The sequence below is a fragment of the Niveispirillum sp. FG148 genome (genome assembly GCF_057809655.1).
The window spans coordinates 1-57,671 of sequence record NZ_JBMDKJ010000034.1 but is presented as its reverse complement, the minus strand read 5'-3'; the positions used below and the strand labels follow the sequence as shown (position 1 = coordinate 57,671).

The following is a 57,671-nucleotide window of genomic DNA, read 5'->3' as shown; positions in this document are numbered from 1 at the left end:
GCGCCATGCAGGTCGCCCTGATTCATCTTCACGGTGCCGAGATTGAAGCGCGCCGCCTGGATGGCGGGGTCATCGGGGTGTGAAGCGATCCACCCGGTATAAAGCTCAGCAACCCCATTCGTGTCGCCACGACGTTCAAACTCGGCCGCAGCCGCGAAAAGTTGAAGAATGTCCATGTGGACCGGCCCCGATGACAACGACAAGGCAGGGATCAGGGCGTATCGACGCCAAGCTGCCCGGCGAAATAGGCGATTGTGCGCTTCAATCCCTCTTGGAGATGGATGGTCGGCTGCCAGGACAACAGGGCCTTGGCCTTGGTGATGTCAGGGCAGCGCTGCAGCGGATCATCCTGGGGCAGAGGCTTGACGATGAATTCCGACTTGGCCCCGGTCAGACGGACCACCTCCTCGGCCAGCTGCCGGATCGTATATTCACCCGGATTGCCGATATTGATGGGGCCCGTCACACTGTCGGGCGCATCCATCAGCCGCACGAACCCTTCGATCAGGTCATCGACATAGCAGAAGGAACGCGTCTGCGATCCATCGCCATAGATCGTGATCGGCAGGCCCTGCAGGGCCTGGACAATGAAATTGGACACCACGCGCCCGTCATTGGGATGCATGCGGGGGCCATAGGTGTTGAAAATGCGCACGACACGAATATTCACGCCGGCCTGGCGATGATAATCGAAGAACAGCGTTTCTGCGCAGCGCTTGCCTTCGTCGTAGCAGGCGCGCGGGCCGATCGGATTGACGTTGCCGCGATATTCTTCGGTCTGCGGATGCACGGTCGGGTCGCCATAGACCTCCGACGTGGAGGCCTGGAAGATCTTCGCCTTGGTCCGCTTCGCCAGCCCCAGCAGGTTGATGGCCCCATGCACCGAGGTCTTCGTCGTCTGTACGGGGTTGAACTGGTAATGGACGGGCGAAGCCGGGCAGGCGAGGTTATAGATCTCGTCCACTTCCACGAACAGCGGGAAGGTAACGTCGTGGCGCATCACCTCGAAATGGGGATACGACATCAGATGCAGGATATTGTCCCGCGTGCCTGTGAAGAAATTGTCCACACAGAGCACATCGTGCCCGTCCTTCAGCAACCGCTCACAGAGATGGGAGCCGAGAAAGCCGGCGCCACCGGCAACCAAGATCCGCTTACGAGCCCGCTTCATGTTCTTCCTTCGCGGTTGATGGCAAGGTCGGCGTCAAACCGGCCTTTATCGGAGAAGATGCTTAATCTATAACGCAGCGGAGGGGAGGGATGCCAATGGGAAGCAGCATTTCCTGCCCACAAACCGCAATTTTGACCCCGCACCGGCCACGGCGGGTAGCCAAGCGCAAGGAACTGACGGTTGCACGCCAACCTGCTACGGCTTTTTGCATTGATCGGCCTGCTGGCGCTGGCGGGGTGCGGCAGCGCCCCCACGCCATCGAACCAGCCGCCTGACACCGAGCTGGTGTTCTGGGAAAGCATCCGGGACAGCAAGGATCCGGCGGAATACCGTGCCTATCTGGACGCCTATCCCCAGGGACGTTTCGCGGCACTGGCACGGATAAGGGCCACCGCCGCAACACCGCCGGCCCCCGTGCCATCGTCCGCTCCGTCGGCGCCGGTGCGCAAGCCGCCGCCCGCGAAACCCGCGGCCCCGGTCACCAAGCCCGCACCCCCAAAGGCGCAGCAGGGCGACCCGGCCATCATCGACACACCGGCCCCGCCGGTGAACTGGGCCAAGATCGATGATGTCGGCGGCCGGCCCAATCCCTTGCTGCGCAGCCAGATCATGGATTGCTGGGACCCGCCGCCGCTGCCCCGCGGCATCGGCAGCCTGCGGGCGGAGATCGGCATCTATTTCGACCCTGCCACCGGCCAGGTGCGTGGCGCTGCCTTCCTGGGCGGAAACCGGCAGATGAATGACACCGTCTATGCCCGCTTCGTCAACAGCGCCCTGGCCGCCCCCATGGCGCCTGGCTGCCGGGCACTGGACCTGCGTCAGCCTGGTGCCGATGCGGCCACGGGACTGGTCTTACTGTTCGCGCTCGACAGCCCGCCCTGATCGCCACGGATCGCCCGCAGGATCGCGAAATAATCCAGGATACGGGCCGACCGCCATTCCTGGTCCTGCCAGGCGCCCTGTTCGCGGGCGATCCGGCAGGCCTCGATGCCCGCCGCACGCCCGTCCACGCCGGGTGCGGTGCGCAGATGCGCCGGTAGTGCTTGCAGGAACGGCTCCATCGCCTCGGGCGAGGGTGACGGCATTTCCTGCAGCCACGCTTGCGACATGCGAAACCGGTCGCGCATGATCAGAGCCGTCATGTAATCCAGCGGTGGCATCAGTTGGGCCGGCTCCCCCGGCCGCACGCCCATCATCGGCATCAAGGGCGCCAGGGACGGCACGGCATGGTTGGCCATGACCTCGCAGTTCCAGTACAGCCGGGCCACGTCGCGGTAATGATGCAGGTCGCGAATCGGTTCCAGCCCGGACTGGTCGATCGGCAATATCTCGACCTTCGGCTTGGTGACGGTGACCGTATCATTGGAAACATCGACATAGAGCGTGCCGATCTGCGTCGCGTTCTGAAAGAACTGGCCGCGCAAAACACCCCAGATGGGCCGCATGATGCCACCTGCCTTGAAAAAGGCATGCAGCGCGCGTTCTGCCGGAAGTTGAGGTTTCTGTAGGCGCCGAACCAGCTCCTTGCGGATTTCGTCGCTGATCTCCAGACAGCAGCCCAGGGGATATTCCTTCCCGTAGGTCATCGTGTACCGCGCGGACAGAGCAGGATCCATCTCGTCGCGCAGGGCATAGAGATAATCGTAGATCTTCTTCAAGGACGGGATCAGGAAACGTTTGGTCAATGCCAGCTGTTCTCGACTGACCGGCGCCGGCTCATGGGGTAGCAGGGAAGGGACAGCGACATTCTTCATCTTCATTTGAGGCCGGTTGACAGATGGCAAGCCGCTGATCTTTCGCACGACGCTTTGATACCGGTCCAGTGAACTCTGCTGCCAGGGGCATCGGGAACGGCCAACCGTTTCGGGCATCAAACATATTGCAAATGCGAGTCATTCCTAATAATTTCCCATCGGCAACGCGCTGCACCATTTGGGCGGCGCACAAGGCTAATTTGCGAATGACTCGCATTATAAATTGATCAAAGCAGGTGGAGATGATGGAAGCAAGGCAGAATTCCCAGGTGCTGCGGGGACGCTTGGCCCTGATGGCGGCCCTTTCCGTTGGGGTCGCAGCCAGTGCCGCGCCCGTGCTGGCCCAAAGCAACGCGGGGGTAGCCAAGGAAGGGGACAAGGCGGTCCTGCTGCCCACCCTCGGTGTCGAAGGTCAGGCGGCGGCCCCGGACAACAAGCCGGAGAAGGCCGCATCACCCAAATACACCGCGCCGCTGCGCGATACGCCGCAGACCATCACCGTGGTACCGGCCACCGTGATCAAGGAACAGAATCTGCTGAACCTGCGCGACATCCTGACAACGGTGCCGGGCATCACCTTCGGCGCCGGCGAAGGTGGCGGCGGCTATGGTGACAGCATCAATCTGCGTGGCTATTCCGCCAATTCCGACATCGCCATCGACGGTATCCGCGACAGCGCCCAGTACACGCGCAGCGACAGTTTCAATCTGGAACAGCTGGAGGTAACCAACGGCGCCAACTCCGTCTATACGGGGGCGGGTTCCGTCGGCGGCAGCATCAACCTGGTCTCCAAGGCGGCCAAGGACGACAGTTTCACCAATGCCAGCGCCGGCATCGGCACCGACAGCTATTACCGCGCCACCGTCGATACCAACCAGAAGATCGGCGACAGCGTGGCCGTCCGCCTGAACGCCATGGGACACAAAAATGATGCCCCCGGCCGCGACGTGGAAAAATATGAACGCTGGGGCGTGGCGCCCTCGGTGATCTTCGGCCTGAACACCGACACTCAGGTGACGTTGTCCTATTTCCACCAGCATGACGACAATATCCCGCAATATGGCGTGCCCTATTATCAGAACGCCTTCCACAATGGCGTCCTGCCGGGCGTGGATCTGTCCAATTACTACGGATACGCCAATGTCGACACGCAGCAGAGCGATGTCGACATGGTCACGGCCAAGATCGAACACCGCTTCACGGATCGGCTGTCCGTCCAGAACATGACCCGCTGGCAGCGCGTCACCCAGTTCTCCATCGTCGATCCACCGCAGGGCACCTGGTGTCTGGCCGACGGCACCAACGCCTCGTCGGGCGCTGCCTGCAGCCCGGCGGGGACCTACACCCCCAGCGGCCCACGCGGCAATACCCGCGACACGCGCAACAGCATGCTGTTCAACCAGACGGACCTGAAGGCCGAGCTGGCCACCGGCGCCATCACCCACAACCTGACCCTGGGTGCCGCAATCTTTGCCGAGAAGTTCCACCTGAACACGGGCAATTCGCTGCGCAACCCCGGTGGGGCGACACCCAATCCGACCCTGCCGGCGATGAGCATCAGCAATCCGAACAATATCTATACTGGCCCGGTGAATTTCATCCGTACGGCCACCCAGGACGGCAATCTGGAGAACCAGGCCGTGTACCTGTTCGATCAGGTCAAGCTGAACGAACAGGTAGAGCTGAATGGCGGTGTGCGCTGGGAACATAACAAGGGCGACTACACGGCCGGCACCTACAGCGCCCAGGGCGTGTTCCAGTCGCAGGGCGAGTTGTTCAAGAACAGCGAGAACCTGTTCTCCTACCGCGCCGGGCTGGTGTACAAGCCGCTGCCCAACGGGTCGATCTATGTGGCCTATGGCAATTCCAAGACCCCGTCCAAGACGGCCGTCAACGGTTCCTGCACGGTGGCGACCTGCAATGTCGATCCGGAAACCGCCAGGAATTACGAGATCGGCACGAAATGGGATCTGCTGGACAACCAGCTTTCCCTGACCGCCGCGATCTTCCGCAATGAACGCACCAACTACAAGGTGCCGTCGGCCGACCCCCTGATCCCCGAACAACAGCTGAAGGGCAAAAGCCGGGTGGACGGTGCCTCTCTGGGTGTCGCCGGCACGATCACGGACGCCTGGCGCGTCTTCGCCAACTACACCTATCTGGACAGCGAGGTGCTGCAGAGTGTGGATGACGGCGTCGCCGACCCGCAGCGGGGCAATCCCCTGACCAGCACCATGAAGCATTCCGGCAGTCTGTGGACCACCTATGACCTGCCCATCGGGCTGCAGCTGGGCTATGGCGCCACCTATTTCGGCCGGATGTACCTGAACAACAATGCCACGGTGCTGTTCCAGACCCCGGATTTCTGGGTCCACCGCGCGTCGGCCTCCTACTGGCTGACGGAAGATGTGCAGGTGCAGCTGAACGTCAACAACCTGTTCGACAAGCATTATTTCCAACGCATCCGCAATGGCGGCTGGGCCACGCCGGGCGATGCCCGCAACGCCATGCTGACGGTGAATTACAGTTTCTGATCCGCTGTCGATACGTCAGGTGGAAAGGGGGCCCAGATCGGGTCCCCTTTTTTCATGTCGGCATTGATGCAAATCAGAGTGGCTCGCAATTGCAGACGCTATAGTCTGTGCATTGAGACAGCCCAGCCAGGAACAGTTTAACGATGATGATCGCCATTCCCGACGTCCTGACCGCCGAACAGGTCCGGACCTGCCGTCAGATGCTGGATGCGGCCGATTGGGTCGACGGCAAGGTCACGGCCGGATTCCAGTCCGGCAAGGTCAAGGACAACAGCCAGTTGCCGGAAGGCCATCCCGTGGCGCGGGAACTGGGGCAGGTGATCCTGGACGCGCTGTCGCAGAATCTGCTGTTCATGTCGGCGGCGCTGCCGTCGCGGGTGTTTCCGCCGCTGTTCAACCGCTATGAGGGCGGTCAGCATTTCGGCGCCCATGTCGACAATGCGGTCCGTCAAGCACCGTTCGGCGGCCCCCGGGTCCGCACCGACCTGTCCTGCACCCTGTTCTTCAGCAATCCGGACGAATATGAGGGCGGGGAACTGGTGGTGGAGGACCTCTACGGCCATCACGCCGTGAAGCTGCCGGCCGGTCATATGGTGATGTATCCCAGTTCCAGCCTGCATCATGTCCGCCCGGTCACGGCCGGCGCGCGTGTCTGTTCCTTCTTCTGGCTGCAAAGCATGGTGCGCGACGATGGGAAGCGGCGCATCCTGCTCGACATGGACATGGCCATCCTGTCGTTGAACAAGGACATGCCCGACCATCCGGGCATCTTGTCGCTGACCAACAGCTATCACAACCTGCTGCGGCGCTGGGTCGAAGTGTGATATCCCATAGCCCGCATATCGGTGCATGGTGGGGATAACGGCGGGCATGGCGGAACCGATCAAGATGGCAGACATCGCCCGGCTGGCGGGCGTGTCCGTTTCCACCGTGTCGCGCGCGCTGGCCGGCTCTTCCCTGGTGCCACAGGCCAAGCGGGACGAGATCCTGGCCATCGCGCAGTCCCAAGGCTATGTCGTCAATGAACAGGCCCGCAATCTGCGCCTGAAAAAGACACGGACCATCGGCATCGTCATCCCGCTGGGACATGAGGTCGGGCAGCTGATCTCCGACCCGTTCTTCATCGAGCTGCTGGGACGGCTGGCCGACGAGATCACGGCGCGGGAATATAACGTGCTGCTGACCAAGGTGGCCCGGCCGGAGCCCGGCTGGCAGGATCGGCTGATCCAGTCGCAGCGCGCCGATGGCCTGATCGTCATCGGGCAGAGCGACCAGCATGAAGCGCTGAATGCCGTTGCCCGCACCTATCTGCCGCTGGTGGTCTGGGGCGCGCATCTGCCCCGTCAGACCTATTGCTCCGTCGGGTCGGACAATGTCGGTGGCGCGCGGGCGGCGGTCGAACATCTGCTACGGCTGGGCCGCCGGCGCATCGCCTTCCTGGGTGTTCCCGATCTGCCGGAAGTGGGGCTGCGCCTGCAAGGTTACCGCCGTGCCCTGGAAGCCGCCGGCATCACCCCTGACCGGGCCTTGATGGCGCCGGCCCATTTCACCGTCGACACCGCCTATGACACGGTGCGCGGCCTGATTGACAGCAAGGTGGCATTCGACGCCGTGTTCGCCGTCTCCGACGTCATCGCCATTGCCGCCATCAAGGCCCTGAAGGCGTCCGGCCTGCGCGTGCCGGAGGATGTGGCCGTCGTGGGCTTCGACGATATCAATATCGCCGCCTATATCAGCCCGCCGCTGACCACCATCCACCAGGATCTGGCCCGCGGCGCCAAGGTCATGGTGGACCTTCTGTTCCGCCGGATGGAGGGGGAGAACACCCCGTCTGCCACCATGCCGGCGGAACTGGTCATCCGCAAATCCTGCGGCGCCTGACATTTTTTACCTGAACATCCAGACAATAACCCCCGTCAGCACGATCAGCAGCAGCGACAGCACGCGGTAATTCTGCCAGAGCGGCTGCGTGGCCAGCTGGCGTGTCTCCGACCGGTAATCCTCAGGCGTCCACAGCAGCGGCTGCACCTGTGCGGCCGACGGGGGGGCCGTCAGCAGGCTGGCCACGATGATGGCGGCCAGGGCGATGAAGAACAGCAGGGTCGCGGCCAGCAGGAAATGCAGATGCAGGCTGCCCGACACCTGGATGGCATGGAACAGCAGTCCACCCGCCAGGATGCCGACCACCACGCCAGCCCGTGCGCCGGCTGTATTGGCACGCGGCCAGAAGATGCCGGCCAGGAACAGGGCGACGACCGGCGGCACAGCATAGGCCAGGATGGCCTGCAGATACTGCCACAGCGTGGTGGAGAAGCTTTCGACCACCGGCACCCAGGCCACTGACAGCACCATGAAGGTGATGGTGGTAATGCGGCCGATGCGCACCAGCGAGGCCTGGGAAATGCCGGGGTTGAACCGCCGCACGAAATCCATGGTGACCAGCGTGGAGGCCGAATTGAAGGTGCTGGCGATGGACGACATGATGGCGGCCAGGAACCCGGCCACGACCAGACCGATGACACCCACGGGCAGCAGGTCGAAAATCAGGGTCGGATAGACCAGATCCGGCCGGTCCAGATGCGGATAGAGCAGGATGGCGGCACTGCCCGGCAGCACCATCAGGAACAGCACCGGCAGCTTCAGCAGGCCCGCGAACAGGCTGCCCCAGCGGCCATGGTTCAGATCCTTGGCCGACAGCACACGCTGGACCATGAACTGGTTGGTGCACCAGAAATAGAGCCCGATCAGCGGCACGCCTGAAATCAAGCCCGTCCAGGGCAGGTCGGGGTCGCTGGCCGGACGGATCAGGCTCATCTTTTCGGCCGATACGGCAGCCATGACGGCATCCCAGCCGCCGGCCTTGTCAAAGGCGAAGAATGCCACGAAGACCGACGCCCCCATCAGGATCACCGCCTGCACCACTTCCGTCACCAGCACGGCCTTCAGCCCGCCCGCCGCCGTATAGGCGCCGGCCGCCAGGGCCAGCAGGCCCGCGATCTGCCACAACGGTACATCGGGCAGCACCAGCTTGAACATCAGCGCTCCGCCAAACAGCGTGCCGGCGGTATCGACGATGATGTTCAGAAAGATGGTCAGGCCTGAGAAATACAGCCGGATGGAGCCGTCATACCGCCGCTCCAGGAATTCCGGCATCGTATAGACCTGACTGCGCAGGATCACCGGCAACAGGAACAGGCAGAAGAAGACCAGCACGACGCTGGCCATCCATTCATAATTATAGACGGCGATGCCGGCCGCATAGGCCGCCCCGGCCAGTCCGATCAGGGTGGTGGAGGAGATGTTGGACGCCAGTAGCGCCAGACCGATGGTCGGCCAGGTTGAACTGCGCGACGCCAGGAAATAGTCACTGGCCGTGGTCGTCCGCCGCGCGGCAAACAGGCCCAGCGCCACGACGGCAACCAGATAAATCCCGATGATGGCGGCATCAAGCCCCGCCAGCTGGCCCAGTCCCTGCGGCATCACATCCTCCCCTGGCACGGCATGTTATCGGCACCGTGTCTCATTGGGGACAACATACGGCATTTTTCGATCTTTGCAAACGATTGCATTGCGAGTTTTGTCGAATTCCGGACATTGGACGGATTGGGGACGGATTGGGCTCACGCAGACAGCCTGACGCGGTTCCGTCCCGCCGTCTTGGCCGCATAAAGGGCAGCGTCGGCCCGATTGAACAGCCCCGTCTGGGTCTCGGTGGCGGGACGCCCCTGGGCGACACCTATGCTGACCGTCACCACCAGGCTGGTCCCTTCCAGATGGATGGGCACATTTCCCGCCGCATGCCGGATCCGCTCGGCAACGATGCAGGCGGCGGCGGCATCGGTATGCGGCGTCAGGACCACAAACTCCTCCCCGCCATAGCGCGCCAGCAGGTCGGTATCCCGCATCTGCTCCTTCACACGCCGGGCCACCTCGCGCAGCACCGTGTCGCCGACCAGGTGGCCGTAGGTGTCATTCACTTCCTTGAAATTATCGAGATCCAGAATCATGACACAGAAGGGGTGACCGTGCCGCAGGCTGGCGCTCCATTCATGGTCCAGCCGCTCCATGAAGGCGCGCCGGTTGAAGATGCCGGTCAGCGGGTCACGCGTGGCCAGATCGGCCAGGCGATCATTGGCCTCGCGCAGGCTCTGGGTGCGCTCCGCCACCTTCGCTTCCAGTTCGCGCTTGGCCTCGCTCAGCTTGGCAATACGCGCACGCTCGATCAGCATCACCATGCTGGCCCCGGCCGTCAGCGCCAGGATCAGCCCCATGAACCGCACCCAGGGCCATTCGTACCAAAGATGGGGTACCGCAATGATGAAGGCCCGCTCCGAAATGACACCCGCGTCCCGGTCACTGACCCGCAGCCGCAGCGTATATTGCCCCGGTGGCAAGTTGGTATAGACGGCGGCATGGCGGTCACGCTCCGCCTCCATCCAGTCCAGGTCGAACCCCTCCAGCTTGTATCCGTAACGCAGGTTGGGCCCGGCCGCGAAATCCATCAGGCTGAATTCGACTTCCAGCCGCCGGTTGTCGGTCGGAACGCGAATGACACGCTGGCCCATGGGCAGGTTCAGGGCGCTGGCATTGACACTGCGCCCGCCTGCGGTAACCGCCGTGACCGCCAGCGCATCCTGGAAAATATGACGGCGGATCTGCGATGGCTGAACCAGGGTGATGCCGTTGGCCCCGCCAAACACCAGCCCGCCATCATGCAGCGCCGTCACCGACCCCGGCAGGTAGGAGGAGACATTGCCTGCGGAGGTTGGATCAAGCCGTGCCACGCTGAAATCCTGCGTGTCGATAGCGGCCAGACCATTGTCGGTACTGGCCCAGATGCGACCGTCGGAACCCAGGATCAGGGCGGAGACAGCGTTGCTGGGCAAGCCTTCACGCTGGGTCACCGACTTGAAATGCAGTTTCTCGTCCGTTGGCTGGCCCGCCGTCAGCAAGGCGACGCCGCCGCCCACCGTGCCCAGCCACAGCCGCCCCTGTCGGTCATGGACCAGGGCCGAGACATAGTCGTGCGGCAGGCCGTCGGGCCGCCCGGGCTCCCGGTGGAAATGCCGGAGACGTCCGTCCGGCATCAGGATGTTCAGGCCGTTGGCCGTGCCGATCCAGACATGCCCGGCATCGTCGGGCAGGATGGCCCAGACCTCGTTGTTGGACAGGGCCTGACCATCACCATCGCTGTTGGTGGTATAGCTCCGCACCGCGCCATCGGACAGCGTTTGCCTGAACAGCCCGTAATAGGTGCCGACCCACAGATGGTCTTGCGTGGTGTGAAGGGCGGTGATGTCGCGTCCGATCGTGCCGGGGATCGGCATCGCCGCAAGGCTGCCGGGCGCGGCACCGGGATGCAGACGCGACAGACCTGCCGATCCGATCCAGACCGCGCCCGATGCATCGCCAGTGATGGCATAGACGGGCGTGCCGCCGGGATTGCCGCCATCCACCCCGCCGCCGAACGGGGTGATGTGGCCTGTCTCAAGATCCAGCCGGTCCAGTCCACCCTCGTCCAGCCCCAGCCACAGCCCGTTACGGCTGTCGGTCCACAGGCTCCAGGTGTCGCGGCCGGAAAAACCGCGGGTATGGCCGGTCGCGATGCTGGCTATGCCGGACGGCACCGAATCATGCCGCGACGCGCCCATGTTGCTGGCCACCCAGATGACGCCGCCGCGGTCCTTGATCAGACCGCGGGTGAAATTACCCCTCAGCGCCCGCGGAATATTGGGGTCGGAGCGGATCAGCCGAAGCTGGTCCTGTCCAATGTCATATTCGGCGATGCCGCCGCCGAACAGCGACAGCCACAGCACGCCCGGGCGCTCCTCCACGATTCCGCGCACCGTGCTGCGGCCCAGCGAAGTATCGATACCCGTCAGGGTCGGGTGGCTCTGGGCACGGTCGCTGCCAGGGGCGATGCTGACCACGCCGCCACCATTGGTGCCGATCCACAGCCGGCCCTGTGCATCCTCAAAGAATGACCAGACGCCGGTGGCCAGGGCGCTGACGGCGGCGGGCTCTCCGTCCAGCATCCGCCATTCGCTACCGCCGGCGCGGCGGATCGCCACCCCCCGCTCGGTCCCTGCCCACAAGGTGCCGTGCTGGTCAAGGAAGACGGCGAAGACGTAGCCGGTGGGAAATCCCTTGTCGCCGGCGCGCACGCGCTCCCGCACCTCAAGCCCCGGACCAACACGGTCCAGGCCCGCCACGGTCGCCACCCAGACGCCGTCGCCCCCATCCGATGCCAGCGCATAGACCTGGACGTGGCCCAGCCCCTCCGGCCCGGCCCCCAACGTGCGGAAACTGTCGGTGCGCGGGTTGTAATAGGCAATGCCGGCGGTATGGGTCCCCAGCCACATGCCCCCATCGGGTGCTGGTTGCAGCGCCCGCACGAAGCCGTTGGGCAAGGATTGCGGATCGGCCGGATCATGTTCAAACGTGCGAATCCGGTTGCCGTCATAGCGATTCAAACCGCCCAAGGTACCGATCCAGATGAACCCGGTCGTATCCTGCGCCAAGGCCATGACCGTGTTGTTGGACAGGCCGTCCAGGGTGGTCAGCGTTTCGAACCCGACCTCTGCCCGCTGCATCAGGGTTACCGACGGCTGCCCAGCCCTGACCTGAACGGCGTAAGAACAGAGAAAGAAGATGGCAGCAACCAGCAGATGGTGTTGCCAGGACGGACTGGCAAACGGTCTCTCCCCCCTGAGGTCAGTGAAGAACCACACCTGGCGCCCCTCTTGCCGCACGTTCCCCCACTCCATCGGCTATCCGGTACCGCCCGGCAGTCTCAACTTCGGGAAACTTCGGGGGAACTGAAATTAAGGATAGTATGGATACCAGGATATGGCTAGCGACCGCTATTGCAAGTGGCCATTATCAGATACAAATAATCGTGCAAAGGTTGTGATGCGACATCAAGCCCACCCTTGATCCATGTCATGGTCGCCAGTTGGTGCGGCCCTATCATGGTTCGGTCATAAAAACGAAATCAGGCGCGGACCAACGCTTGATAGAGGAAACGGAATGCTGAAACTGAAACGGGTCGGCATCGGCACCAGCCGGGAAAATGTCGCCTTCCTGTCGCGGGCCTGCACCACCTACCGGGCCGCCGCCTTTGAGGGCCAGGAAAAGGTGGAGGTGGTGACCAATGGCAGCCGCCTGGTCGCGGCGCTGAATATCGTGGACGATCCCGCCATCCTGCCGCCCGACTGCCTGGGCCTGTCGCAACAGGCCTTCGCCCGTTTCGGGAAGGAGGAGGGGACGATGGTCCGCCTGGACCATCCCCATCCGCCCAAAAGCCGCGAAGGTCTGCACGCCAAGATCGAAGGGCGCGAACTGGACGAGGCATGCTTCCGCGCCATCATCGACGACATCGCCCATCACCGTTATGGCAAGGTGGAGGTGGCGGCCTTCCTGGTGGCCTGCGGTTCCTTCATGACCACGGCGGAAACTCTGGCCCTGACGCGGGCCATGGCCGATGCGGGTGAACATCTGCATTGGGGTGACGCGCCGCTGGTGGTGGACAAGCACTGTATCGGCGGCATTCCGGGCAACCGCACCTCCATGATCGTCGTGCCCATCGTGGCCGCGCATGGCCTGCCCATCCCCAAGACCTCGTCGCGCGCCATCACCTCGCCCGCTGGTACCGCCGACACGATGGAGGTGCTGGCCAATGTCGAGGTCGACCTGATCTGCATGCGCGACATCGTGCGCGAGGTGAAGGGCTGCCTGGTCTGGGGCGGGCATGTGAAGCTGTCGCCGGCCGATGATGTGCTGATCTCTGTCGAACGCCCGCTGAACATCGACACGCGCGAACAGATGGTGGCCTCCATCCTGTCCAAGAAGAAGGCGGCCGGCTCCACCCATCTGGTCATCGACATGCCCGTCGGGCCCAGCGCCAAGGTCCGCAGCCCCGAAGACGCAGCCCGCTTGCGCAAGCTGTTCGAATATGTGGGCGACGCCATCGGACTGACCCTGCGCGTCACCATCTCCGACGGGTCACAGCCCGTGGGCCGCGGCATCGGCCCCGTGCTGGAGGCGCGCGATGTCATGGCCGTGCTGGAGAACCGCCGGGAGGCGCCGGTCGACCTGCGCGAACGCTCCCTGGCCCTGGCCGGCCGCATCCTTGAATTCGATCCGGCGCTCCGCGGCGGGGCCGGGTTGGCCCGCGCGCGTGAATTGCTGGAAAGCGGGGCGGCACTGAAGACCATGCGCAAGATCATGGAATTGCAGGGACCGCCACCCCGCGCCACCGCCATCGGCGCCTTGAAGCGCGAGGTCCTGGCCGACCATGACGGCAAGGTGGCATCCATCGACTGCTACCGTCTGGCCCGGATCGCGCGTCTGGCCGGCGCACCGTTTGATCCCGGTGCCGGCATCGACCTGCTGAAGAAAGTCGGCGACACGGTGCAGGCGGGCGAGCCGATCTATCGCATCCATGCGGAAAAGGAAGTCGAATTCCGTTTCGCCTGCGGCCTCGCGGCCGAGGCATCGGGTTATGCCGTCGGTCAGGTCTCCTGACCGCCGCCGTGCGGCCCGTGCCGCGTGAGCCAAGGGCGCGGAGGCGCCCGCCCGGCGACTGAAGGAACATGCATAAAGCCGTGACAAACGGCGTTGGAGGTTTCAATTGAGCATCACGACAGGCGTGGCCGGCGATCCGACCATCACCTTCCATGGCGCCGCCGGCGGCGTCACCGGGTCCTGCTTCCTTGTCCGCTACCAGGGGGGAACACTGCTGGTCGATTGCGGCATGTTCCAGGGCAGCAAAAGCGTGCAGGAACTGAATTACCGCGACTTCCCGTTCGATCCGACGGAACCGAGGGTCCTGTTGCTGACCCATGCCCATATCGACCATAGCGGCCTGATCCCGAAACTGTACCGTCATGGCTTCCAGGGCCGCATCATCACCACCAAGGGCACGGCCGACCTGCTGACCTTCATGCTGCCCGACAGTGGCTTCATCCAGGAAAGCGAGGTCCGCCACCTGAACCGCCGCAACCGCCAGCGCGGCGGGCGGGAGGTGGAGCCGATCTATACCCAGGCCGATGCCGAGCGTGTGCTGACCCGCATCGACGCCGTCGACCGCGATGTCTGGGTGGATGTGGCGCCAGGCGTGAAGGCCCGCTTCTGGGATGCCGGCCATATCCTGGGCTCCGCCTCCATCGAACTGGAACTGCCCGGCGCCGAAAAATCCGTGCGTGTACTGTTCTCCGGCGATATCGGACCCGGCGACAAGCCGTTCCACCCCAATCCCGAAGGCCCGGTCCGCCCGGACTGGCTGGTGGTGGAATCCACTTATGGCGGCCGTGACCGGCCCATCATCACCGCCGATGAACGCCGCGCCCTGCTGGGGCAGGAATTGAAGGACGCGCTGGCCCGTGGCGGCCCTGTCATCATCCCGGCCTTCGCCGTGGAACGGACCCAGGAACTGCTCTATGACCTGGACCGGCTGTTCGATGAGGGCGTGCTGCCCACGGTCAATGTCTTCCTGGACAGCCCGCTGGCCATCCATGTCACCCGCGTCTTCGACCGGCATCTGCCGGAGATCAACGCGGAGGGCACGCCCGCCCCGTTCTCCCGCCGCAACCTGCACCTGACGGAGGATGTGGAAGCCAGCAAGCGCCTGAACCGCATCTCGGGAGAGGCGATCATCATCGCCGCCAGCGGCATGTGCGAGGCAGGCCGCATCCGCCACCACCTGAAGAACAATCTGTGGCGACAGTCGGCAACGGTGCTGCTGGTGGGCTATCAGGCGCCCGCCACGCTGGGCCGGCTGTTGCAGGAAGGCGTCAGCCGCGTGCGCATCCATGGGGAAGAGGTGCAGGTGCGGGCCAGCATCCGCACGCTCGACACCTATTCCGGCCATGCCGACCGCTCCCACCTGCTGCGCTGGACCCTGGACCGGCTGCCCGTCTCGGGCGGCATCTTCGTGGTGCATGGGGAGGATCAGGAACGCGCCGCCATGAAGGCCGGGCTGGAAGCCGCCGGCATCGACGGGGCCAAGATCCATGTGCCGGCACTGGACAGCGAATGGGCCCTGGGCGAGCGTGGTGCCGCCACGGTGGAAGCCAAGGTGGCTCCGCGTGCGGCACCCACGGCCAAGGACTGGCACAACGACTATGCCGCCACCATGCTGGCGCTGGCCGAAAAGGTCCGCAACGAAAAGGACGACGCCACGCGCGCGGAACTGCTGGCCAGGGTCAAGGCCGTGCTGGGCATCAATGGGGTGGGCAAGTAGGGGGGTATGGCCGCAGACGCGCCATCGAAAGCAGCCTGGACCAGCCCGTAGGTCGGGGTGAGCGTCAGCGAAACCCGACAAACCACGGTGCCAATGATGTCGGGGTTCGGCACCGCCGCACCCCGACCAGGCGTTTTGACCAAAAGTTTACCAATCTTATGGATTGTCTGGTTGACACCGAAATGCTCCCTTACCGTCATTCCCGCGCAGGCGGGAATCCAGCGTGAGGCGCGATCAGGGCCGATATGACAGACCCCATATCGCAGCAGACGCCGCTTATGCTGGATCCCCGCTTGCGCGAGGATGACGGTTGAGAACGTGAGACTGAATTCTATATAAACCTGATGAATTCCAACCAACGGTCAAGCGTTCCCGCCGCGGAACCGATCAGCATCTACGCCCGTCGATCATTGTCCAAACCGTCTGACCACCCTATGGAAGAGCGGCAAAATGGCGTCTGATCCGAAACCCATCTTTAGCTGGGACGACACAGTGAAGGTTCGACTGTCCGCACCTTCCAATCTCAGGCCAGGCAATCTAGCGTCGGTGGTTGGCATATCTCTCCAGGCCGAACGCACGGATGAATATCTCCACCAATTTCCTCACGGTATCGTTTACACGATCGAATTCGAGGATGGGTCAGACGCTCAGATCGAAGAAAGCCTTCTAGAGCGCAGTGCTTTTCCATCAGAAAACCACCCAATCTAAGTTTCTATATTTTGATTGAATTGAATTAACAAGGAAAATCGCCCTAAAAATGCTGCTCCCAATCCATACGAGCATGGAGAATACGGACGATATCAATACCGCCAGCAACAAGGCGGTAGAAAAGAAGATGAGACCCCGACGGATACTTATAATAACCGTCCCGAATTTCGGGGCACGCCCGCCCCATGGCCGGATTCCCAGCAAGAATACCCATATGTTGCCAGAGCTGGCTTGTATATTGCTCCGCCTGCGCCGTGCCCCAACGGCTTGCCGTATCGTCCCAGATAGTTTCCAAGTCGCGTTGTGCGCGGGGCGAAAGAAGGATCATTCCAGTCATGCGTCCGGCGGGCTGGCGCTGCGTTTGCGGGCGACGAAGGCCTCCATATCAAACGGAACGGAAGCGCCGCTCTGCTCGCCCTCAATCAGGGCGGCACGCAGGGCGGCAAGCCTGACTTCCTGTTCTTCCAGCAGCCGCAGTCCGGCGCGCATGACATCACTGGCATTGCCGTAACGGCCCTGCTGGACCTGGGCCTCGACAAACGCGCTGAAATGCGCCCCAAGGCTGACCGACGTATTCTTTGCCATCAGAACATACTCCTTGGTCGAAAGTTACCAAAGATTGGTATTACTGACAAGCTGCGGATGCAGCGCCGGCGCTTGAGGACAATTAAAAGCGAGAGCGATCAGTGTAGGTCAGGTCGGGCCGAAGCCCGAGCCCTGACATGCAAGCGGCACTGTCGCCCGTCAGGGTTCGGGCTTCGCCCTCACCCTGACCTACGCCTGCCCTCCACTTGGCGCTGGCCACCCTGAACCGGAAAACACCTACCCCAGCATCTCCTCAACCGCCTTGCCGCACGCCGCCGTGGACGCCGTGCCCCTCAGGTCGCGCGTGCGCAGGGCCGGTTCGGCCAGCGTGCGTTCGATGGCTTTGACGATGGCGTCCGCCGCCTGCTGTTCGCCCAGATGTTCCAGCATCATGGCCGCCGACCAGATCTGGCCCACCGGGTTGGCGATGCCCTGGCCGGCAATGTCGGGGGCGGAGCCGTGGACGGGTTCAAACAAAGACGGGCCGGTCCTGTCCGGGTTGATATTGCCCGACGGGGCAATGCCGATGGTGCCCGTGCAGGCCGGGCCCAGATCGGACAGGATGTCGCCGAACAGATTGGACCCCACCACGACATCGAACCGGTCGGGATTCAGCACGAACTGCGCCGTCAGGATGTCGATATGGTACTTGTCCCAGCGCACATCGGGATAATGCGCCGCCATCGCCTCCACCCGCGCGTCCCAATAGGGCATGGTGATGGCGATGCCGTTGGACTTGGTGGCCGATGTCAGGTGCCGGTCGGGCCGGCGGTTGGCCAGCTCGAACGCATAGCGCAGCACGCGGTCGACGCCGTGACGCGTCATCACCGTTTCCTGGATCACCACTTCCCGGTCGGTGCCGGCGAACATGGTGCCGCCCACGGACGAATATTCGCCCTCCGTATTTTCGCGCACGATCCAGAAATCGATGTCGCCCGGCTGACGCCCGGCCAGCGGGCAGGGCACGCCCGGCATCAGCCGGACGGGGCGCAGATTGACATACTGGTCATATTCGCGGCGGAACTGCAGAAGCGACTGCCAGAGCGAGATATGGTCCGGCACCTTGGCGGGCCAGCCGACGGCACCGAAGAAGATGGCATCGGGCTGGCCGATCTGCGCCTTCCAATCCTCCGGCATCATCCTTCCATGCTTCAGATAATAGTCGCAATTGGCAAAGTCGTGCCATTGCTGCTCCACCGTGAACCCATACAGGCGCGCGGCCTTTTCCAGGATACGCACACCCTCGGGCATCACCTCACTGCCGATGCCGTCGCCGGGGATGACGGCGATCTTATAGGAACGCTTGGGTGCCATGGCTCAGTTCGCCTCGTGCAGCTTCAGGCCACCGATATGGAAGGCCTTGGTTTCCAGATATTCCTCGATGCCCGTCGGCCCGCCCTCGCGGCCCAGGCCCGATTGCTTGATGCCGCCGAAGGGGGCGACTTCCATGGCGATCGACCCGGTATTCAGCGCCACCATCCCGGCCTCCAGCCCCTCGGCAATGCGGAAGGCCCGGTGCAGGTTTTCGGTATAGAAGTACGCGGCCAAGCCATAGGGCGTGGCGTTGGCCAGTTCCAGGGCCTGGCGTTCATCCTTGAAACGGAACAGCGGCGCCACGGGGCCGAACGTCTCCTCCGCTGCCAGACGCATATCGGCCGTGGCGCCCGTCAGCACGACGGGGGTGGCGAAGCGCGCTCCGGCACCGCCCTTGTCGGCATGGGCGAACATTGTCGCGCCCTTGGCCAGGGCGTCATCGACATGGGCTTCCACCTTGTCGATGGCGGCGGCATTGATCAGGGGACCGATGGTCGTGCCCGGCGCATCGCCGCGTCCGACGCGCAGCGCCGTCACGGCCGCCGCCAGCTTCTGCGCGAAGGCGTCATAGACACTGTCCTGCACCAGGATGCGGTTGGCGCAGACACAGGTCTGGCCGGCATTGCGGAACTTGCTGGCCATGGTGGCGGCAACGGCCACATCCAGATCGGCATCGTCGAACACGATCAAGGGTGCGTTGCCGCCCAGTTCCAGCGACAGGCGCTTCACGCTGTCGGCGCACTGCGCCATCAGCAGCGACCCCACCCGCGTCGATCCCGTGAAGGACAGTTTGCGCACCAGGGGCGATCCGGTCAGGGCCGACCCGATATCGCGCGGCAGGCCGGTGACGACATTGACCACGCCGGCCGGGAACCCCGCCCGTTCGGCCAGCACGGCCAGGGCCAGCGCGCTGAACGGGGTCATTTCCGACGGCTTGATGACCACGGGGCAGCCCGCAGCCAGGGCCGGCGCGCATTTGCGCGTGATCATCGCGGCCGGGAAATTCCAGGGCGTGATGATGGCCGATACGCCGACCGGTTCCTTCCAGGTCAGGATGCGGCGGTCGGCGTCAGGTGCCGGGATCATGCCGCCATAGACGCGCCGCCCCTCGGCCGCGAACCATTTCACAAAGCTGGCGGCATAGCGGATTTCGCCCGCGGCCTCGGCCAGGGGCTTGCCCTGTTCGGCTGTCATGATCCGGGCCAGATCGTCGGTATGGGCCAGGATCAGGGCGTGCCAGCGCTCCAGCATCTCGGCCCGCGCACCGGCCGTCAGCGCGCGGAAGGCGGGCCAGGCGGCGTTGGCGGCGTCGATGGCGGCCTGGGTGTCGGCCGCGTCGCAATTGGGCACGGCACCGATGATGGAACCGTCGGCCGGATTATCGACATCCAGCATGGCGAGGCTTGATGCCTGCCGCCACTGCCCGCCAATGAAGGCCGACTGCCGGAACAGGCCGGTGTCGGCAAGGTTTGGTTTGTGGGTCATCCCAATGCCTGCGTGACAAGAGAGAAACTGTGGAGTGTGTCGTCTTTGGCCAGAGGCTTGCCCTTCACCATGCGGGTGACACGGCCAACCCGTTGCAGGCCCAGTTCATCCAGCCAGGCCGAAAGACCACTGTCGGCCCGCACATCGACGCGGCAGAACATGCCCGCATTGGCCCCCAGCCAGTGGGAGATCAGGGCCTTCGCCCCGCCCAGATCGGGTGCCACGGTGGGGCCGACCGTGTAGCCGCGGCCGAACCTGCGGAACAGGGCGAAGCCCGCCACCTCGTGCTCCCGGGTCAGCATGACGCCAAGGGCGCTCTTATCCATGGTTGCCATCAGGCGGCGGCGGTCCATGCCGGTGGCGCGGGCATCCATCTCCGGGATCAGGTCGATATCGCGCTGACCCATCGGGCGCACCCGCTCGTTCGGCAGCAATTCGGGCAAGGGCACGGAAAAGGCCGTGCCCTGGTGCTGGAACACCTCGCCATCCTCGACAAAGCCCAGCGAACGATAGAGCGGCAGCCCCTCTTCGGTGGCGTGCAGCATCACCGTGCGCTCGCCCAGGATGTCCAGCACGGCACTCATCAGCCGGCGCCCGATGCCCAGCCCCTGGGCCGCGGGCGAAACGATGACCATGCCCAGCGTGCCGGCCGCCGGCCCGAACAGCCAGCACATGGCAGTACCCAGGATCGACCCGTCGCGTTCAGCCACCACGCCCTGGCCGAACTCCAGGAAGAACTGCCAGTCTTCCAGCCGGTGCGGCCAGTTCAGTTCACGCGAAAGCGCGTGGGCCTGTTCCAGATCCCCGTCGGTCATCGCCCGCAACCGCACCCCGGGCTGCGTCCCCTTTTCCATCGGACTGGCTCCTTCGCAAACTGTCCGGATTGTGCGGACGCGGCATGAACTGCTGCGCCCGCACAATCCCGGAAACCCATATGTCATGCGGTCAGAATAAGCGTGGGCGCATGGCATTCGCTGCCGGGATGTGGGTTTATTCAGAAGATTGTGGCGTCCTTCTTTGCGCTGTTCCCGATCAAATGCCGCCCCGCCGGGTCTATCCATGACGCCATTGGATAACCAGCCGGAAGCGACGACCGATGACGCATTTCAACCCCGACAGCCTTGTCCTGCCCGCTGGTTCCAACTTCGTGGCCGGTCATCGCGTGACCGGTAATGGCCCCGGCATCCAGGTGCGCCGCCCGTCGGATGCGCGCGAATATGCCCTGCTGGACAGCGCCGGCCCCGATCAGGTCGATGAAGCCGTCGCCGATGCCTACCGCGCCTACCGCACCAGCGGCTGGGCCAAGGCCGACCCGCGCCAGCGCATGCGCGTGCTGCGCCGCTGGGCCGATCTGGTGGAAGAAGCCGTGGGCGAACTGGCCCCGCTGGAAGCCGTCGGCTCCACCCGCACCATCGCGGAAGCCACGGCCTGGGACGTGCCCTATTCAGCCGAATGCATCCGCTTCTTCGCCGAATTCGCCGACAAGATCGGGGGGGAGGTCGCCAATACCACGCCCGATAAGCTGGGCCTGACCATCACCGAACCCTATGGGGTCGTGGCCGCCATTGCCCCTTGGAACCTGCCCATCGTCATGGCCATGTGGAAGGTGGCACCGGCCATCGCGGCCGGCAATTCGGTGGTGCTGAAGCCATCGGAAATGACACCCTTTTCCATCGTCCGGCTGGCCGAACTGGCGGTGGAGGCCGGATTGCCGGCCGGCATCTTCAACATCGTCCAGGGTGATGGCCGCGCCGTGGGCGACCGTCTGTGCCGCCATCCGCTGGTGGCCAAGGTGACCTTCACCGGCTCCACCCGCACGGGTGCGGCCATCATGACGGCCTGCGCCCAGACGGGGCCGAAGCCGGTGACCCTGGAACTGGGCGGCAAAAGCCCGCAGCTGGTCTTCGCCGATTGCCATGATCTTGAAAAGACGGCCGGCATCGTGGCCCGCGCCATCACCTTGAATGCCGGGCAGGTCTGTGTCGCCGGCTCCCGCCTGCTGGTACAGGAAAGCGTGGCTGATCAGGTGCTGGACCTGATCACAGCCCGGTTCCAGGCGCTGAAGCCGGCACCGACCTGGGACGCGACCTCCACCCTGTCCCCCATCATCAGCCACCCGCAACTGGACCGGATCGACGGTATTGTCGGCCGCACGATGGCCAATGGCGCGCGGGTGGTGACGGGCGGCAGCCGGGCACCGACACCGCAGGACGGTTCCTATTTCCTGCCCACCATCCTGGCCGACGTGACACAGGAAACCGAAGCCGTGCGCGAGGAAATCTTCGGCCCCGTCCTGACCATGCAGACCTTCCGGGATGAAGAGGAGGCCTTCAATCTCGCCAATGACAGCCAGTTTGGCCTGGCCGCCGGCGTCCATACAGGTGACGTCGCCCGCGCCCTGCGTGCCGTACGTTCGCTGGAGGCCGGCACCGTCTGGGTCAACCGCTATGGCCGCTCCAACGACTTCATCCTGCCCACCGGTGGCTTCAAACAGTCCGGCATCGGCAAGGATCTGGGCCGCGAGGCCTATATGGCGAACTTGAAGGTGAAGACGGCGCTGGTGGAGTTTTGAGGGCTCCAACGGGTTCCCCTTGAGCATAATGCCCCATTGGGGCACTATGCTCTCATGCATACCGTCGTCGAAACGCCGATCTTCACCCGTCGCGCAGATGCCCTGCTGTCGGCGGGGGATCGGGCCGATCTGGTGGCGTTGTTGGCCGCCGACCCAAGGGCGGGTGCGGTCATTCCGGGGCTGGGCGGCATTCGCAAGCTCCGCTTTGCGCCGGAGGGAAAGGGCAAGAGCGGGGCTTTCCGTGTCATCTACTTCCTGCTGGATGATGACACGCCAATCCTGGCCTTGCTTCTTTACGGCAAGAACGAACAGGTGAACCCGTCGCCGGAGCAGCGCAAAGCCATGGTCAGGCTGGTTGAGAACCTGAAGGGGGCGGCACGGCGGAGACTGGCGGGTAGTGGAGAGGGTAATGACTGAGGCCAAAACGAAGCCGGTGGATATCAGCGATGAACTGCTGCTGTCGCTGGAGCAGGCGGTAGGAATCATGGAAGGACGGGTAACGCCCGGCCGTGTCCATCAGGTATCGGTGCCCGAGGTTGATGTCCGCCATGCACGCCAGCGTCTGGGCATGACGCAAGCCGCCTTTGCCGCCGCCTTCGGCGTATCATTGCCGACCTTGCGGAAATGGGAACAGAAGACGCGCCGACCGGACGGGCCGGCGCGTGTCCTGCTGCGGGTTATCGAGCGTGAGCCCGACGCGGTGCGTCGGGCATTGGCGGGTGGTGACTGATCACCCCGCCACAGACCGCACCCGCTCCACCTTATATGGCGACAGGTCGATCCCCGTCGCCCCGGTAGCGATCAGTTCGGCCATGGTCTGGCCCACGCCCGGCCCGATCTGGAAGCCGGAGCCGGAGAAGCCGAAGGCATAGTAGAGGCCGCTGGTCGTGGCGCTGGGGCCCATGACGGGCAGGCTGTCATCCATATAGCCTTCGATGCCGGTCCAGACGCGGATGATGTTCAGCCGCGCCAAGGCGGGGGCCAGACGGCGAAGCTGTTGCAGCTGCGTCAGCGTGTTCTGCGGCTTCACGAAGGAGCGGTAGGTTTCCGCCACGGCGGGCCCGCGGGTGGACCCGCCCAGCACGATGTTGCCGCGCGCCACCTGGCGGAAATAGACCGTCTCCACCTCCAGCGGCGTCATCACCCCCACGGCGGGCGCGATGGCATAGGGAACGGGTTCGGTCACCGACATGGTCGGGCTGCGCGCCGTCAGCTTTACCGGTTCCCCGAATTGGGCCGACAATTCACCCGCCCAGGCACCCGCCGTGATCAGCAGGACGGGTGCCCGGAAAGTTCGGCCATCATTGGCCGTAGCGACGAAGTCGGTGCCGACCTTGGCGACATGCCGGATGCGGGTATTCTCGAAAATCGCCGCGCCCAGCTTGCGCGCCGCCCGGGCAAAGGCCGGGGCCGCCAGACGCGGATTGGCGTGCCCGTCCATGGCCGAATAGGACCCGGCCAGCACATCCGGCCCGAAGAAGGGGAACCTGTCACGCAGCGCATTGCCGGACAGGATTTCCAGGTCCAGCCCGTTCTGCCGCGCCTGATCGGCATATTCCTCCATCTTGCCCAGATTTTCCGGTCGCTCGCGGTAGCAGACGCGGATATGGCCGGACTGAAGATATTCGACGTCCGCCCCCAGCAACTCATTGGCCTTGCGCCAGATCTCCAGCGACCGGTTGGCCAGATGCAATTGGTGGATAGGGCGGCCCTGGCGGCGGACATTGCCGAAATTGGTGCCGCTGGCCTGCCGCCCCACCAGATCGCTTTCGATCAGGGTCACGGACATGCCATGGGTCTGGCGCAGGAAGAAGGCGGCGGACGACCCCATCAGGCCGCCACCGACGATCAGCACATCGCTGTGCGTCACAGGATCGGTCATCATTCTTCCTCCCCGATGGCGATGGGCAGGGGCTTCACAGGGGCTTGGCCGCGCAGGCGGCCGGCGCTGGCGACGGGCATGTCGCCCGTGGCGGCGATCACTTCCGCCGCCGCGTGACCGCAATAGCGGCCCTGGCAGCGGCCCATGCCGACGCGGTTGAAGGCCTTGGCCCGGTTGGCTTCTGCCGCCCCCGTCACATCCATGGTCCGGCGCATGTCGCCCACCGTGACGCATTCGCAGCGGCACAGAATGGTGTCGTCTGACAGGCTTGCCGCCTGCTGGTGTGGCCAGGGGAAGGCCCGGGCCAGACCGCGCGCGAAACGGGCATAGCGCCCGACCTCCCGCCGCAGCGCGATCATCTGCCCCCAATCGACCGGCTGATCCAGGTCGGACAGCGCAGCCAGGGCCGCCAGCCGGCCCGATGCCTCCGCCGACCGTGCGCCCAGGATGCGGGCCCCGTCGCCGGCCAGATACAGCCGCCCCGCCGGTACCTTGGCCCTGCCGTCGCCGTCGCGCACGGGCAGCCACTGCCGGGTCAGGTCGTCAAAGGCGAACTCGCAGCGCGCCAGATCGGCCAGCTGCGTTTCCGGGCGCAGGTGATAGCCCATGGCCACGGCATCGGCGGCGAAATGCCGTTCCGTCTCGTCGGCCAGCCGCACCGTCACACCCGCCACCCCATCCTGCGGGTCACCCGCCAGGGACAGGGGCGTGACCCCGGTCAGCAGCGGCACGCCCGCCGCCTTGATGGCACGGGTCAGGGCAACGCCGTTCCACAGGACCGATGGCAGGGCCAGCAGGTCGGGCAGGGCCCGCAGCCGGTGGGCAAAAGTGGACGTGTCCAGCACGGCCGCGACCTTGGCGCCGGCCTTGATATATTGCGCGGCGACCAGATAGAGCAGGGGGCCGGTGCCCAGGAACACGACCTGCGATCCGATGGAACAGGCCTGCGCCTTCAGCGCCACCTGCGCCCCGCCCAGGCTGTAGGTGCCGGGCAGGTCCCAGCCTTGCATGGGCATCAACCGGTCCGTGGCCCCGGTACACAGGATCAGCGCATCATAGGCGATGGCGTCCTGTGCCTTGCCATTGGCGGTCCAGACCTGCCCGTCGGCGATGTTCCAGACCAGCGTTTCCGGCCGGTAATCGACCCAGTCGCGGATGGCATCGAAGCCCTGATGCACAGACTGCGCCCGGTCCGCCTCCGTCCCGTAGAGATCGGTGTAGGAGCGGCGGAAATTCTCAGGTTGCCGGCGATAGATCTGACCACCGTCACGCCGCCCCTCGTCGATCAGGATGGGGCGCAGGCCGGCGGCGACCAGCGTTTCGGCCGCACGCACGCCGGACGGGCCGGCACCGACAATGACAACCTGCGGGCTCACGCGTGGTTCGGCCATGATGCCTCCGGCTGGCGGGTGGTGACGGTCATGCCGTTTTCGGCCAGGGTGGAACAGGCGCGCAACCGGTGCCCATCCGCCGTCCAGACCCAACAATCCTGGCAGGCGCCCATCAGGCAGAAGCCGGCCCGCTTGCCATCCCCGAATTCGGATGTGCGCAGCACACGGCCGGCCGCCAGCATGGCAACCATCAGCGTGTCGCCCTGCAAAGCCTGCACGGGCTGCCCGTCGATGGTCAGACTGATGGCCGGCCGATCCTGTTCGGCCAGCCTTACGAAACGTCCCTGGGTCACGCTGCCCCCTCCGCCCGATGGCACAGGATGGTGTTGCCGCCCGGCAGGTGCTGCCGCGGCGGGGAGAATTGGTTGCACTGCCCGTCAATGCGCATGGCGCAGCGCGGCAGGAAGCGGCACAGGTCCGCCCCATCCAGGCCGGGCCCGATGGCAGGTGGGGCCGGGCGCTGGCCCTGTTCGTCCAGCCAGCCGGCGCGCAGTTCCGGTACCGATCCGATCAGCAGGTCGGTATAGGGGTGGCGGTGGTCGCACGCATAGCCCTGGCGCGGCCCCACTTCCACCGGCGTGCCGGCATACAGCACCAGGATATCGTCGGCGATGGCGCGCACGGTATTGATGTCGTGGCTAATGAACAGAAAGGCCAGGCCCAGTTCCCGCTTCAGTTCAGCCAGCAGATCCAGGATGGCCGCTCCCACGACCGTATCCAGGGCCGACGTCACCTCGTCACACATGATCAGGTCGGGCTTGGCGGCCAGGGCGCGGGCCAGATTGATGCGCTGCTTCTGCCCGCCCGACAGGCCGGCGCAAGCGCGGTCGGCTAGGTTGGCGGGCAGACGGATCAGGTCCAGCAGTTCGGCCAGCCGCCGGTCACGCGCCGCCCCGGTCAGGCCATGATAGAAGGTCAGCGGTCGGCCCAGGATATCGCCCACGCTGTGCGCCGGATTCAACGCCGTGTCAGCATTCTGAAAGACCAGCTGGATGCGGCGGAACTGGTCGCGGCTGCGCTGTTCCAGCCCGGCCGGCAGGCGTGCCCCATCGAAACTGATGGAGCCGGTGGCGGGGCGCAGCATGCCGGCAATGACGCGGGCCAGGGTGGATTTACCCGACCCGCTTTCCCCGATGACACCCAGGGTCTGCCCCTTGGCGATGGTCAGGTTGATGTCGCGCAGGATCGGCGTGGCCGGCATTCCATTGGCGCCGATGCGGCCATAGCCGGCGGTCAGGCCGGTGATGTCCAGCAGCGGCTTTAGCCCTGCCTTCACGGGCGTGGGTTCAGCCGCCGGTGCGGGCCGTGCGGCCGCCATCAATGTGCGGGTGTAATCATCGGCGGGCTGGTCCAGCACCTGCACGGCGGCCCCGTTTTCCCGTACCCGGCCCTTGTTCAGCACGACGATGCGGTCGGCCATCTGGGCCACGACCGCCAGATCGTGGGAGACATAGACGGCCGTCGCCCCCTGGCGCTGCACCGCCTGCTTGAAGGCGCGCAGCACCTCGATCTGGGTGGTGACGTCCAGCGCGGTCGTCGGCTCGTCCAGGATGACCAGTTCCGGATCGGTGATCAGGGCCATGGCCGCCATCAGGCGCTGCAACTGCCCGCCCGACAATTGGTGCGGGTACCGGTCGCCGATGCTGTCAGGCTGCGGCAGGGCCAGGGCGCGGAACAGGCCCACGGCCTTTTCCTCTGCCGTCTTGCGGTCCATACGGCCATGGATCAGGGCAGGTTCCACCACCTGATCCATGATCCGCCGCGACGGGTTGAAGGAGGCGGCAGCCGATTGCGCGATATAGGACACGCGGTCCCCGCGCAAGCCCGCCAGCCCATCCTCGTCCAGCGATAGGACCTCTGTATCGCCCACGCGCACGGTGCCCCCGGACAGGTGGCAGCCCAGGCGGGCATAGCCCATCAGGGCCAGGGCGATGGTGGTCTTGCCCGACCCGCTTTCCCCGATCAGGGCCAGCACGCCACCACGCGGGATGGTGAAATCCACATCCTCGACGATGGTGATAGACTTGCCATCCCGCCCGCGGGCGGTGACGCGCAGTCCCTTGACCTCGACATGCGCCTGCATGGTCAGTCCTTCCCCGCGATGCGCCGGCCGCGGCCGGGCAGCGCGTCGATCAACAGATTGACCCCGACGGTCAGGGTGGCGATGGCGAAGGCCGGCACCAGGATGGCCGGCGCGCCTTCGCCCAGGCCGGAGATATTCTCGCGCACCAGCGATCCCAGATCGGCATCCGGCGGCTGCACGCCCAGGCCCAGGAAGGACAGGCCCGACAGCAGCAGCACGATGAAGACGAAGCGCAGCCCGAAATCGGCCAGCATAGGATGGACCATGTTGGGCAGGATCTCGCGGATGGCGATATAGGCGGCACGTTCACCGCGGCAACGCGCCACCTGCACATAATCCATCTGCGCCAGATTGACGGCCAGCGACCGGGCGATGCGGAAGGCGCCGGGAATGTAGGTGACAGACGCCACCAGCAGCAGCAGTGGCAGCGACGACCCGACCACGGCCACCATCACCAGCGCGAAAATCTTCGACGGGATGGAGATCAGCGTGTCCATGAAACGCGAAATCAGCTCATCCAGCCAGCGCGGGCCGACGGCCGTGACCAGGGCCAGGCCGATGCCCGTGGAGCTGGCAATCAGCGCCGCCAATGCGGCCAGCCCCACAGAGTAGCGGCCACCGGTCAACAGCCGGCTCAGCACATCGCGGCCCAGATAATCGCTGCCCAGCGGATGGGCGGCGCTGAAGCCGGCGAACACCTCGTCCGCGATGAAGGCGCCGGGATCATGGGGGGCGACGGCAGGGCCAGCGACGGCCAGCAGCAGCCAGAAGACCACCAGGACCAGCCCGACCCGGCCGCTGACCGACAGGGCTGTGAACCAGTGGCGGGCGGCAAGAGCCTTGCCGGAAGCGGAGGGGATGTCGGTCATCGGTTGCGCAGCCTCGGGTTGGCCAGGATGGCGACGACGTCGGCCGTCAGCAGCAGCAGCAGATAGATCACGCAGAAGATCATGGCGCAGGCCTGAAGCAGCGGCATGTCGCGGCTGGTCACGGCATTGACCATCAGGCTGGCAAGGCCCGGATAGTTGAAGATCGTCTCCACGATGATGGCGCCGCCCAGCAGGTAGGACAGCGACAGGGCCATGGCATTGACGATAGGGCCGATGGCGTTGGGCAGCACATGGGTCAGCACCACCCGCGCCGGCTTCACGCCCTTCAGCAAGGCCATCTCTACATAGGGCTGGTTCAGCTGGGCGATGATGGCGGCCCGCGTCATGCGCGCCATCTGGGCCACGACCACGACCGACAGCGACAGGATGGGCATGGCCAGCGCCCGCAGGGTCGACAGCATGTCGGCATTCTTGGGCACCAGCGCGATCGAGGGCAGCCAGCGCAGCTTCACCGCAAAGGCCAGCACGGCCAGGGTGGCGATCAGGAATTCCGGCACGGCCACCATGGACAGGGTGGCGATGTTCAGCCCCCGGTCCAGGCGGCTGTCACGGTGCATGGCCGTGACAATGCCCAGCGTCAGGGCCAGGGGCACAGTGAACAGGGCCGTCAGCCCCGCCAGCAGCAGCGAATTGGGCAGGCGGTCGGCGATCACATCGGCGACCGGCAGATTGGCGACGATGGAAAAGCCGGGATCACCGCCGGCAATGCCGATCAGCCAGCGCAGGTAACGTTCGGGTGCAGGCTGATCCAGGCCGAATTTGGCGCGCAGTGCCGCCACCGCCTCCGGTGTCGCGGCCTGTCCCAGCATCTCCTGTGCGGCGTCGCCGGGCAGCAGGGAGGCCAGGAAGAACACCACCAGGGAGACCAGCAGCAGGGTCAGCACGCCCGATGCCAGACGTTTGCCCACCAGGGGCAGGGCGGCGGACAGGCCGCCACGGGTCGCGGGTCCGGCCATCTTTCAGCCCTCCCACCAGACATGTTCGGCAAAGCGGTAACCCATCAGGCCACCGGTGGGCACAGGCAGCAGCCCCTTCAGGCGCTGGTCGAAACCGTCGATCTGGCTGATGAAGGTCGGCAGGACGACGCCGCAATGGTCGCGCACCAGTTCCTGCATCTCGCCATAGATTTCCTTGCGCAGGGTCGGATCGGCTTCGCCCCGCGCCTGAAGCAGCAGGTGGTCGAAATGATCGTGCCGCCAGCCGCTTTCGTTCCAGGCCGCGTCGGACTTGAAGAACAGGCTGAAGATCAGGTCGGCGGTGGGCCGCGGGTTGGTGTTGCCGAAGGTCAGCGGATGCTTCATCCAGTGCGTGGACCAGTAGCCGTCTGCCGGCATGCGGTTGATGGCCAGCCGCAGCCCCACCCGCGCCCCATATTCCTGCAGCACCGACGCCATGTCGACCGACCCTTCCGCCGCCGGAGAGGCATAGACAGGCAGGGGGGCGGATGGCAGGTTCAGCTTGGCGAAATGCCAGCGCGCCCGGTCCAGGTCCAGTTCCCGCTGTGGCAGGTCATCCCGGTAATAGGGATGAAAGGGCGGGATCGGGTGATCATTGCCGATGGTGGCGAAATCGCGGAACAGGGCGCGCTTGATCAGCCGCCGGTCGAACAGGTACTTCATGCCCATGGCGAAATCGTAACTGCCGGTGGGCGTCCCGTCCTGACGCAGGATCAGGTTGGTATAAAGGCCCGACGGGGTTTCCAGCAGCGCATGCGTACCACTGTTGCGCACCCGCGCCGCGGACCGGGGATTGACGGCATTGATCAGATGCATGTCGCCCGACAGCAGGGCGTTGACGCGGCTGACCTCATCCGGAATGCCGATCAGTTCCAGACCATCCAGATAGGGCCGGCCGTCCCGGAAATAATCCGGGTTGCGCACGCCGATGGTGCGCACGCCCGGCTGGAAGGTCTGGCAACGGAAGGGACCGGTGCCGTTGGCCGCGGTGAAATCGGTGGTGCCCGACCGGATGATCAGGAAATGCGACTGGGCCAGGATGGAAGGCAGATCGACATTCGGCCCCGTCAGCTCGATGGCGACATCGCGGGGGCTGAGGGCGCGGGCGGATGCGATCTGTGACGCGATGGGCCGCACCTTTGATCCCGTGGCCGGGTCCAGATGGCGCAGCAGCGAAAAGACCACATCGTCGGCCGTCAGCGGCTTGCCATCATGGAAGCGCACACCGGCGCGGAGCGTGACGCGCCAACGGATCTGATCATCGCTCTCCAGGCTTTCGGCCAGACAAGGACGGGGCGTCATGTCGGCGCCGTCATAATCGGTCAGGCCGTTATAGAACATGTGGTGGCGGACATAATCGGTGGACAAGGCACCCTTGGCGGGGTCCAGCGTATCGGCCGTGGAACTGGACATGCTGGCGACCCGGATCTGGCCGCCGTGCCGGGGGGTGGCTTGGCCCGGCGCGCGGGACGGCAGCAACGGCGCCATGCCGGCGGCCAGTGCCGTCCCCATCATCTGGCGTCTGGAAAGGCGCATGCCGGCCCTCAATGCAGGATGTCCTGGATACGGTAGTACAGCCCGACCATGGGCAGGAACCATGGCTTGCCCAGATGGCCCGGCACGGGCGGCCATGACAGGCCGGCCCAGGGGTTGGCCTCGGGCTCCCCATTCATGACGCGGGCCATGCGCAGGCCCATATGCACCGCCATCTGCGTGCCATGCCCGGAATAGCCCATGGCATAGTACAGCCCGTCATGCTGCCCGGCGCGCGGCAGCCGGTCGGCCGTCAGGTCGACCATGCCGCCCCAGCAATAATCCAGCCGCACATCCTTCAGCGCCGGGAACAGGCTGCGCATCGTCTGGTCCAGGATGCGCCCGCTTTTGGCATCCGACAGCGGGTCGGACATGGCAAAACGGGCACGGCCCCCGAAGATCAGGCGATTGTCTGGGGCCAGACGGAAGTAATTGCCGATATTCTTGCTGGTCACATAGTTGCGCTTGCCCGGGAACAGCCGGTCGACCACGGCCGGGTCCAGCGGCTCCGTCGCGATGACGAAGCTGCCCACCGATACAATGCGCCGACGGAACCAGCCGAAGGGGCCGACGGGGCTGGCCCCACCCGTGGCGACCAGGACCTGGCCGGCCTGGACGCTGCCGCGCGGCGTAGTCAGGGTCCAGCCGCTGCCATTGCGGGTAAGGCCGGTAACGGGAGCACCTTCATGGATCACCGCCCCCTTGCGCGCTGCCGCTTCCGCCAGACCGACGCCGAAGCGGGCGACATGCAACTGACCGCTGGTCGATTGCAGTAGCCCGCCATGGAAGGCGTCACAGTCAATCTCCGCCCCCAGCCGTTCCTTCGGGATCAGGCTGACATTGGGATCGACCGCCGCCAGGGTTTCAGCCGCCCGCGCCAGCTTTTCATAATGTTCGGACTTGGCCGCCAGTTTCAGCCGGCCGGAACGGCGGAAGGCGCAGTCGATATTCTCTTCCCGCGCCAGCCGCTCCACATCATCGACGGCATCGACATGGGCTTGGTAATAGGCCCGCGCCGTATCCAGCCCGAACCGGGCCGTCAGCGCCGCAAAGTCATGGGCCGTGCCACTGTTGCACTGCCCGCCATTGCGGCCCGACGCCTCCCCCACCACACGGCCGGCCTCCAGCAACGTCACCGACGCCCCGCGCCGGGCCAGCGCCAGGGCCGCCGTCAGGCCGGTGAAGCCGCCACCGATGATGGCGACATCCGCCCGCCCTTCCACCGGACCTATCGCAGCCCCCGAAAATCGGGGCGCCGTGTCCAGCCAGTAGGAGAGCGTCTGGGAAGAGGTCATGATGCTTCACCGGTCGGAAGGGGGAAGGTCCGTCAGGGATCAGAGACCCAGCAGGGCCGGCAGGATGCCGATATGCGGGATCTCGTAATCACGATAGTTGGGGTTCGTCGGCTCATGCCCGCGCGCCACGAAGACGCGGGCGCCATAGCCCAGGTCGGTGGCGCTGTTGTGGTCATAGCGGAAGCTGGAGGAGACATGCATCATGTCCTCTGGCCCGCAGCCCAACTGGTCGAACATATATTCGAAGGCCTGGAAGCGCGGCTTGTAGGCCTGGGCCTGTTCGGCCGTATAGACACGATGGAAGGGCGCGCCCAGCAGGGCCACATTCTGGTGGATCTGGCTGTTCATGGCGTTGGACAGGATGACCAGCGGGATTTCCTTGGCCACCTTCGACAGGCCAGCCGGCACGTCTGCGTGCGGACCCCAGGTGGGCACGGCCTCATAGATGCGCTTGGCTTCCTCCGGCCGGAATTCCACCTTCCACTTCTTGCAGGTGCGTTCCACGGCATTGTGGATAACCTCCGCATAGGGCTTCCAGGCGCCCAGCACCTCATCCAGGCGATAGGCCGCGAAATCCTTGCAGAACCGGTCCATCTGTTCCGGCGCAATGCGATCGGGGAACATCTCCCGCGCCATATCGGACATGCGGAAGCGGGTCAGGGTGCCGTAGCAGTCGAAGCTGATATATTTGGGCCGGAAGGGGGCCATGGTTTCGTCTTTCCAATTGCTGCGGTGGAAGGATCGGAGAGGGCCGGTTTCAGCCCCTGCACAAGCAGATTAGGCCATGAGGGGCCCGGAACTTCCCCCCGAAAGGGCGCATCCGGCGGCAGGGGATGCGGCTTTTTCCAGCGGTCGGCCGGCATAGTCTGCTGCACCGGAATGCAGCCCGCCAAGCGGTGGTTGCGATCAATATCCCCGGCGGCGGTCGATCTGCCCGACCATGGCTTCTCCGGCCTGATGCCGGCGGATATTGGCGATCAGCACCTCGGCCGAACTGTCGGCGCGGGTGGCGCTGGCAATGTGCGGCGTCAACAGGATACGGGGATGGCGCCAGAAAGGATGATCCGGCGCGGCCGGCTCTGTTGTCAGCACATCGATGACGGCGCCGGACAGGTGGCCGTTGTCCAGGGCCGCCAGCAGATCATCCTCCACCAGATGCGCGCCTCGTCCGACATTGATGATGGCGGCACCCGGCGGCAGAAGATCGAAGGCTTTGCGGCACAAAATGCCGCGCGTATCCTCTGTCAGGGGAAGAAGACAGATCAGGATGTCGCATTGGCCCAGAAAGGCGGGCAGGGCATCGGCGCCGGCATGCACCTCGACGCCCGCAATCTCACCACCCGACCGGCTCCACCCTTTCAATTGAAACCCGAAGGGACGCAGGGCTGACAGCACGGCCGACCCCAGATTGCCCAGCCCCATGACGCCCACGCGCCGCCGGCCGGCCGGAACCATGGGCCGGGGTGCCCAGCGGCATTCCATCTGGGCCTGGTGATAATCCAGCATGTCGCGATGCAGGGCCAGCGTGGCAAAGGTGGCGTACTGCACCATGCCGTCGGTCAGCCCCGGCTCGATCATGCGCACGACCTTCACATGATCGGGCACCTGTGACAGGTCCAGCTGATCCACGCCGGCCCCGACGGAGAACAGCACCTCCAGGTTCGGCAGCCCGTCCAGCAGGTCGCGCGTCACCGTCCAGGCCGCCAGATATCGGACGTCGGATGCCGTCCCGATCTCCGGCCAGGTGCGGAATTCCACATCGGGCGCCAGCCGCGCGAAGGCGTCGCGCCAGACACGGCCGCGGTTCGGGTCGGACTTGAACAGGAAGGCCATCATCCACCCCACGATAAGGTCAAAAAGAAAACCCCGCCCCCGATGAACAGGGGCGGGGAAGGCTTGAGGATAAGGAGGGGTACACATGAACCGGGGCGGGCAAACCCGCCCCGGCGGGATATCAGAACTTGTAGGTCACATGCCCGGTAATGGTGCGCGGCGTGCCGGGCGCCACCCACAGGCGGGCATAGGAACTGGCATAGTAGGTCTTGTCGAACAGGTTGTTGACATCGACCGACAGCTTCACCTGTTCCACCGGCTCGTAAGACGCGGTCAGCTTTACCAGCGTGTAGCTGGGCAGATAGAAGGCCACGCCCGTCTCGCCCAGGCGGCTGGAGACGTAATTGATGCCGCCGCCGACACTGGCCGTGCCCTGACCAACCTCGAAATCCTTGAACAACATCACGTTGGCCTGGTTCTTCGGCACGTTGATCAGCGGGTCGCCTTCCTTGATCGGCAGCGAGAAGTTGGGATCCAGGAAATCCGACGCCACTTCCGCATCGGTATAGGCATAGGTGATGAACAGACGGCTGTCATAGGGCAGCTTGGCATTCAGATCGAACTCGACCCCCTTGCTGCGGGCCTTGCCGACGGCGATGGAATAGCCCGCGTTGACCGGGTCGGAGGTCAGCACGTTGGTCTTCTTCATCGTGTACAGCGAAATCGTGCTGTTGATCGTGCCGTCGTCATACTTGGCGCCCACTTCATAGGAGGTGGACTTTTCCGGTTCGAACAGGACGTTGCCGAAGCCGGCGCCGGAATTGGGGCGGAAGCCCTTGCCATAGCCGCCATACAGCGAAATCTCGTCCGACACGTTATAGACAAGACCGGCCTGCGGGCTGAATTCCTTGTAGCTGCGCTTGGTCGGATTGGTGGCGCTGGCGGCGGCAAGGTTGTTCGTATAGTCGCGCTTGAAATTATCGAAGCGGCCGCCGAAGCGAATCTTGAACTTCTCCGTCAGGTCGATCTGGTCCTGCAGGTAGATGCCCCAGGCATCCTGCACTTCATGGGTATTGGTGAAGGCAGACAGGTTGGTCGGCACGCTGCCATAGACGGGATTGAAGATGTTGACGGCATTGTTGTTCGCGGTGATCGGGGCGCCCGCCGTATAGGCGGACGGGCGGAAGCGCTTCTGCACCCCGTCGATGGTGAACTTGTCCCAATCGGCGCCCGTGATCAGGTGATTGGTCAACCCCGCCACATCGAAGGTTCCGCTGACCTCGCCACGCAGAACCGCGTGTTCGGTGTCATAAGTGCGGTAGCGGCGCTGACGCGACAGGTAGGAGCCGTTCGTGAACAGCGTCTGACGGCCCGACGCCAGTTCGGCGTCGCTGGAATAGCCCTCGAAGGACGTGTCCTTGTAGCTGCCGCCCAGCAGCAGGCTCCAGTCGTCACTGAAATCGTGCTGAAACTGGACCTGATGGCCCAGAACCTCGACTTCCGTCGGCCCATCACCGGGTTCGCCCAGAAAGGTTGTGCGATCGACGGCGCCCAGCTTGCCGTTCACGGCCACGATGCCGCGATCGAACGGCACCTTCATGTCTACATATTCCATCTCATAGGACAGGGTCGTGTCCTCGGTCAGCACGGCCAGGATGGAGGGCGAGGCCACCGTCTTCTTGCTGTCGATGGTGTCGCGGAAGCTGCCGGCATCCTCGTAGGCGCCATTGAGGCGTACCGCGATCTTTTCCGTGATCGGGCCGGTAATGTCGCCTTCGACACGATAGGTGTCGTAGCTGCCGGCCGACACGCCGACGGAGCCTTCGGTCTTGAACTTCGGCTTCTTGGTGATGATGTTCACCGTACCGCCGGGCTCGCCGCGACCGAACAGGGCCGAGTTCGGACCCTTCAGCACTTCGATCCGGTCGATATTGGAGGCATCGCGCGGGCCGCCATAGCCACGGCCGCCATTGAAGCCATTGACCAGGAAGCCGGACGGGAAATTCTCGTCGCCGGCGAAGCCGCGGACGGCGAAGCTATCCCACAGGCCGCCGAAATTATTCTGCTTGGCGATGCCGGACGCCAGTTCCAGCGCCCCTTCCAGCTTGGTGACGCCCAGATCCTGCAGCAATTCGCCATCCAGCACCTGGATGGCCTGCGGCGTCTCCTTCAACGCCACGTCGCCGCGATAGGCCTGACGCTGGCCGACGACGATGATTTCTTCAAGGCTGCTGCCGCTCGAAGGGGCCTGCTGGGCGCCCACGGCGGGAACAAGCGCGGCACACGCAACACCAGCGGCCAGCGCCAGACGGAACCCGGTAAAGACGTTCATTGCTTTTCCCCTTAGTTTGAAGCTGCTCCGCTGTTCATCTCTTGACGGCGGTGGCTTGCGCCTGATCGTTTGTCGCCGCCTGTTATATTATAACGTTCCTCCAGGGCCAGGCCTTTTTTGGGTCGCAGCCCTTGCCCCTTCACACCATCAGTCTTAGGCCGGACGGCAGATTTGTTTCGTCAAACTGGCCGGTCTGTACGGATTGTTGTTTTGTTATGGGCGCGAAATGCGCGGAAAATGCCGGGGCGGTTTTCGCCCCGGTCGGGACGGCTTAGAGATATTTCAGCCACCAGATGTCGCGGCGGCGCTGCTTGACGCCCGCGAACCAGCGCGTCGGCAGATAGAGCGGCACTAGCAGGATGGCGACCCAGATCCAGACGGTGGAGACATTGTCGACGCCGAAGAACTGGCCCTTGTTCAGCCCGTAGATGGCAACGGCGATCAGATACAGCGCCTTCAGCACATAAAGATGCAGCAGGTAGAAAAACATGGGCGCCCCGCCGAACATGGCCAGCCAAGGCATGACGCGGCTGTCCTGATACTTTTCGAACAAGGCCAGCAGCAACACGCCCGTACCGACGGTGGACAGCAGGAACAGCAGCGACGGCGGGTACTTGGTCAGGGACAGGAAGGCCATGAGAGTATGCAGCCCGTCGACCCCGGTCACCCAGGGCTTGTCACCATAGACATTAAGGGCGCGGATGACGACGAATCCGATCAGCATGCCGGCCCCCAGCAGGATCAGCCGGCGACGGCGGGCCAGGGCATCGCTGCCACGGGCAAACCAGGGGCCGGTGGCGTAGCCCAGAAGGATGACCCCGATCCAGGGCAGGACGGGATATGTGGTCTTGGCGATCAGCCCGCCGCCCATGTCGATGACGGATCGCTGATGCAGCACGGCCCACAGGGCATAGAAACTGTCACCCGGCGCCAGCCGGATCGGGTCCAGCAGATTATGCCCCAGCACGATCACCAGACCCAAACCCACCTGCACGGCCCGCGGCAGGTGCAGCAGGCCGGCCAGTGCGATCATGGAAATGCCGATGGCCCAGATCACCTGCAACCAGAAGGTCTGGGGCGGGAACTGCGCCGACCAGGCAAAGCCAACAAAGGTCAGTTCCAGAAAGATCAGGAACAGGCCGCGCTTGACCAGGAAGGACGAGACCTCCGCCTTGGTGTGCGACTGGCCGTAAAGCCAGGCCGACAGACCGGTCAGCGCCACAAAGGTGGGCGCACAGAAGGTGGACAGCAGCCGCGTGAAGAACAGGGCCGGATCGACCGTGGCCGCATCGACGGGGTCGGTCACCTGCATATGCAGGAACCAGGTTTCGCGCACATGATCCACCAGCATGAAGACCATGACCAGACCGCGCAGGGCATCGATGGCAACCAGCCGTGCATGTGCCTTGGCGGCACTGACGGCGGAGGTGAAACCGGGGGAAGCCCCGGCGCTGCTTACGCTTGTCATCCCGAACCCCGTTCTTGACCTTGGCGCCTTTGGTCGGCGTTTCAGTCAAGAGTAGACGCGTGGTCAGGCGTGATGTGCGGAAATACGCATGGATGCAAGCGCAACCTGCCGAATAGGACGGGGGCCACAGCACAGGAAATGCCGTGGCGACGCGCCCCTCAATCCAGTCCGTGTAAACATTCCTCCAGAATGGACAGAGCCCGGTCCAGATCCGCCCGGGTGATGGTCAGCGGCGGAGACAGGGTCAGCACCGATCCCATGGTCAGCTTGAAGGACAGGCCCGCCGTCAGACAGCGATAGAGCATCTCCTCCGCTGCCGCCAAGGCCGGGGAACCGTCGGCGCGGGTCAGTTCCACCCCGATCAGCAGGCCGCGCCCACGCACATCACCAATGATGGGATGGCGCTGCCGCATCTCCTGCAACCTTTCCAGGGCATAGGCCCCCAGAAGCGCGGCATTTTCCACCAGCCCTTCATCTTCGATGATCTGCAGGGTGGTCAGGCCGGCGCGGGCCAGCAACGGGTTCTTTTCATGCGTGTAATGGCCGATGGCGATGGCGTCGGCGACATCAAGGTCCGGCCGCACCAGCAGCGCCGCCAGCGGCAGCATGCCGCCCCCCAGCGCCTTGCCCAACACCAGCATGTCGGGCAGCATGCCCTCATGGGCATGGGCGAAGAAGGACCCGGTCTTGCCCAGGCCCGTCGTGATCTCATCAAAGATGATCATGCTGCCCTGCCGGTCGCAGGCAGTGCGCATGCGCGGCCAGAAGCCGGCGGGCGCGATGGTGGGCACGGCCCGCATCGGTTCGGCCACCAGGGCCGCGACATCGCCCTGCTTGTCCAGCGTATACTCGGTGATGGTAGCGCACGCCATGGCGCAGCGGGAAAGGTCGGGCACACCGCGACCAGGAAATCCATAGGGGCAGCGGTAACAGGCAAACGGCGCCACATGCTCCGTCCCCGTCAGCAAGGGCCCATGGCCCCTGAAAAGCTGCTCCCCGCCCAGGCTGGAGGCACCCAGACCCGCGCCATGGAAGGCATCCCAGAAGCTGACGGTCTTGAACCGGCCCGTGGCGATGCGGGCCAGCTTCAGGGCCATTTCCACGGCTTCCGACCCGCCGGGTGCGAACAGCACCTTGGCCCCGCCGGGCCAGGGCGCCAGTGCCGACAGCTTCTCCGCCAGTTCCATGGCCGGGTCACAGGTGAAACGGCGCGGCGCGAAGGGCAGTTCATCCATCTGCCGGGCCAGGGCCGTCTTCAGCCGCGGATGGCCATAGCCGATATGATGGACGCTGTTGCCATGGAAATCCATGATCCGGCGGCCATCCATATCCTCGATCCAGATGCCTTCCGCCTTGCGCACGGCCGACAGGCAGGGGGTGGACAGGGACTGGCGCAGGAACACCGCCTCGTCCCGGGCCACCGCCCGGCGCGCGGCGGGGCCTAGCGCTTCGGTCCAGGCGGCGCGGCGGCCACCCTTGTTGATGTCGCCCTCGGTGATGGCGTCCGGCACGACAAGGGCCGGGCTGCGCGAACTCTGCACTCTGCACCTGTGCGTCGAGATGTCGGGGATTATTGGTCTATACCAGATTGGCGCCGCAGTTGGAACCGCGAACTCCGTCCATCAGGGCCGTTCGCCGGCTGCCAGCCGCCGGTTGATATCGTCCAGCACAGGGGGCAGGTCGCGGATGCTGTCGATGACGTAATGCGCCCCGGCCTCGGCCAGCACCCGCGCTGCCGCCGCGTTGCGTGCCGCGAATTCCGCCGGGGGCAATGCCGCGGTGGCGGCAGCATCCAGGCCCATCAGGTTACCGGTGGCGCTGACACCCACGGTCCAGGTACCGGCCGCCACGCCTTCGCCGATGCCCGGCGGGGTGTCATCTACCTTCACCACGGCCTGGGCGGGCCAGACCTGAAGGTCGATGAAGCATTTGTACATCATCAGCGGGCTAGGCCGCCCCTGCGGCAGATCCCCGGCCGTGACCAGACAATCGGGGCTGTACCCCTGGGCGGCGGCCAACGGCAGCAGCCCCTCCATGGTCGGGCGGTCATATCCCGTGGTGGACCCGATCTTCAGTCCGCGCCGGCGCAGGTCGGCCAGCGTCTCCAGCGCCCCGTCGATCAGCGCCGCCCGCTCCGCCACCGCTTCCAGGGTCAGCGGCAGGAACAGGGCATGCAACCGGTCGACATCGGCATCGGTGAAGGGGGCGCCCATGACCTGTTCCCAGGCAGCGGCCACGCGCGGCAGCCTGCCCACCGCCTGAATATGGTTCCATTTAGGCAGGCCCATGGGGCCGCGCGCCTCCTCATCCGTGATCTCCACACCCAGGCGGGCGAAGGCACGGCGGAATACGCCCAGAGGCGCCAGGCTGCCATGGTCCAGCACCGTGCCGGCCCAATCCAGCACCACGGCCAAGATCTGTCCGTCGGTCGCATCGGTCATCCGATGATCTCCATTCAATGTCTGCGCCGTCCCGGACGGGATGGCGGGGTATGGTTTTATAATTTCTCGGATTAGGTGGAATCGGTTTGGCACTCACCACCGTCACCCCGGTTCAGGCCCATCGGCACCAAGTTAACCCCCTGCACTAACCTGCCTCCCCCGCGAAAGCGGGGGTCCAGGGGCCACAAGCGACTACGCTTCGGTGCTCTTGGCTCCTGGACCCCCGCTTTCGCGGGGGAGGCAGGGAAGGTGAAAATCCCTGACTTGGCGCCTGTCGGCGCAGGCCGGGGTGACGGCAGGGAATGCTTCAACGTGAACCAGACAGATGCTCAATCGCCAGCGGATCAGGCTCGCCCAGCAACTGCGCCAGGGCTTCCTCCCCCAGGGCGAAGGCGGTGCTCATGCCCGTGCCGCTGCTGACCATGGTCAGGGCAATGCCGTCGGCCGGGCGGTCGATGAAGGCCGTCTGGTCGGGGCTGGACGGGTAGTAGCCGTTCCAGCGCTCCTGCACCGTCAGATCGGCCGGCAGGTCCAGCAGCGCACGGGCTTCACGCAGGATGATGTCGTCTACCCACTGGCTGGCGAAGGGATCGGGCGTCGGCCCGTAATGGTGGCTGTCGCCGATGACCAGGCTGCCATCTTCCGACTGCACGATGATCAGGTGGATGCCGTTTTCCAGCGCATCGGCCACTTCCCCCTCCAGCCGCTGGCGCAGCGGGGCGGCCGCGGGCAGGGCGGCATAACCGTCGTAACGCACCAGTGACAGATCGCCCATCACCGCCGCCGGCAGGCGCCAGCCGGGCGCCGCCACACGCAGCATCTGCAACTTGCACAGGCTGAGGCGCTGCGCCCGCAGCCGGTCGGGGAACAGGGTGGCCAGATCGGGGCCGGGACAGACAGCGATATGGCCAGCACGGAATCGCCCCACATTCGTGTCGACGAAGCCCGGTTCCACCCCGCGCACGGCCACCTGCCGGAAGAAGCGCACGCCTTGCGCTTCCAGCCAGGACCAGAGCGCGGGGATGGCCGTACGCGGCTCCACCCGCCGTTCATGCGGGCTGTACAGACCACCGATGGTCCCACCCGCCGCCATGGGCAGCCGGTCGTAAAGCCCCGCCCTGTCCAGCAGCCGGCATTCCGCCCCCATGTCGGTATCGGCGAAGGCGGACAGCACATCCATTGCCTCCGGCCGGTGCGCCACCACCAGCAGGTCGCGATGGATGACGGGGATGCCGGCGGGACCAGCGACCCGCTCCCAGACATCGCGGCTGTAGCGCGCCCGGTCCCAGGTGCGTCCCGCCCGCTGGCCCGTCACCGTGACGAAGCCGAAATTGCGGATCGAAGCATTGCTGGCCCGTTCGTCCCGCTCGAACAGCGCAACGGACAGGCCGCGGCGCGCACCGGCCAGGGCGTGGGCCAGGCCGACGATGCCGCCGCCCACCACGACCAGATCAAAACCATCCCACATGTCATCACACTCCCGCGGGGATCGCCTGCCAGCGCCGGGCACGGCGCAGCAGCCCCCCTGTCGTCAGGGCCCAGGCCGCGCGCAGGGCGGCCCCGGTGAAGAAGATCAACATGGCCATGGCTGCGGCCGGGGCGGTGTCGCCCGCGTCATCCATGGCCAGAACCGACAGCGACGCCAGCATCGTGTCCGGCGTATAGAGGAAGACCACGGCCGACACGGTGGTCATGGCGCTCATGAACAGGTAGGCCGCCATGTCCAGCACCACGGGCAGGGCCATGGGCAGGGTGACCCGCCACAGGGTCAGCCACGCCGGCACCTTCAAGGACCGCCCCGCCTCTTCCAGTTCCGGGTCCAGGCGGCGCAGGGCCGTCATGGCCGACAGATGCGGCACGCTGTAATAATGGGCAATGGTGCAGACAACCAGCAGGGTCAGCGTGCCGTTCAGCACCCGCAGCGGATTGCCCGGATCGGCCAGGAAGAAGACATAGCCCAGCCCCAGCACCAGCCCCGGCACGGCCAGCGGCAGCAGGGCCAGCGCATGCGGCACCTGACGCAGCAGGCGTGGCGCCCGCCCCTTGGCCACCAGCCAGGCGGCGGGGAAGATCAGCAGCGTGCCGAACAGGGCCACCAGCGCCGACAGGCGGACGGAATTGGCATAGGCGTCCCAGCCGCCGCCATCCATCATCTCGAACCGGTAATGCCAGAGGCCGGGCGTCAGATCGTAGGGCCAGAGCTTGGCCAGCGACGCGAACAGCGCCGTGCCGGGAATGGCCAGCAGGCAGACCGCCATCAAGGCGCAGAACAGGAAGAACAGCCGGTCCAGCCACGGGTGCCGGTCGGGGACCAGGGCCACGGCCTTGCCACCCAGGGCGGCCGCCGGCCGGGCGGCCATGGCCCGGTCGATCAGGAAGGCGATCAGGGCCGGCAGCAGCAGCAGCAGGGCCACGACGGCGCCGCGCTGAAAATTCTGCTGCCCGATCACCTGTTTGTAGATGTCGGTGGCCAGCAGGGGTGTATTGCCGCCAATGACCTTGGGCACGCCGAAATCGGTGATGATCATGGCGAAGACGGCAACGAAGGCCGACACCAGCCCCGCCCGCACCCCCGGCAGGGTGACGGTCAGGAACCGTCGCCAGGGCCCCGCCTTCAGGGCACGGGCCGCCTCATACAGGCGGGCATCGGCCAGCGACAGGGCGGCGGTCAGGATCATCACTGCATGCGGGAAGGTCCAGAACACCTCGCCCATCACGATGCCGATGGAACCATAGATGCTGTGCCCGCCCAGCCAGCCCTTCAGCCAGCCCTGGTTGCCGAACAGATAGACCAGGCTGATGCCCGGCAGCAGCGACGGCGCCAGCAACGGCAATTGCGCCACCAGGGCGAAGAAACCCCGGCCCGCGGCCTGCGTGCGCGTCAGCCCATAGGCGTAAAGGAAAGCCAGCGCGACGCTGATCCCCGCACTCACCCCCGACAGGGTCAGGCTGTTGGACAGCGACTGGGCCAGATGCGGGCTGGACAGGTAATCGGTCAGGTTCGTCAGGCCGACATAGTTTCCGGCCCGGTCCTGCACCGCCTTGGACAGCACCGATGCCAGCGGCAGCAGCAAGGCCGGCACCAGGAACAGCAGCGGCAGCAGGATGGCCAGTACCGCCCCCAAACGGGGGCCACGGAAGCCGGATCGCGGCACCGTCGCCGTTCCGGCAGCCAGGGTCGGGGGCAGGGCGGGGGCGATGGTCATGCCGCCGCCCTGTCGATGAACAGATGCAGCCGGTCCAGCGGCAGGATCACCGCCACCGGCTGCCCCGGCGCCCTGGCGCCCCGCGCGGGGCCGGTGACGGACAGGGACTGGCCCGGCAGCCCGTCCAGCGCGATGCGCTGGGCAATCTGGGCGCCCTGATATTCGCTGTCGATGACGCGGCCCGGCAGACGCAGGGTCCCATCGGCCAGGGCCGGTGCCTGATTGCCCGGTTCGGTCAGTTCCACCCCTTCCGGCCGGATGCACAGCGACAGGGCGGTGCCCGGCCCGACGCCGTCGGGCACGGGCAGGTTCAGGACCCAGGCACCCAGTTTGGCATTGCCGCCGCTGGTCACCTCCAGGGGCAGGCGGTTCATGGCGCCAATGAAGCCGGCCACGAACAGGCTGGCCGGCTGTTCATAAAGATCGGCGGGCGTACCCACCTGTTCGACGCGTCCATGGTTCAGCACCATGATCCGGTCGGACAGGGTCAGCGCCTCCTCCTGGTCGTGCGTGACCATCAGGGTGGTGATGCCCAGCTGGCGCTGCAGGCGGCGCAATTCGCCCCGCAGGTCGCGCCGCACCTCCGCATCCAGGGCGGATAGGGGCTCGTCCAGCAGCAGCAGGCCGGGACCGGGCGCCAGCGCGCGGGCCAGCGCCACGCGCTGCTGCTGCCCGCCCGATAATTGGCCGGGATATTTATGGGCATGCGCCCCCAGGCCGATCAGCTCCAGCATCTCCGCCAGCCGCTGCTGACGCAGCGCGCGCGGCTGCCGGTGCAGGCCATAGGTGATGTTGTCGGCCACGCTCATGGTCGGGAACAGGGCGTAGGACTGGAAGACGATCCCGACATCACGCCGTTCCACCGGCCCGGCGGTGACGTCGGCCCCGTCCTGATGGATGGACCCGGCGGTGGGCAGTGACAGGCCGGCAATGGCGCGCAGCAGCGTCGTCTTGCCCGAGCCCGAAGGGCCCAGCAGGGTGACGAACTCCCCCCGCCGCACCGTCAGGTCGACCTGATCCAGCGCCGTGAAGGCCCCGAAGCGCTGCCCGACACCGGTCAGGACAAGGTGCGCCGCCGGATGGATGGAAGAAGCGGTCATTTCGGTTCGGACTTGGCGTCGTAACGGCGCGACCATTCGGCCAGGATGCGGTCGCGGTTGGCCGCGGCCCAGGCGAAATCCTGTTTGATCAGCCGCTTTTCCAGGTCGGCCGGCACATGCGGCAGCGCGGTGGACACTTCCGGCCGGGCCACGATGGCAAAGTTCTTCGCATATTGGCTGTTGGCATCAACGGTCACGGCCCAGTCGATCAGGGTGCGGGCGGCGGCGGCATGGGCCGTGCCCTTGACCAGGGCGATGGATTCCATGTCCCAGCCCAGCCCTTCGGCAGGCAGCACCAGTTCCAGCGGCGCCCCATCCACGATCAGTTTGTTGGCGCGATATTCAAAGGACAGGCCCAGCGCGAATTCACCCGTTGCCGCCGCCTTGCAGGGCTTGGATCCGGAATGGGTATAGGCCGCGATATTGCGGTGCAGCGCGTCCATGAAGGCCCAGCCCTTGTCCTCCCCCATCATCTGCAACCAGGCGCTGACCATCAGGAACCCCGTGCCCGACGAGGCCGGGTTGGGCATGATGATCTGCCCGGCCCAGGCGGGGTCGGTCAGATCGGCCCAGGTGCGGGGCAGGGGCAGGTGGCGCTTTTCCCGCTCCGGCTTGTTCACGCACAATGCAGACGCCCAGATATTCATGCCGATCCAGTGCGGATCGGGCCGGCCGTCGCGCATGGCGGGCTTCACCGACGCCAGTTCCTGGGGCGCATAGCCATCCAGCATGCCTTCCCGGTCCATCAGCATCAGCGAGGTGGCGGCCACGCCCATGACCACCTCGGCATTGGGGGCCGCCTTTTCCGCCAGCAGACGGGCCGTGATGACACCATTGCTGTCGCGCACCCAGCGGATCTCCACGTCGGGATGCGCCGCCTCGAACGCCGCCTTGTAGGCCTTCAACTGGTCGGCCTCCAGCGCTGTATAGACGGTGACTTGGGTCCGGTCCTGGGCAGGGGCGGCGGACACTGCCAGACCGAAGGCCAAGGCAAGCGCAGGCAGCGGGCGGAACCAATGACGCATGGCAACCTCGAAGACACCGGATGGTACCGCACCCATCCGCAGGGCATGCGGCCGGGCACCGACAGGATGGCTCTTGTCGCGACGCACCATGACGGGGGGTGTCCTATATTGGAAATCCGTCGTATCAATGGCTGCCATAGAGCATACCTATAGGACTAACCGATGCTTCATACCCAGCTGCGCGCCTTTCACTGGGTGGCCCGTGAAGGCAGCTTCACGGCGGCGGCGCGTGTACTGTCCGTGTCGCAGCCCACCCTGTCGGCGGAGGTGAAGGCGCTGGAGGAACGGTACGGCATGCTGCTGTTCATCCGCGAACGGCGCGGCGTATCGCTGACCCCGGCGGGCCAGTCGCTGCAGGCCATCACCCAGCGCATGTTCGCGGCCGAACAGGAAGCGGCGGAGATGCTGGCCGGGCACCGTACCCTGACCGGCGGAACGCTGAATGTCGGGGCCGACGGGCCGGTGCTGGCCATCCCGCTGCTGGCGGAATTCACCCGCCGTCATCCCAGTGTGAAGCTGCGCCTGTCCATGGGCAATGCAGAGACAATCCGCCGCGATATCCTGGACATGCGCCTGGACGTGGCCGTCCTGGCCAGCCCCGTCATCGACCCGCGCCTGACAGGCCTGCCCCTGGGCCGGGATCAGGTGATGCTGGTCATGCCGGCGGGGCACCGCCTGTCCTATGGCCCGACCGTGCCGCCCCACGCCCTGCTGCGCGAACGTATCCTGATGCGAGAGCCGGGATCGATGACGCGCCGCGTGGTGGAGCGTGTGCTGGCAGAGGCCGAACTGACCCTGCCCGACACCACCGAAATCGCGTCGCGGGAGGCGCAGCTGGCCGCCGTGAAGGCCGGCATGGGCCTGGCCTTCATCTGTGAAGGGGAATTCACCGGTGACCCGGACCTGACCCTGCGCCCCCTGGAGGGGTTGCGGATGGAGATGGATGAATATGTCCTGTGCCTGCGCGACCGCAGCCGCCTGGGCATCGTCCGCGCCTTCCTGGCGGTTGTGGAGTCCCTGTCGGAAAGCTGGCCCGTGCCATCCTGGCGCACAAAGGCATAATCCTTGTAGACAGTCCAGACCAGATCATCACGCGCCGTTATCGGCGCCACTTTCATTTCATGTAAACAATGCATTTACATCCTCGTTGGATGTTAAAATTTCATTACAGTCTGTTTGTTGCTGAATTTTGAAGTTTCAGGACAGACAATCAAATCTGGTTTACACCAGTTTTCCTTGCCTCATATTGCGCTGCGGTTCCAGGGGTGATGCCGCCAGGGAAGGCATCCGCCGGGACGCGAGCGTCTTGCGTCCGCGGATGGCCATGGGATGGCGGTTCGCCCGCCCACGATACCGGACCAGCCAATAAGGGGAGCTTTCATGCGCATTCCACAGCAGCAGGCCGGGGCCATGTGCCGCCGCGCCCATCTGGCCGGCGCCAGCCTGGCCGTCCTCATCATCTGCACGCAGGCCGCCCAGGCAGAAATGGCGCCCGCCGCCGCCACGACGGAAGAAGTGGTGGTGACGGGCCAGCGCCTGTCCACCCAGCGCGCGCTGGAACAGCAGAAGGATGCCGACGGCGTCTCCAACGTCATTTCCTCCGACGATCTGGGCAAACTGCCCGATGCCAACATGGCCGACGCCCTGTCGCGCGTGCCCGGCATCTCCGTCGTCAACAACCAGGAAACGGGCGAGGGTGAATATGTCACCGTCCGCAGCCTGGCCGCGACCTTCAACGCCTATTCGGTGAATGGCGTGCGTGTGGCCGAAACCGACGGGTCCAGCCGCCAGGTATCGCTGTCGGTGCTGCCGCCCAACGGGTTGCAGGCGGTGAAAGTGTCCAAGTCCTCCACCCCCGACATGGATGGCGACGCCATCGGCGGCACCATCGACATGCGCACGCCCACGGCCTTCGACTTCAAGAAGCCGGTGGCACGCGCCTTCTACACCTATGGCTGGAACGACCGCGCCGACAGCCAGGGTGAACCGGCGGCCACCAACTCCGGCCAGATCGACCTGGGCAGCCGCTTCGGCGCCGACGACCAGTTCGGCATCTTCGCCACCGGCTATTACACCAAGTCGCACCTTGTCTCCGAAGAGACGGAGAATGACGGGGAGTGGGAACCGTTCCGCTGGCGCAAGGACAGCCAGGAAGCCATCGACGACAAATCGATGTATCTGCCCGGCATCGACCTGGATTATCGCCGCATCGAACAGGAACGCATCGGCGGCAATATCTCGCTGGATTACCAGGGCGACGACACCAGGCTGTATCTGCGCGGCCAATATGCGCAGTACAAGCGGGTGGAAGACGTCAACTACCTGATGATCAAGTCGTCGCGCACCAAGCGCCTGACCCAGGTGAACCCGGAAGCCACCAATCTGGTCGATCTGGAAAAGGCCATCACGGGCGTGCAGGCCAATGGCGATCGCATCTATGGCTACACCACGGCCCAGATCGTTGATGTCAATAAGGACGGGATCATCACCGATGCCGACCGCAACACCAATTCCTACTGGTCGCTGAATGGCCGGTCCGGCACCTGGGACCCGCAGAACTTCCAGTTCTCCCGTACGTTCGAGGTGAAGGACCAGAAGCAGAATCTGGGCACCGTCAATGCCGGCGGCGAGACCAAGGCCGATGCCCTGACCCTGACCTATGACGCCGCCTATAGCTGGGGCGAGCGGGAAACGCCGAACGCCTACAGTGTCAGCTTCCTGTCGAACAAGAATGTGGCACCGTTCACCAAGTCGGGCGTGCTGTTCTCCTCGGCCGATCCGCGCTTCCCGCTGTATCAGATCCCGGCCGCTGCCGGGTCGATCACGGGCTGGGACAGCCTGCTGCTGCCCGACGGGGCCGGCCACAGCCGCGACAAGACCACGAACGATCGCTATAGCGGCAAGGTCGATGCCCGCTATGATATGGCCGACAGTTCCTGGCTGCATCATGTGCAGGCCGGCGTGAAGTTCCAGCGTTCGACGCGCGACACGGATGAGACCAAGCTGTTCTCCGACGATCTGAACGTCGCCAATCTGGCCAGTTCCGGCCTGGTCGAGCGCAGCCTGGCCGGCATCCTGCACGGTACCTATGAATTCGGTTCCCTGATGGGCCGCGATCAGGTGATCAGCGCCATCAACAAGATGGGCACGCAGAGCTTCAACGACGACGACCAGAACGGCAATGACAAGCATAGCCGCGAAACCATCTATGCCGGCTATGCCCTGGCCGATGCCCGCTTTGGCGATGTGCAGCTGATCACCGGCGTGCGCGTGGAAAACACCCAGGTCGACAACCGCTTCTGGGTGTTCGACACCAACAGCCATTGGGGCAGCAGCGATGCCAGCTACACGCAAGTGCTGCCCAGCGCCACGGTCAACTGGCGCCCCACCGAGGATCAGGTCTATCGCGCGGCCGTCTGGACCAGCTTCTCCCGCCCCGAATATGGCTATATCAGCAGCGGCCAGTCCATCGGCCGCAATGCCGCCAATGAGATCGTGTCGATCAGCCAGGGCAACCCCGACCTGAAGCCGGCGGAATCGACCAATATCGACCTGTCGGCCGAATATTACCTGTCGGAGACCAGCATGGTGTCGGCGGGTCTGTTCTATAAGGACATCAAGAACTTCATCTTCGCCAACGGCAACGAGATCACGGCCGATACCACCCAGGGCTTCATCACCATCAGCCAGCCCAAGAACGGCCGCAAGGCCCAGATCTATGGCATGGAACTGAATCTGGTGAAGGATCTGGCCGGCGTGGCGGCTCCCTTCGACGGATTCACCGTCTATGGCAATGTCACCTGGCAGTATAGCGAAGCGGAAACGGGCCTGGACTACCGCAAGGGCAACAATATCCCGCTGATCAACGCCTCGCGCCTGATGTACAATGCCGGCCTTGGTTACCAGTATGAAGGGCTGGAACTGCTGATCTCCTACAATTACCGCTCCGCCTATATCGAAGATCTGCGCGACAACGCCATCGACAAGTGGGTCCAGCCCAACAAGAGCCTGGACTTCCATTCCCGCTACAGCTTTGAAAACGGGATGTCGATCGGCTTCGATGCCCAGAACCTGACGGACGAGTACCGTTACTATACGACCAAGGGCAAGAACCCCTCCTATCAGAAGGACTATATGGAGCCGGGCCGCACCTTCCTGGTGAAGGCGTCCTACGCTTACTGAGCCACGGTCAATCCTATGAAGGGCCGGGGGAGCGATCCCCTGGCCCTTTTTGCAGGATGGGCGTTGATACCGCCAAACAAAAACGCCCGCCGCGATCTCCTCGCGGCGGGCGTTCCATTTGGGAAAGCCGGGTTCAGCCGGCGGCGACCTCGCCCAGGACCATGGGGCCGATGGCGGGGTCGGTACGGCTGTCCTGGCCGGTCTCGATATGGCCGGCATAGCGGCGCAGGAAATCCGGGCCCGACAGCGCCGTCACCGTCAGATCATACCAATGGTCGCTGGCAACGACGGGCCAGGAGATGACCTGTTCACTGCCGCCGGCCAGTTCCACCTGACGGCTGCCGCCGCCATAAATGGCGGCCTGGGTCACTGACAGGGCGACCAGATCGCCCCCCCAGTTGCGCAGAACCAGATCAACCTGCCCCCGCACCGCACTTTCGCGCAGGGTCACTTCCAGATCGGCCGCCACGCTGCCGGCGAAATGGCGGAAGAAGCCGGCGGGACCGTGCAGCGTCAGGTCGAACAGGGTAGTGCCATCGGGCTCCCACGGCTGGGTCCGGTAATCATGGCCCGCACCCAGCGTATAGCGCCAGGGGCCCTGCCGGTCGCGGCTATCGAAAAGCTGGAACACGGCACCCGTCCGGCCCTTGTTGGCCAACAGCAGTTGCGGCCTTCCATCCACCAGTCGCAGGTCGGCCGACAGCCGATAGGGTAGGGGGCGGTAGCGGCGCTGCGGCCCTTCCTGCGCCGTCGGCGCCTGTTTTTCCGGGATGGTCAGGCCCGGCGCCTCGGCCGAAATGCGGACACGCTGCATGTAATCGGTCGTGTCCGGCAATACCAGTCCGCGCCAATCACGGTTGGGGTTGGCGAAATCAAAGGCCGAGGTCAGGTCGCCACAGACGGAACGGCGCCAATCGCTGATATTCTTCTCCCGCACGCCGAACCGCGCCTCGATGAAGCGCAGGACGGAGGTATGGTCAAACAGTTCCGAACAGACATAGCCGCCCCGGCTCCAGGGCGACACGATCAGGGCGGGCACCCGGATGCCCAGGCCCACGGGATGCGTGCCCTTGTTGGGATGGCGCGGATTGCCGTCATCGGGATAATGCTTGCCCTCACCCGCCACGGGCACGGTCGAATGCCCGTCCTGCGGGAACAAGGGCGGGCGCGGCGGGGGCAGATGGTCGAAGAAGCCACCCGCCTCGTCATAATTAATGATGAAGACGGTCTTGGCGAAGACGTCCGGATGGTCGACCAGCGCCTCGATCAGCTTGGCGCAGACATGCTCGCCCTTGGCCGGTTCGGCGGCGGGATGTTCGGACAGGTCCGTCGCCGTGACGATCAGCGATACCTGCGGCAGCTTGCCAGCGGCGATGTCGGCGCGGAACGCTTCCACCAGTTGCTGCCCGTCAGACCGGGTGCGGTCCGGCCCCGTCTTATGCTCCGACACCCAGGACCGGCCGCGCGTGTAAAGCGGAGAATCCTTCGGGGCCGGGCGGAAGGGCTTGAACACCGAAATGACGTTGTCGCCGAAATTGTCGTATTCCTGATAGACCTTCCAGTCGATGCCCGCCGCTTCCAGCCGTTCCGGATATGTGGTCCAGGTCAGCGGGCCCTTGGACAGGGGCTTGTCCGTCGTCTGATCGGCGCTCGGCGTCTCATCCTCTCCGTAATTGCTCATCACCGGGTCGCCGCCCACCTTGCCGCCGCCATTGCAGCCCGTCATCAGGTGCAGGCGGTTGGGATAGGTCTGGGTCAGGGTCGAACAATGATACTGGTCCAGGATGGTGAAGGCGTTGGCCAGCGCGTGGTAATAGGGCAGGTCGGCGGCCGTGTAATGAACCATGCGCTTGTGCAGTTCCCGGCTGGCGCCCCATTTGTCGTACCGGCCACCATTGACGATGGTGATGGCCGCCTGATGGCCCTGGTCCGATCCGTCCACCGTATAGGCATTGGTGCGGCGGCTGTCGCCATGGAAGGGCATGACATGGCCGTCGGCATGCTGGTCGCTGGGCTGCTGCCAGACGCTGCGCCCGCCGGGCAGACGCAGGGCCCGCGGATCGCCAAACCCGCGCACCCCGTTCAGCGTGCCGAAATAATGGTCGAAGGACCGGTTCTCCTGCATGAAGATGACGATGTGCTCGACATCGCGGATCGTGCCCGTCCGGTTGTTGGCCGGGATTTCCATTGCCTTCAGGATGCTGGCGGGCAGCAGCCCGGCCGCGGCACCCGCCGCCGTCAAACCGAAGAACCGCCGCCGCGTGCTGCGCGTCACCATGATCTCTGCGCTCCCGTTGAAATCTCAGCTGGACTATACCAGATTGGATTTTACAGCTTCGCGACGTTTCCATGACAGAAGGATGCGCAGGCTTGACGCCGCCCCCCTTTCGCGGGTGATCTGCGACAGTCGGCCACGCGGGCCGGCGGGGTGGAAACGACGGGAAGATCGATGGCGACGAGTGGGGCGAAGCCCTGGTGGCGGGAAGCGGCACCGGCCAACAACCAGCTGCAATATCTGGAGCTGCGCGACCGGATCGCCGCCCAGATCCAGGCGGGCGTGCTGGGCACCGGCGACCGGCTGCCATCGGAACGGCAGCTGGAGGATGGGCTGGGATCCGCCCGCGGCACCGTGCGCGAGGCGCTGTTCCAGCTGGAGGCGGAGGGGCTGATCTATCGCCGCGACCGCAGCGGCTGGTACGTCTCCCCGCCGCCCGTCCTTTACGATCCCACCCGGTCGGAAGGCTTCATGGCCTATGTCACGGCGCAGGGGCGGCGACCGGAGACGGAGACGCTGTCGAAACGGCTGGTTCCGGCGACCGAGGCCGTGGCCGCCATCTTCGGCGTGGCCGAGGGCACGCCGCTTTACGATATAAGCCGCCTGCGCAGCATCGACGGGCGGTCGGTGCTGGTGGAACGCATCCATGTCAGTCCCGACCTAGCGCCGGGCCTGATCGACCATTCGCTGGACGGGTCGCTGACGGCCGTGCTGAAGAACGCCTATGGGGTCGTGGCCGCGCGTAACCGCATGGCCATGAAGCCCTGCGCCATCCTGGGCGATAATGCCGAAACGCTGCGCGTGCGTTCCGGCTCTCCCGGTCTGTCCGTCATCCGCACCAGCTTTGATCCTGCCGGCCGCGTCGTGGAATATGACGAGGAATGCTGGCGCCACGACGCCGTCATCGTCTCCGTCGATATAAGGGTTACCCCACCGGCCCCCTGAGCGAGCGGGACGGCGGCCATCACGAACGCAGCCGCGCCACCATCCACAACACCGGACGCAGCAGCAGGTAAAGCGGCTCCAGCGCAGGTGGCAGGGGCAGCACGGCCCGCTCTGCCGGGGAAGCCGTCAGCAGCCGGGCCAGACTGTCCCGCCGACGCGGATGCTGCTTGGCCGCCAGCAACAGGTGCTGCAACTGCCAGACGCGCAGTTCCTGGGCCAGGGTTGCTCGCCGCCGCCTCTCCGGCGCGCGCGTGAACTCCCGGCGGAAGCAGGCCAGCAGCCGGCCCGTCCAGCGGGTTTCCCGCGCTGCTGCCGTCAGGGCAGGCACATCCCGCCCGTCCAGTTCCGCCGCCAGGGTCAGGCTGGCGGCAACAGCGGCCAGCACATCCTGTCGGCGGGCCTGGTCCAGGGCGGCCGCCACCAGGGTCTCCGCCTCCGGCCTGGCCAGGATAAGGCGAAAATCCTGCAGCCATTTGAGCTTGCAGCAGCCATGGCGGGCGGCATGGGTCGCCAGATAGACCAGCTCAACCACCGGATGGAGAACGGGGATCTCCGTGTCCATCAGCAGACGCGTCTGGCGCTGCGGCCAGACCAGATCAGGGTCCAGCGGTGCCAGCGCATCGACACGGGCCCATCGCCAATGCACCTCCAGGAATGTTCCCGTCTGCAGGTTCCGGTATGAAAGATTATATTCCCGCCGTCTCTGATAGGGGCTCATTTGCCGGATGAACGCAGCCCCCCAGGCGTCGGCATGGCTGTAACCCAGCCCGGTCAGCACCTCGTGGACGGCCAGCAGGTCCTGTTCGCGGACCAGAATATCCAGATCCAGGCAGTCGCGCCGCAGGGGATCGCCCTGGAGATGGAACGACAGGGCGGGCCCCTTCAAGGCCAGCCAGGGCAATTGCGCCTGGGCGAAGGCCTTGGCCAAGCGGCAAAGGTCGAAAGTCAGACGCATGCCGGCCAGCGTCCACCGGCGTTGCTGGTCCGTCAGGGCGGACCGGAGAGCGTCCGCCAACGGCCCCATATCTCCCCGCAAGGCTGCCGACAGGGTCAACACCATGCCGTGGTGTCGTGCGGCGTCCACCACGTCCTGCACCGTGACGCCTGGCGGCAATGAGGTGAGTGACCGGACACCGGCCGGGTGCGTCAAATCGACCAGCGCATGCAGGGGGGGAGGAAGGGTGAACAACAAGGTTTTCCAGAAAATACCAACCAAGCTTTCAACTATAGGGGTAATCGCTGGCAGCACACAGTCCCATTCTGCCGCCCTGTGCGTCCCGCCGCTGCCCGGCCGGCAGGGCGGCAAGCCTGTGCTGCTATGGCAGGGGCGTGATGGCCCCGTTGGTCAGGTCGATACGGAAATGCGCATCCGGCAGGCCGGCCTGCAGCCGTCCAACGATATCCAGCAGCAGTGCCAGCCTTACCCGCAGGGCCGCCGGGACCAGGCCAGGGCTCGGGGCCGCCGTCAGGTCGGCCAGCAACCGGCGGTAATCCTGCCGCCGCTCCTCCGGAATGTCGGGCAGGGCCAGGCTGCCAGCGCTCAGCAACCGGTGGAGATCGACGGCCAGATCCAGGCCTGTCCAGTTTCCGCCCGGTGCCGGGGACAGGCCTGCCATCCGACGCAGGCCCGCCGCATCGGCCGACAGCAATGCATCGCGCAGGTCGGCCGGCCAATCCTGTGGCAGGAAGCGGCGGCGGGCCAGCTGGGTCAGGTGCCAGCGGGTGAAGCCGGCATAGTCGCGGCTGTCCAGCATGCGGATATCCCAGGCGTCCGCCCTGGCGGCGCGCAGCCGCTGCCATTCCCGGCGGTACAGCGGGAAAAGGCTGTCAAAGCCCGGGACATTGGTCAGGCGCGGCGTCTCCACCTCCACCGTGCCGGCCGACAGCGTCAGCAGCTTGTAGGCCGGGACATAGGCCGCCAGGGACGGCGCCTGGACATTGACCAGGAAGGAACCGTCCGCACCCTGCCATCGGGCCGTGTCATTGTAATGCATGTGGCCGCCGACATGCAGGCGCAGCCCGGCCTTGGACAGGGCCCGCGCCACCTTGACATCCGGCATACGCGACAATTGCAGGGCGTCGCCCCCGAACAGGTGGGCCAGATCGTCACTGGCGCCGTTATTGGTATCAATGGCGGGGAAATGGCTGAAGGCCAACAGCACCTTCCCCTGGGCCTTGGCCCGCTTCACCACATCGGCGATCCAGGGCAACAAATGCGGCTTCAGTTCCTCCATCCGGTTGAAGCCCGCGCCCCCCGATCCTTCGAAGCCGCCGCCGGGCAGCGGCTCGTAAAGATTGGCATCAATGGCCAGCAGCCAAAGGCCCGCGACGGGTTCCACCAGATAGGAGGCGTCGGGGATCAGACGGCAGTCGCTGCGGGTACCGCAAAAGCGGTATTGCCGCTTCTCCACGCCGGCATAGGCACTGGCCAGCGTGGGATCGAAGGGCAGGGCGGGCTGGTAGAAGGGGGTTTCCCAATAGAGGTCGCCCGGCCGGGGCGCGAAACCATAATCGGCGAAATCGCGCAGAATGGTGTCATAGCCGGCACTGGCAATGTCGGGTGTGCAGATGGTGCCCGCCTCGGGCTTGCCGCCGATGGGGCAGGGGGGCGTGCCGGGGCTGTAGACCGCTTGTGGCATGCCGTCCGGCCCCATGAAATCGGGCTTGCCGGCCGGCGTCTCACGCGGACGGACCGGATCGTGGTTGCCGTTGGTCAGGAAGAAACGCAGCCCGTGCCGGGTCTCATATTCCGCCAGCACCTGCCGCAACCCGCGCAGATGCACGGGCTGCCCGTCGTCGCTGAAATCGCCATTCAGCACGATCAGCCGCACCCCGCGCCGTACGGCATCATCCAGGGCCGCACGGAAGGCGAAGGCATTTTCGTTGAACAGGCGCGTGGAACTTAGCTGCGCCGCCATGGTGCGGATGGTGACCGGCGGACCGCCCGCCGGGTTGGGAACACCGGCAAAACCGGTGCCCGTAAACTGTCCATGCACGTCATGAAAATGAACGTCCGGCATGAAGGCAACGCGGTAATCCTCCGCCCGCGCGGCGGGTGCCGCCAAACCCAGCATCAGGGCGGCCAGCAGCATCCAAGATTTCATGATCCTCATTCCACAGGCTGCCCCGCACAGGCGTCACCCGTCCGTCGCGTGTTGCACAGGGTGACGGCCCCGCCGGGCAGGCGCACCTGATAATCGCCCAACCGTGCGTCGGGCCAGAAATAATCGGTGGACACATATTGCGCCCCGCCGGCCAGGGCCGTGTCACGCCGGGTGGCATCCTTCGCCCGCGCCTCGCTGGTATCGGCATCTGCGCGGGTGCGCACGATATAGCCGGCCCCCACGGCCGCCGCGATGCGCGCTGCCTGGTCGATGGGATCATTCAGGGTCAGATAGGCGGCGGCGGGACTGTCCTCATCGGTATTGATGAACATGACCCGGCCTTCCAGCGAGCGGCGATGACCGCGATAGACGGCCACCACCTCCGGCCCCTCATCCAGGGCGAACCAGATACGGCCCCGCGCCTGGGCCAGGGTCGGCCAGTTGCCGGCGCGCGCGGCATCCCGCAGGGTCGGGTGGTGCCCCTGTACCTCGTCCGGCGTGATCAGCGTGGCCGGCGGCAGCACCGACCGCACCTCCCGATCAAAACCATCAAAGGCGGTTTCATCGAAGGGCAAGGCATCGGTGCCGCCCGGCATCGGCGACTTGCCCTGCTTGGCATTGATCATGATCAGCAGCGGCGTGTGACCAGGATGGGCATCGGACCAGCGCCGGATTTCCGTCAGGCATTGCATGAACAGAAGGCAATGGCTGTGGGGATCGATATCGGTGACGTGGAAAACCTTCAACCCCGGCTTGGCCAAGGTCTCCACGAACCCGGGCTCCAGCGGCACACCAGCCAGCGCCGGGCCCTTGGGGGCGATGTAACGGCCGCCTGCCGGGTCGTGATAGACGTCAATTTCCAGCTTGCGCACACCGGCGTCCAACTGTTCGGTCAGGCTGCGGTGGCCATAATCCAGGTGCGCGGCGGCCCGTGGATCATGGGCCGCCAGCATCGCCTTTTCGGCCGGCGACAGCGCCATCTTGTAGCTGTTATGGGTGCCGACGGTCAGGATGTCGTTCATGCGCAAGGTCGCATCCATCCAGGCCCGGCAATCCGGACCCGGGCAGGGCGCAGCCGCAGCGGCGGTCAAGGGTGACAACAGCGCAAGCCCCAACAGGCCGGCTTTCAGCAAGGAACGCATCGCAAATCCCGTCATCCGTCCCGCATACCGTCTTTCGCCTTATTGGTGAAGCCGTCGAAAGACTGTAAGCCTTTGGTTTGTCTTGCGGCGCCGATGGAGCGATTGCTTTCGGCATGGCCGCGACGAAGGCGGCATGAAACAGGATTTCCGTGACAGTTCCGTGATCAGCCATTCGGTTTACGGGCCGGCGGCGCCTTTCCTGCCCAGGACTGGCATTCCAATTTGGCGGCAGATTCACGCTGAAGTGCGACGGGGTTGAACATCCTGTTATCCTGTTCGCTC

44 protein-coding genes (1 of these 44 running past the window's edge) are annotated in these 57,671 nt (G+C 65.1%); 12 read left to right on the top strand and 32 right to left on the bottom strand.

Annotated elements, in window-relative coordinates; translation table 11 throughout:
* Positions 1 to 176, bottom strand: the 5' end (the start) of a protein-coding gene (locus ACODTW_RS24455) for an O-linked N-acetylglucosamine transferase, SPINDLY family protein (RefSeq protein WP_488948752.1). Its footprint begins 1,789 nt before the window's first position; only the first 176 of its 1,965 coding nucleotides appear in the window; it begins with the start codon at positions 174 to 176; the stop codon falls past the left edge of the window.
* A gap of 35 nt (positions 177 to 211) precedes the next feature.
* Positions 212 to 1,171 carry a UDP-glucuronic acid decarboxylase family protein gene (locus ACODTW_RS24450; RefSeq protein ID WP_488948751.1) on the bottom strand — a complete coding sequence of 320 codons (960 nt, stop codon included), beginning with the start codon at positions 1,169 to 1,171 and terminating at the stop codon, positions 212 to 214.
* 180 nt (positions 1,172 to 1,351) lie between these two features.
* On the opposite strand from ACODTW_RS24450, the gene ACODTW_RS24445 reads away from it, so the two are divergent.
* Entirely contained in the window at positions 1,352 to 2,053 is a 702-nt protein-coding gene (locus ACODTW_RS24445; RefSeq protein ID WP_488948750.1) for a hypothetical protein, read from the top strand.
* On the opposite strand, the gene ACODTW_RS24440 is transcribed toward ACODTW_RS24445, so the two are convergent.
* Complete coding sequence (locus ACODTW_RS24440) at positions 1,990 to 2,856, bottom strand: hypothetical protein (RefSeq protein WP_488948749.1); 867 nt, start codon at positions 2,854 to 2,856, stop codon at positions 1,990 to 1,992. The genes ACODTW_RS24445 and ACODTW_RS24440 overlap by 64 nt on opposite strands.
* 311 nt (positions 2,857 to 3,167) lie before the next feature.
* Here ACODTW_RS24440 and ACODTW_RS24435 point away from each other — a divergent pair, with 311 nt between their 5' ends.
* The 3 genes from ACODTW_RS24435 (at position 3,168) to ACODTW_RS24425 (ending at position 7,340) form a co-directional block, all read left to right on the top strand.
* Positions 3,168 to 5,459, top strand: coding sequence for a TonB-dependent receptor (locus ACODTW_RS24435; RefSeq protein WP_488948748.1), 2,292 nt, complete (start codon positions 3,168 to 3,170; stop codon positions 5,457 to 5,459).
* 143 nt (positions 5,460 to 5,602) lie between these two features.
* Positions 5,603 to 6,283 carry a Fe2+-dependent dioxygenase gene (locus tag ACODTW_RS24430; protein WP_488948747.1) on the top strand — a complete coding sequence of 227 codons (681 nt, stop codon included), beginning with the start codon at positions 5,603 to 5,605 and terminating at the stop codon, positions 6,281 to 6,283.
* A gap of 46 nt (positions 6,284 to 6,329) precedes the next feature.
* Complete coding sequence (locus tag ACODTW_RS24425; RefSeq protein ID WP_488948746.1) at positions 6,330 to 7,340, top strand: LacI family DNA-binding transcriptional regulator; 1,011 nt, start codon at positions 6,330 to 6,332, stop codon at positions 7,338 to 7,340.
* 6 nt (positions 7,341 to 7,346) lie between these two features.
* Here ACODTW_RS24425 and ACODTW_RS24420 read toward each other — a convergent pair whose 3' ends face one another.
* Both ACODTW_RS24420 and ACODTW_RS24415 read right to left on the bottom strand, forming a co-directional pair.
* A complete protein-coding gene (locus ACODTW_RS24420) occupies positions 7,347 to 8,939 on the bottom strand; it encodes a sodium:solute symporter (RefSeq protein ID WP_488948745.1) in 1,593 nt (530 codons plus the stop codon).
* A gap of 140 nt (positions 8,940 to 9,079) precedes the next feature.
* Positions 9,080 to 12,052 carry a ligand-binding sensor domain-containing diguanylate cyclase gene (locus tag ACODTW_RS24415; protein ID WP_488948744.1) on the bottom strand — a complete coding sequence of 991 codons (2,973 nt, stop codon included), beginning with the start codon at positions 12,050 to 12,052 and terminating at the stop codon, positions 9,080 to 9,082.
* A 436-nt stretch (positions 12,053 to 12,488) separates the two neighbouring features.
* Between ACODTW_RS24415 and ACODTW_RS24410 the strand changes: the two genes are divergently transcribed.
* Entirely contained in the window at positions 12,489 to 13,985 is a 1,497-nt protein-coding gene (locus ACODTW_RS24410; protein ID WP_488948743.1) for a thymidine phosphorylase family protein, read from the top strand.
* A 106-nt stretch (positions 13,986 to 14,091) separates the two neighbouring features.
* Positions 14,092 to 15,702 (top strand): MBL fold metallo-hydrolase, encoded by a 1,611-nt coding sequence (locus ACODTW_RS24405; RefSeq protein ID WP_488948742.1) that lies wholly within the window; start codon positions 14,092 to 14,094, stop codon positions 15,700 to 15,702.
* A gap of 751 nt (positions 15,703 to 16,453) precedes the next feature.
* Here the strand turns inward: ACODTW_RS24405 and ACODTW_RS24400 are convergent.
* The 5 genes from ACODTW_RS24400 to ACODTW_RS24380 all read right to left on the bottom strand — a co-directional run bounded on the left by ACODTW_RS24400 (position 16,454) and on the right by ACODTW_RS24380 (position 20,648).
* The gene (locus ACODTW_RS24400) at positions 16,454 to 16,738 is read right to left on the bottom strand and encodes a type II toxin-antitoxin system RelE/ParE family toxin (protein WP_488948741.1); all 285 of its coding nucleotides are present in this window, start codon (positions 16,736 to 16,738) and stop codon (positions 16,454 to 16,456) included.
* A 5-nt stretch (positions 16,739 to 16,743) separates the two neighbouring features.
* Positions 16,744 to 16,995 (bottom strand): type II toxin-antitoxin system ParD family antitoxin, encoded by a 252-nt coding sequence (locus ACODTW_RS24395; protein ID WP_488948740.1) that lies wholly within the window; start codon positions 16,993 to 16,995, stop codon positions 16,744 to 16,746.
* Between the two features lie 237 nt (positions 16,996 to 17,232).
* On the bottom strand, positions 17,233 to 18,309 hold the full coding sequence (locus tag ACODTW_RS24390; protein ID WP_488948739.1) for a tartrate dehydrogenase: 1,077 nt from the start codon (positions 18,307 to 18,309) through the stop codon (positions 17,233 to 17,235).
* Positions 18,310 to 18,312: 3 nt separating this feature from the next.
* The gene (locus tag ACODTW_RS24385; RefSeq protein ID WP_488948738.1) at positions 18,313 to 19,794 is read right to left on the bottom strand and encodes an NAD-dependent succinate-semialdehyde dehydrogenase; all 1,482 of its coding nucleotides are present in this window, start codon (positions 19,792 to 19,794) and stop codon (positions 18,313 to 18,315) included.
* Positions 19,791 to 20,648, bottom strand: a complete 858-nt coding sequence (locus tag ACODTW_RS24380) for a GNAT family N-acetyltransferase (RefSeq protein ID WP_488948737.1) — start codon at positions 20,646 to 20,648, stop codon at positions 19,791 to 19,793. Before ACODTW_RS24380 ends, ACODTW_RS24385 begins: the two co-directional genes overlap by 4 nt.
* Before the next feature lie 242 nt (positions 20,649 to 20,890).
* On the opposite strand from ACODTW_RS24380, the gene ACODTW_RS24375 reads away from it, so the two are divergent.
* Genes ACODTW_RS24375 through nadS form a run of 3 tightly spaced genes read left to right on the top strand, consistent with a single transcriptional unit; the run spans position 20,891 to position 23,096 of the window.
* Positions 20,891 to 22,366: an aldehyde dehydrogenase family protein gene (locus tag ACODTW_RS24375; RefSeq protein WP_488948736.1), complete on the top strand. Its 1,476-nt coding sequence runs from the start codon at positions 20,891 to 20,893 to the stop codon at positions 22,364 to 22,366.
* A 54-nt stretch (positions 22,367 to 22,420) separates the two neighbouring features.
* Entirely contained in the window at positions 22,421 to 22,783 is a 363-nt protein-coding gene (locus ACODTW_RS24370; RefSeq protein WP_488948735.1) for an addiction module toxin RelE, read from the top strand.
* A complete protein-coding gene (nadS, locus tag ACODTW_RS24365) occupies positions 22,776 to 23,096 on the top strand; it encodes a NadS family protein (RefSeq protein WP_488948734.1) in 321 nt (106 codons plus the stop codon). The genes ACODTW_RS24370 and nadS overlap by 8 nt, the downstream gene beginning before the upstream one ends.
* On the opposite strand, the gene ACODTW_RS24360 is transcribed toward nadS, so the two are convergent.
* The 18 genes from ACODTW_RS24360 to ACODTW_RS24275 all read right to left on the bottom strand — a co-directional run bounded on the left by ACODTW_RS24360 (position 23,097) and on the right by ACODTW_RS24275 (position 45,879).
* On the bottom strand, positions 23,097 to 24,251 hold the full coding sequence (locus ACODTW_RS24360) for an NAD(P)/FAD-dependent oxidoreductase (RefSeq protein WP_488948733.1): 1,155 nt from the start codon (positions 24,249 to 24,251) through the stop codon (positions 23,097 to 23,099). It abuts the gene before it with no gap.
* On the bottom strand, positions 24,248 to 25,639 hold the full coding sequence (locus ACODTW_RS24355; RefSeq protein ID WP_488948732.1) for an FAD/NAD(P)-dependent oxidoreductase: 1,392 nt from the start codon (positions 25,637 to 25,639) through the stop codon (positions 24,248 to 24,250). The genes ACODTW_RS24360 and ACODTW_RS24355 overlap by 4 nt, the downstream gene beginning before the upstream one ends.
* On the bottom strand, positions 25,621 to 25,932 hold the full coding sequence (locus ACODTW_RS24350) for a (2Fe-2S)-binding protein (protein ID WP_488948731.1): 312 nt from the start codon (positions 25,930 to 25,932) through the stop codon (positions 25,621 to 25,623). Before ACODTW_RS24350 ends, ACODTW_RS24355 begins: the two co-directional genes overlap by 19 nt.
* The gene (locus ACODTW_RS24345; protein ID WP_488948730.1) at positions 25,929 to 27,722 is read right to left on the bottom strand and encodes an ABC transporter ATP-binding protein; all 1,794 of its coding nucleotides are present in this window, start codon (positions 27,720 to 27,722) and stop codon (positions 25,929 to 25,931) included. The genes ACODTW_RS24350 and ACODTW_RS24345 overlap by 4 nt, the downstream gene beginning before the upstream one ends.
* A gap of 2 nt (positions 27,723 to 27,724) precedes the next feature.
* Complete coding sequence (locus tag ACODTW_RS24340) at positions 27,725 to 28,591, bottom strand: ABC transporter permease (protein WP_488948729.1); 867 nt, start codon at positions 28,589 to 28,591, stop codon at positions 27,725 to 27,727.
* Positions 28,588 to 29,568, bottom strand: coding sequence for an ABC transporter permease (locus tag ACODTW_RS24335; protein ID WP_488948728.1), 981 nt, complete (start codon positions 29,566 to 29,568; stop codon positions 28,588 to 28,590). The genes ACODTW_RS24340 and ACODTW_RS24335 overlap by 4 nt, the downstream gene beginning before the upstream one ends.
* Positions 29,569 to 29,571: 3 nt before the next feature.
* Positions 29,572 to 31,104 (bottom strand): ABC transporter substrate-binding protein, encoded by a 1,533-nt coding sequence (locus tag ACODTW_RS24330; RefSeq protein ID WP_488948727.1) that lies wholly within the window; start codon positions 31,102 to 31,104, stop codon positions 29,572 to 29,574.
* Positions 31,105 to 31,112: 8 nt separating this feature from the next.
* Positions 31,113 to 32,396 (bottom strand): NAD(P)/FAD-dependent oxidoreductase, encoded by a 1,284-nt coding sequence (locus ACODTW_RS24325; protein ID WP_488948726.1) that lies wholly within the window; start codon positions 32,394 to 32,396, stop codon positions 31,113 to 31,115.
* 39 nt (positions 32,397 to 32,435) lie between these two features.
* On the bottom strand, positions 32,436 to 33,104 hold the full coding sequence (locus tag ACODTW_RS24320; protein WP_488948725.1) for a haloacid dehalogenase type II: 669 nt from the start codon (positions 33,102 to 33,104) through the stop codon (positions 32,436 to 32,438).
* A 198-nt stretch (positions 33,105 to 33,302) separates the two neighbouring features.
* Entirely contained in the window at positions 33,303 to 34,232 is a 930-nt protein-coding gene (locus tag ACODTW_RS24315; RefSeq protein WP_488948724.1) for a 2-hydroxyacid dehydrogenase, read from the bottom strand.
* A 118-nt stretch (positions 34,233 to 34,350) separates the two neighbouring features.
* A complete protein-coding gene (locus ACODTW_RS24310; RefSeq protein ID WP_488948723.1) occupies positions 34,351 to 36,501 on the bottom strand; it encodes a TonB-dependent siderophore receptor in 2,151 nt (716 codons plus the stop codon).
* A 271-nt stretch (positions 36,502 to 36,772) separates the two neighbouring features.
* Positions 36,773 to 37,969 carry an acetyltransferase domain-containing protein gene (locus ACODTW_RS24305; protein WP_488948722.1) on the bottom strand — a complete coding sequence of 399 codons (1,197 nt, stop codon included), beginning with the start codon at positions 37,967 to 37,969 and terminating at the stop codon, positions 36,773 to 36,775.
* A gap of 158 nt (positions 37,970 to 38,127) precedes the next feature.
* The gene (gene pbfA, locus ACODTW_RS24300; protein WP_488948721.1) at positions 38,128 to 39,510 is read right to left on the bottom strand and encodes a (R)-1-hydroxy-2-aminoethylphosphonate ammonia-lyase; all 1,383 of its coding nucleotides are present in this window, start codon (positions 39,508 to 39,510) and stop codon (positions 38,128 to 38,130) included.
* A gap of 81 nt (positions 39,511 to 39,591) precedes the next feature.
* Complete coding sequence (phnX, locus tag ACODTW_RS24295; RefSeq protein WP_488948720.1) at positions 39,592 to 40,410, bottom strand: phosphonoacetaldehyde hydrolase; 819 nt, start codon at positions 40,408 to 40,410, stop codon at positions 39,592 to 39,594.
* 307 nt (positions 40,411 to 40,717) lie between these two features.
* Complete coding sequence (locus ACODTW_RS24290) at positions 40,718 to 41,878, bottom strand: TIGR03364 family FAD-dependent oxidoreductase (RefSeq protein WP_488948719.1); 1,161 nt, start codon at positions 41,876 to 41,878, stop codon at positions 40,718 to 40,720.
* A gap of 4 nt (positions 41,879 to 41,882) precedes the next feature.
* Positions 41,883 to 43,616, bottom strand: a complete 1,734-nt coding sequence (locus tag ACODTW_RS24285) for a putative 2-aminoethylphosphonate ABC transporter permease subunit (RefSeq protein ID WP_488948718.1) — start codon at positions 43,614 to 43,616, stop codon at positions 41,883 to 41,885.
* Positions 43,613 to 44,716: an ABC transporter ATP-binding protein gene (locus ACODTW_RS24280; RefSeq protein ID WP_488948717.1), complete on the bottom strand. Its 1,104-nt coding sequence runs from the start codon at positions 44,714 to 44,716 to the stop codon at positions 43,613 to 43,615. The genes ACODTW_RS24285 and ACODTW_RS24280 overlap by 4 nt, the downstream gene beginning before the upstream one ends.
* Complete coding sequence (locus ACODTW_RS24275) at positions 44,713 to 45,879, bottom strand: putative 2-aminoethylphosphonate ABC transporter substrate-binding protein (protein ID WP_488948716.1); 1,167 nt, start codon at positions 45,877 to 45,879, stop codon at positions 44,713 to 44,715. Before ACODTW_RS24275 ends, ACODTW_RS24280 begins: the two co-directional genes overlap by 4 nt.
* 24 nt (positions 45,880 to 45,903) lie before the next feature.
* Between ACODTW_RS24275 and ACODTW_RS24270 the strand changes: the two genes are divergently transcribed.
* Positions 45,904 to 46,803 carry a LysR substrate-binding domain-containing protein gene (locus ACODTW_RS24270; RefSeq protein ID WP_488948715.1) on the top strand — a complete coding sequence of 300 codons (900 nt, stop codon included), beginning with the start codon at positions 45,904 to 45,906 and terminating at the stop codon, positions 46,801 to 46,803.
* A 318-nt stretch (positions 46,804 to 47,121) separates the two neighbouring features.
* Positions 47,122 to 49,923, top strand: a complete 2,802-nt coding sequence (locus ACODTW_RS24265; RefSeq protein ID WP_488948714.1) for a TonB-dependent receptor — start codon at positions 47,122 to 47,124, stop codon at positions 49,921 to 49,923.
* A gap of 133 nt (positions 49,924 to 50,056) precedes the next feature.
* Here the strand turns inward: ACODTW_RS24265 and ACODTW_RS24260 are convergent, their stop codons facing one another.
* The gene (locus ACODTW_RS24260; protein ID WP_488948712.1) at positions 50,057 to 52,201 is read right to left on the bottom strand and encodes a phosphocholine-specific phospholipase C; all 2,145 of its coding nucleotides are present in this window, start codon (positions 52,199 to 52,201) and stop codon (positions 50,057 to 50,059) included.
* Positions 52,202 to 52,372: 171 nt separating this feature from the next.
* Here ACODTW_RS24260 and ACODTW_RS24255 point away from each other — a divergent pair, with 171 nt between their 5' ends.
* Positions 52,373 to 53,143 carry a UTRA domain-containing protein gene (locus tag ACODTW_RS24255; RefSeq protein WP_488948710.1) on the top strand — a complete coding sequence of 257 codons (771 nt, stop codon included), beginning with the start codon at positions 52,373 to 52,375 and terminating at the stop codon, positions 53,141 to 53,143.
* A 19-nt stretch (positions 53,144 to 53,162) separates the two neighbouring features.
* Here the strand turns inward: ACODTW_RS24255 and ACODTW_RS24250 are convergent, their stop codons facing one another.
* From ACODTW_RS24250 to ACODTW_RS24240, 3 genes are all read right to left on the bottom strand, one after another.
* The gene (locus tag ACODTW_RS24250) at positions 53,163 to 54,332 is read right to left on the bottom strand and encodes a nucleotidyltransferase family protein (protein ID WP_488948709.1); all 1,170 of its coding nucleotides are present in this window, start codon (positions 54,330 to 54,332) and stop codon (positions 53,163 to 53,165) included.
* A gap of 127 nt (positions 54,333 to 54,459) precedes the next feature.
* Positions 54,460 to 56,247 (bottom strand): metallophosphoesterase, encoded by a 1,788-nt coding sequence (locus ACODTW_RS24245; RefSeq protein ID WP_488948708.1) that lies wholly within the window; start codon positions 56,245 to 56,247, stop codon positions 54,460 to 54,462.
* A 5-nt stretch (positions 56,248 to 56,252) separates the two neighbouring features.
* Positions 56,253 to 57,287 (bottom strand): phosphatidylinositol-specific phospholipase C1-like protein, encoded by a 1,035-nt coding sequence (locus ACODTW_RS24240; RefSeq protein ID WP_488948706.1) that lies wholly within the window; start codon positions 57,285 to 57,287, stop codon positions 56,253 to 56,255.
* Positions 57,288 to 57,671 lie beyond the last annotated feature (384 nt).

What these genes read in the sequence shown, in the direction of transcription:
- ACODTW_RS24450 (WP_488948751.1), bottom strand. Translation starts at nt 1,171, where the DNA reads ATGAAGCGGGCTCGTAAGCGGATCTTGGTTGCCGGTGGCGCCGGCTTT.
- ACODTW_RS24435 (WP_488948748.1), top strand. Translation starts at nt 3,168, where the DNA reads ATGATGGAAGCAAGGCAGAATTCCCAGGTGCTGCGGGGACGCTTGGCC.
- ACODTW_RS24430 (WP_488948747.1), top strand. Translation starts at nt 5,603, where the DNA reads ATGATGATCGCCATTCCCGACGTCCTGACCGCCGAACAGGTCCGGACC.
- ACODTW_RS24425 (WP_488948746.1), top strand. Translation starts at nt 6,330, where the DNA reads ATGGCGGAACCGATCAAGATGGCAGACATCGCCCGGCTGGCGGGCGTG.
- ACODTW_RS24420 (WP_488948745.1), bottom strand. Translation starts at nt 8,939, where the DNA reads ATGCCGCAGGGACTGGGCCAGCTGGCGGGGCTTGATGCCGCCATCATC.
- ACODTW_RS24415 (WP_488948744.1), bottom strand. Translation starts at nt 12,052, where the DNA reads ATGCAGCGGGCAGAGGTCGGGTTCGAAACGCTGACCACCCTGGACGGC.
- ACODTW_RS24410 (WP_488948743.1), top strand. Translation starts at nt 12,489, where the DNA reads ATGCTGAAACTGAAACGGGTCGGCATCGGCACCAGCCGGGAAAATGTC.
- ACODTW_RS24400 (WP_488948741.1), bottom strand. Translation starts at nt 16,738, where the DNA reads ATGATCCTTCTTTCGCCCCGCGCACAACGCGACTTGGAAACTATCTGG.
- ACODTW_RS24395 (WP_488948740.1), bottom strand. Translation starts at nt 16,995, where the DNA reads ATGGCAAAGAATACGTCGGTCAGCCTTGGGGCGCATTTCAGCGCGTTT.
- ACODTW_RS24390 (WP_488948739.1), bottom strand. Translation starts at nt 18,309, where the DNA reads ATGGCACCCAAGCGTTCCTATAAGATCGCCGTCATCCCCGGCGACGGC.
- ACODTW_RS24385 (WP_488948738.1), bottom strand. Translation starts at nt 19,794, where the DNA reads ATGACCCACAAACCAAACCTTGCCGACACCGGCCTGTTCCGGCAGTCG.
- ACODTW_RS24380 (WP_488948737.1), bottom strand. Translation starts at nt 20,648, where the DNA reads ATGGAAAAGGGGACGCAGCCCGGGGTGCGGTTGCGGGCGATGACCGAC.
- ACODTW_RS24375 (WP_488948736.1), top strand. Translation starts at nt 20,891, where the DNA reads ATGACGCATTTCAACCCCGACAGCCTTGTCCTGCCCGCTGGTTCCAAC.
- ACODTW_RS24370 (WP_488948735.1), top strand. Translation starts at nt 22,421, where the DNA reads ATGCATACCGTCGTCGAAACGCCGATCTTCACCCGTCGCGCAGATGCC.
- nadS (WP_488948734.1), top strand. Translation starts at nt 22,776, where the DNA reads ATGACTGAGGCCAAAACGAAGCCGGTGGATATCAGCGATGAACTGCTG.
- ACODTW_RS24360 (WP_488948733.1), bottom strand. Translation starts at nt 24,251, where the DNA reads ATGATGACCGATCCTGTGACGCACAGCGATGTGCTGATCGTCGGTGGC.
- ACODTW_RS24355 (WP_488948732.1), bottom strand. Translation starts at nt 25,639, where the DNA reads ATGGCCGAACCACGCGTGAGCCCGCAGGTTGTCATTGTCGGTGCCGGC.
- ACODTW_RS24345 (WP_488948730.1), bottom strand. Translation starts at nt 27,722, where the DNA reads ATGCAGGCGCATGTCGAGGTCAAGGGACTGCGCGTCACCGCCCGCGGG.
- ACODTW_RS24340 (WP_488948729.1), bottom strand. Translation starts at nt 28,591, where the DNA reads ATGACCGACATCCCCTCCGCTTCCGGCAAGGCTCTTGCCGCCCGCCAC.
- ACODTW_RS24335 (WP_488948728.1), bottom strand. Translation starts at nt 29,568, where the DNA reads ATGGCCGGACCCGCGACCCGTGGCGGCCTGTCCGCCGCCCTGCCCCTG.
- ACODTW_RS24330 (WP_488948727.1), bottom strand. Translation starts at nt 31,104, where the DNA reads ATGCGCCTTTCCAGACGCCAGATGATGGGGACGGCACTGGCCGCCGGC.
- ACODTW_RS24325 (WP_488948726.1), bottom strand. Translation starts at nt 32,396, where the DNA reads ATGACCTCTTCCCAGACGCTCTCCTACTGGCTGGACACGGCGCCCCGA.
- ACODTW_RS24320 (WP_488948725.1), bottom strand. Translation starts at nt 33,104, where the DNA reads ATGGCCCCCTTCCGGCCCAAATATATCAGCTTCGACTGCTACGGCACC.
- ACODTW_RS24315 (WP_488948724.1), bottom strand. Translation starts at nt 34,232, where the DNA reads ATGATGGCCTTCCTGTTCAAGTCCGACCCGAACCGCGGCCGTGTCTGG.
- ACODTW_RS24310 (WP_488948723.1), bottom strand. Translation starts at nt 36,501, where the DNA reads ATGAACGTCTTTACCGGGTTCCGTCTGGCGCTGGCCGCTGGTGTTGCG.
- ACODTW_RS24305 (WP_488948722.1), bottom strand. Translation starts at nt 37,969, where the DNA reads ATGACAAGCGTAAGCAGCGCCGGGGCTTCCCCCGGTTTCACCTCCGCC.
- phnX (WP_488948720.1), bottom strand. Translation starts at nt 40,410, where the DNA reads ATGACCGATGCGACCGACGGACAGATCTTGGCCGTGGTGCTGGATTGG.
- ACODTW_RS24290 (WP_488948719.1), bottom strand. Translation starts at nt 41,878, where the DNA reads ATGTGGGATGGTTTTGATCTGGTCGTGGTGGGCGGCGGCATCGTCGGC.
- ACODTW_RS24285 (WP_488948718.1), bottom strand. Translation starts at nt 43,616, where the DNA reads ATGACCATCGCCCCCGCCCTGCCCCCGACCCTGGCTGCCGGAACGGCG.
- ACODTW_RS24280 (WP_488948717.1), bottom strand. Translation starts at nt 44,716, where the DNA reads ATGACCGCTTCTTCCATCCATCCGGCGGCGCACCTTGTCCTGACCGGT.
- ACODTW_RS24275 (WP_488948716.1), bottom strand. Translation starts at nt 45,879, where the DNA reads ATGGCAGCCATTGATACGACGGATTTCCAATATAGGACACCCCCCGTC.
- ACODTW_RS24270 (WP_488948715.1), top strand. Translation starts at nt 45,904, where the DNA reads ATGCTTCATACCCAGCTGCGCGCCTTTCACTGGGTGGCCCGTGAAGGC.
- ACODTW_RS24265 (WP_488948714.1), top strand. Translation starts at nt 47,122, where the DNA reads ATGCGCATTCCACAGCAGCAGGCCGGGGCCATGTGCCGCCGCGCCCAT.
- ACODTW_RS24260 (WP_488948712.1), bottom strand. Translation starts at nt 52,201, where the DNA reads ATGGTGACGCGCAGCACGCGGCGGCGGTTCTTCGGTTTGACGGCGGCG.
- ACODTW_RS24255 (WP_488948710.1), top strand. Translation starts at nt 52,373, where the DNA reads ATGGCGACGAGTGGGGCGAAGCCCTGGTGGCGGGAAGCGGCACCGGCC.
- ACODTW_RS24245 (WP_488948708.1), bottom strand. Translation starts at nt 56,247, where the DNA reads ATGAAATCTTGGATGCTGCTGGCCGCCCTGATGCTGGGTTTGGCGGCA.
- ACODTW_RS24240 (WP_488948706.1), bottom strand. Translation starts at nt 57,287, where the DNA reads ATGGATGCGACCTTGCGCATGAACGACATCCTGACCGTCGGCACCCAT.